The organism is Paraburkholderia largidicola, from assembly GCF_013426895.1.
GTDB lineage: Bacteria > Pseudomonadota > Gammaproteobacteria > Burkholderiales > Burkholderiaceae > Paraburkholderia > Paraburkholderia largidicola.
In genome coordinates, this window is sequence record NZ_AP023174.1 from 1 (window position 1) to 57,671 (window position 57,671).

Sequence of the window (57,671 nt, forward strand, 5' to 3'; positions counted from 1 at the left end):
AGCGTCTGGGGCTTTTCCGCCTGGCTGCTTCGGGCCTCGTCGCGTATCCCGCGATCAGAGCGCCGGCGGGTCGCGTCGCAACCATAACGACAGCAACTTGATGAACGAATTCTGGCAACACTGTTCCGCATTGCTGGAGCGTGAATTGACGCCCCAGCAGTACGTGACGTGGATCAAACCGTTGGCCCCGGTCGCCTTCGACGCCGATGCGAATACCCTGAGCATCGCGGCGCCGAACCGTTTCAAGCTGGATTGGGTCAAGAGCCAGTTTTCCGGCCGTATCACCGATCTCGCGCGTGACTTCTGGCATTCGCCCGTCGACGTCCAGTTCGTCCTCGATCCTAAAGCTGGCGTGCGCTCGGCGCCTGCCGCGCCGTCGCGGCCAGCGCCGATGGGCGCGCGCAGCGCGGCCGCAGCCGTCGACGCGGCAGTCGGCGCCGTACAGGCGGCTCACGCGTCGCGCGCGGGCGGTTCGAGCGCTGGCGGCGCGCTGGCGGGCCTCGGCGCGCACACGCACGCCGCGCAACTGACCGACGATGCAGCCGACCTCGATCTCCCCAGCCTCGACGCGAACGAAGCTGCCGCCGCGCGCCGCACGTGGCGTCCAGGCGCGGCTGCGACGGCCGCGAACGGCGAAAGCGACTCGATGTACGAGCGTTCGAAGCTGAACCCCGTGCTCACCTTCGACAATTTCGTGACCGGTAAGGCAAACCAGCTGGCGCGGGCCGCCGCGATTCAGGTCGCCGACAATCCCGGCATCTCGTACAACCCGCTGTTCCTGTACGGCGGCGTGGGCCTCGGCAAGACTCACCTGATTCACGCCATCGGCAACCAGCTGCTGATGGACAAGGCTGGCGCGCGCATCCGCTACATCCATGCGGAACAGTACGTGTCGGACGTGGTGAAGGCGTATCAGCGCAAGGCATTCGACGACTTCAAGCGCTACTACCATTCGCTCGACCTGCTGCTGATCGACGATATTCAGTTCTTCTCGGGCAAATCCCGTACGCAGGAAGAATTCTTTTACGCGTTCGAGGCGCTGGTTGCGAACAAGGCGCAGGTGATCATCACCAGCGATACCTATCCGAAAGAAATCTCAGGTATCGACGACCGTCTGATCTCGCGGTTCGATTCCGGCCTGACCGTCGCAATCGAACCGCCCGAGCTTGAGATGCGCGTCGCGATTCTGATGCGCAAGGCGCAGTCGGAAGGCGTGAATCTGAATGAGGACGTCGCGTTTTTCGTCGCGAAGCACCTGCGTTCGAACGTTCGCGAACTGGAAGGCGCGCTGCGCAAGATTCTCGCGTACTCGAAATTCCACGGCCGCGAAATCACCATCGAACTGACCAAGGAAGCGCTGAAAGACCTGTTGACGGTGCAGAACCGGCAGATTTCGGTGGAAAACATCCAGAAAACGGTGGCCGACTTCTACAGCATCAAGGTCGCCGACATGTATTCGAAGAAGCGCCCGGCCAATATCGCGCGTCCACGTCAGATCGCGATGTATCTGGCCAAGGAACTGACGCAGAAGAGCCTGCCGGAGATCGGCGAGCTGTTCGGCGGGCGCGACCACACGACGGTGCTGCACGCGGTGCGCAAGATCGCCGACGAGCGCGGCAAGGACGCACAGCTCAATCACGAGCTTCACGTGCTGGAGCAGACGCTGAAGGGTTGAGACAGGGTTAGGGGGCCCGATCAGGTCGAAGGTTTCCTCGAAACGGTCGGAAAATTCGATCTGTTTATTGCGCAAGCCACCCCCAATTTAGGGAAGTGCTTCCATTTTCAGGCACAATACAGGTTTAACCGCCCGGCAAAAGCGGGCGGGATTCAAACGCCGTGACTGGCGCAGTACCGCGCCGGCGGGGGGCCGGGGCCGCGCGCTTCAATACTGCCGGGCAAGGCGCGCAGGCCGTCACATCAACGAAGGAACTCTATGCAACTGGTCAAGACCGAACGCGATAACCTCCTCAGGCCGCTGCAAACCGTGAGCGGCATTGTCGAACGCCGTCATACGTTGCCGATCCTCGCCAATTTGCTGATTACCAAGAACGGCCCGGACGTCTCGTTCCTGTCCACCGACCTCGAACTGCAAATCACCACGCGCGCCGACTTCGGTGTCGGCGGTGACTCGGTGGCCACGACGGTGGCGGCACGCAAGCTGCTCGACATTCTGCGCGCGATGCCCGACGGGCAAGTCACGCTCACCCTGAACGACAAGCGCCTGACGGTCCAGTCCGGCAAAAGCCGTTTCGCATTGCAGACGCTGGCGGCCGACGAGTTCCCGACCGTCGCTCAAGCTAAAGACTTCGGCGCGAACCTCGCGGTTCCCCAAAAAACGTTCCGCCAGCTGCTCGGCATGGTCCACTTCGCGATGGCGCAGCAGGACATCCGTTACTACCTGAACGGCATGCTGCTGGTGGTCGACGGCGATCAGTTGATGGCTGTCGCCACGGACGGTCACCGCCTCGCGTTTTCGTCGATGAAGATCGAAGGCTCGTTTGCGCGCCAGGAAGTGATCATCCCGCGTAAGACGATTCTCGAACTTCAACGTCTGCTCGAAGACATCGACGATGTCCTCAAGATCGACATCGCGCCGACGCAGGTCAAGTTCACGTTCGGCGGCGTCGAACTGGTGTCGAAGCTGGTCGAAGGCAAGTTCCCCGACTTCCAGCGCGTGATTCCGAAGTCGCACAAGAACACCTTCGTGATCGGCCGCGAAGAGCTGCAACGTTCGCTGCAACGCGCGGCCATTCTCACCTCGGACAAGTTCAAGGGCGTGCGCTGCATCGTCGAGCCCGGCCAGCTGAAGATCATGTCCACCAACGCGGACCAGGAAGAAGCGCAGGAAGAACTCGAAATCCCCTACCAGGGCGACAGCATCGACATCGGTTTCAACGTCACGTACCTGCTCGACGTGCTCGCGAACCTGAAGGTCGACATGCTGGAAATCAGCCTCGGCGACGCGAGTTCCAGCGCGTTGATCACGATTCCCGAGAACGACGAGTTCAAATACGTGGTGATGCCGATGCGCATCTGACGCGTCCAACACGAAGAACACACCAAGGGGCGCAGCGCCCCTTTGGTGTTTTTATGGTGTTTTGAAAAGCTCCGAGCAGTAACGAAGCAGTAACGCAGATCCGGAAGAAATCCATGACTGATACGAACAATTCGCAACCCGATAACAGCTACGGCGCCTCGTCCATTCAGATCCTCGAAGGTCTGGAGGCCGTGCGCAAGCGGCCGGGTATGTACATCGGCGATACGTCGGACGGGACCGGTCTGCATCACCTCGTGTTCGAGGTGCTCGACAATTCGATCGACGAGGCACTCGCCGGTCATTGCGACGACATTCAGGTCATCATCCACGCCGACAACTCCATTTCCGTGACCGACAACGGCCGTGGCATCCCGACGGGCGTCAAGCGCGACGACAAGCACGATCCGAAGCGCAGCGCCGCTGAAATCGTCATGACTGAGCTGCACGCGGGCGGCAAGTTCGACCAGAACAGCTACAAGGTGTCGGGCGGCCTGCACGGCGTGGGCGTCTCATGCGTGAACGCGCTGTCGTCGTGGTTGCGCCTCGTCGTGCGTCGCGACGGCAAGAAGCACTTCATGGAGTTCCACCGTGGCGTGCCGCAAAACCGCGTGATCGAAGAAGTGGACGGCGAACGCCTGTCGCCGATCCCCGTTGTTGGCGATACGGAAAACCGCGGCACTGAAGTGCACTTCATGGCCGATGAGACGATCTTCGGCAACGTTGAATACCACTACGACATCCTCGCGAAGCGCATCCGTGAACTCTCGTTCCTGAACAACGGCGTACGGATTCGTCTCACGGATCAGCGCTCGGGCAAGGAAGACGATTTCGCATTCGTGGGCGGCGTGAAGGGCTTCGTCGAGTACATCAACAAGACGAAGACCGTGCTGCATCCGACCATTTTCCATATCGTCGGTGAGAAGGACGGCGTGGGCGTCGAAGTGGCAATGCAGTGGAACGACAGCTACAACGAGAACGTGCTGTGCTTCACGAACAACATTCCGCAGCGCGACGGCGGCACGCACATGACGGGTCTGCGCGCGGCCATGACGCGCGTGATCAACAAGTACATCATCGATCACGAAATCGCGAAGAAGGCGAAGGTCGAAACATCCGGCGACGACATGCGCGAAGGGCTGTCGTGCGTGCTGTCGGTGAAGGTACCGGAGCCGAAGTTCAGTTCGCAGACGAAGGACAAGCTGGTCTCGTCCGAAGTGCGCGCGCCTGTGGAAGACGTGGTCGCGAAGGCGCTCGAAGAATTCCTGCTGGAAACGCCGACCGACGCGAAGATCATTTGCGGCAAGATCGTCGACGCCGCGCGTGCTCGCGACGCAGCGCGCAAGGCGCGTGAAATGACGCGACGCAAGGGCGTGCTGGACGGCGTCGGACTGCCGGGCAAGCTGGCAGACTGCCAGGAGAAAGATCCTGCCAAGTCTGAGATTTACATCGTCGAGGGTGACTCGGCAGGCGGCTCGGCAAAGCAGGGCCGTGACAGAAAATTCCAGGCCATTCTGCCGCTGCGCGGCAAGGTGCTGAACGTCGAGAAGGCGCGTTACGACAAACTGCTGTCGTCGGAACAGATCGTCACGCTGATTACGGCGTTGGGCTGCGGCATCGGCAAGGAAGACTACAACCTCGATAAACTGCGTTACCACCGCATCATCATCATGACCGACGCGGACGTCGACGGCGCGCACATCCGTACGTTGCTGTTGACGTTCTTCTACCGTCAGATGCCGGAGATGATCGAGCGCGGCTATATCTATATCGCGCAGCCGCCGCTGTACAAGGTGAAGGCGGGCAAGGACGAGCGTTATCTGAAGGACACCGCGGAGTTGAACGCACATATGCTGCGTCTGGCTCTGAACGGGTCTGAACTGATTCCGTCTGAAGGCACGACGCCGATTGCCGGCGATGCGTTGGGCGAGCTGGCTCGTTCTTATCTGCTGGCGCAGGGCGTCGTGGATCGTCTGAGCAGGCTGTACGACGAAGCGGCGCTTGGCGCGGTGATGGATGGCGTGACGATCGATCTGTCGAGCGAGCAGTCGACGGAAACATCGGCCGCTGCGCTCCAGGCCAAGCTGCGCGACGATCCGCTCAAGCCCGAGGTCAATGTGATCCCGATGTACGATCCGGTGCGCGAACTGCGTTCGCTGCGCGTCGAGCGTCGTCATCACGGCAACGTGAAGGTGTCGGTCATCGACGAAGAGTTCCAGCTCACGGCCGACTACCAGCAACTCGTGAACACGGCGAACACGTTCAAGGGGTTGATCGGCGAAGGCGCGGTCATCAAGCGCGGCGAGCGGAGCATGGCTGTCGGCGACTTCAAGAGCGCGATGAAATGGCTGATCGCCGATGCCGAGCGGAATGTTTCGAAGCAGCGCTACAAGGGTCTCGGTGAGATGAATCCTGAACAGCTGTGGGAAACGACGATGGATCCGAACGTGCGCCGCTTGCTGCGTGTGCAGATCGAAGATGCGATCGCGGCGGACGGCATCTTTACGACGCTGATGGGCGATGAAGTCGAGCCGCGTCGTGCGTTCATCGAGTCGAATGCGTTGCGGGCGGGGAATATCGACGTTTGAGTGTCGTCATCATCACCACGCACCAAATCAGCCAGGCACCAACAAAAACTCCAACCGTCACCGGTTGGAGTTTTCTTATGGTCTAAGAAAACTCAAGACCACTTGCGCGCGTACCGCTCTTTCACCACCCGCGAGATAAAAGTCGACAAACCTTGCCCTGCGACGGCAAGCCGCTTCATCTCCTCGACTTCCCGCCGTCCCGTGGTCGCGTAGTCGTATAGATACACGTCACCGTCACGAAACTTCACGGTGATCGCGTCATCCGATACCTCGTAAGCCACGACACCCGACTGGCCGCTCAAATCCCGATACCGCTTCATGCTCGCACCCACGTCCGACAGCAGCAGAACATCGCAATCGAGCACGATCCATTCCTAAACCACCGGCAAGCAGATATCCGTCAGCAGATTCGCCGGCGCGGTTTCCTTCGGATTGTTCAAATACTCCTCGAACACAGGCGCGTCGGCGGCCTCATGTTCCGAATTAACCAGCCACTCGCCGTAAAGCCACTGATACGCCGACGCCATATCCGCGTAGGGCCCCTTATGCCGCAACACGGCATGCCTGCCGCCGGCGATCGACGTGACGCTGACCAGCCCATCGCCCGACACATCCACAGCACGCGGCAGCCACACGCCCGCTTTCGACCGCAACTCGCCCTCGGCCACCGCCGTCGGATCATCGTAGTAAATGCCGATCATCCGCATCTCGTTCGACAGCAGCCCACGGGAAGCCAGCCATCCCATCAGCGTATCGAACGCCTTGCCGATCTGCATATACGGCCCGACGTGATCGACGCTCACCACGTCGAAACCCTCGATATCGCGTATCACCACATCTCTCATCGTCATTTGGCACACTCCTGAATCCGCAAGAGACGGCCGGAACCGGATATGGGTTCCGGCCTTCCGATACAGTGCGGGCGGCACGCCGAAGACGGCGCTGAACGTCCGCGTGAACGACTGCAAACTGCTATATCCGGACCGCTCGGCGATCTCGGCAATCGGCATCGACCCATTCGCGAGATAGCCGGCCGCGCGATGCAAACGCAGCCGGCGCACGGTCGTCGCGAGGGTTTCGCCGTACATGGCCTGATAGATCCGATGCCAGTGATACGGCGACAGACACGCAATCCCGGCGAGCCGGTCGATATCGAGCGGCTCGTCGAGGTGATCGTAGATATGGTCGAGCACGCGCGCGAGCCGCGCGGCGTAGCGCGCGCGATAACCGATATCGTTCATGGCAAGCATTGGAAAGGGATCGATAAAAACACGATAGCACGCGGCGATTTACCAAATCCTGCGGATTTTTCGCGGCTGCTGCCCGCCAATCGCCGCGCATATTCAGCATCGACTTAACCCGGCACTCGACGAAACAAAATAAACAATCCAATCTAACTTTTGCCGATTTTCGATAACACCTCGATTAATGGCTTCCTACCATCGCCAGATGCCGCCGCCAAAAGGACCATTCCGTGGGTCAGCCACGCGGGCCGATCAGCCGGCAACTTCAACAAGGGAGCCTCAGATGAAATCAGAGTCGACAACCCAACACAAAGGCGCCGTGACGCATCACGAACTGAAGCAGACGCTCGGCACCTGGCAGCTTTGGGGCATCGCCGTCGGCCTCGTGATCTCCGGCGAGTATTTCGGCTGGAGCTACGGCTGGGCGAGCGCCGGCACGCTCGGTTTCGTGATCACCGCGCTGTTCATTGCCGCGATGTACACGACGTTCATTTTCAGCTTCACCGAACTCACCACGTCGATTCCGCACGCGGGAGGCCCCTTCGCCTATGCGCGCCACGCGTTCGGCCCGACGGGCGGCTACATCGCGGGCGCCGCGACACTCGTCGAGTTCGTGTTTGCGCCACCGGCGATCGCGCTCGCGATCGGCGCGTATCTGCATGTGCAGTTTCCTGGCCTCGAGCCGAAGCACGCGGCGATGGGCGCGTATCTCGTGTTCATGGCGCTGAATATCGTCGGCGTGCAGATCGCGGCGGCGTTCGAGCTGTGCGTGACGCTGCTCGCGATCTTCGAACTGCTGGTGTTCATGGGCGTGGTCTCGCCGGGCTTCCAGTGGTCGAACTTCACGAAGGGCGGCTGGGCCGGCTCCGATACGTTCAGCATGGGCTCGTTCCACGGCATGTTTGCCGCAATTCCGTTCGCGATCTGGTTTTTCCTCGCGATCGAAGGTGTCGCGATGGCCGCCGAAGAAGCGAAGAACCCGAAGCGCTCGATCCCGATCGCCTACGTGACGGGCATCCTGACGCTCGTCGTGCTGGCCATCGGCGTGATGGTGTTCGCGGGCGCGGCGGGCGACTGGACGAAGCTCTCCAACATCAACGACCCGCTGCCGCAAGCGATGAAATACATCGTCGGTGAAAACAGTGGCTGGATGCACATGCTGGTCTGGCTCGGACTGTTCGGCCTGGTCGCGTCGTTCCACGGCATCATCCTCGGCTACTCGCGGCAAATCTTCGCGCTGGCGCGCGCCGGATACCTGCCCGAGTGGCTGTCGAAAGTGCATCCGCGCTTCAAGACCCCGCATCGCGCGATCCTCGCAGGCGGCGTGGTCGGCATCGCGGCGATCTATAGCGACGAGCTGATCCAGTTCGGCGGCCAGACGTTGACTGCGAACATCGTGACGATGTCGGTATTTGGCGCTATCGTGATGTACATCATCAGCATGCTGTCGCTCTTCAAGTTGCGCCGCAGCGACCCGAATATGGAGCGTCCGTTCCGCGCGCCGCTGTTTCCGTACTTTCCGGCGTTCGCGCTGGTGGCCGCAGTGATTTCGCTGGCGACGATGATCTACTTCAATCTGCTCGTCGCGCTGGTGTTCGCCGCGTTCATCGCGCTCGGCTACGGCTACTTCCTGATGACGCGCCATCAACGCGAGGTCGCCCCCGCCGATGCCTTGCTCGAAGAATGACCACGCTGTAGACGCACTGGCGTACCTGCAACAAGCCGCGCAGTCGCTGCGGCGCTGGAGTACACGACATGAGCTACACGGAGACAATCGGCAGCCGCACGTATCGTTTTGCCGATCTGAAGACGCTAATGGCGAAGGCGAGCCCGCTGCGTTCCGGCGACCAGCTCGCCGGCATCGCGGCGGCGAGCGAGGAAGAGCGTGTCGCCGCGAAGATGGCGCTCGCGGACGTGCCGCTGCGCACGTTCCTGAACGAAGCGCTGGTTCCGTACGAGAGCGACGAAGTCACGCGCCTCGTCGTCGATACGCATTCGCCTGAAGCGTTCGCCGAGATTTCGCATCTGACGGTGGGCGAGTTTCGCAACTGGCTGTTGTCGAGCGCGACGGATACAGCGGCGCTCACGCGCATCACGAAAGGGCTCACGCCCGAGATGGTCGCGGCCGTATCGAAGCTGATGCGCAACCAGGATCTGATTCTCGCGGCGCGCAAGCGGCCCGTCGTCACGCGTTTTCGCAACACCATTGGCTTGCCGGGCCACATGTCGGTGCGGCTGCAACCGAATCATCCAACGGATGACGTGAAGGGCATCGCCGCATCGATGATCGACGGCTTGATGTACGGTTGCGGCGACGCGATGGTCGGCATCAATCCCGCGTCGGATAGTCTCTCCGCAATCACGAAGCTGCTCATGATGATCGACGACTTCCGCACGCGCTATCAGGTGCCGACGCAATCCTGCGTGCTCACGCACGTCACCAACACGATTGCGGCGATAGAGAAGGGCGCACCCGTCGATCTCGTATTCCAGTCGATCGCAGGCACGGAGAAGGCGAACGCGGGCTTCGGCATCTCGCTTGCGCTGTTGCAGGAAGCGTATGAAGCGGCCTTGTCGCTCGAGCGCGGCACGGTCGGCAACAACGTGATGTACTTCGAGACGGGGCAGGGCAGTGCGCTGTCGGCGGATGCCCACCATGGCGTCGATCAGCAGACCTGCGAGGTGCGGGCGTACGCCGTCGCGCGTCAGTTCAATCCGTTTCTGGTGAACACCGTAGTCGGCTTTATCGGCCCCGAGTATCTGTACGACGGCAAGCAGATCACGCGCGCGGGCCTCGAAGATCACTTCTGCGGCAAGCTGCTCGGCGTGCCGATGGGCTGCGACATCTGCTACACGAATCATGCGGAAGCCGATCAGGACGACATGGACAATCTGCTGACGCTGCTCGGCGTGGCGGGCATTAATTTCATCATGGGCATTCCCGGCGCGGATGACGTGATGCTGAATTACCAGAGCACGTCGTTCCATGACGCACTGTATGTGCGCGACGTGCTGGGTTTGCGTCGCGCGCCCGAGTTCGAAGAGTGGCTGGAGTCGATGCAGATCACCGATCCGCGCGGTGCGCTGCTCAATGCGCCGACGCGTCAGCCGTTGCTCGAAGGCGCGAGCGAATGGATGGGCATTGCATGAGCGACTCGATCGAAAAAAATGCGTGGCAGGCATTGCGTGCGTTCACGAATGCGCGCATCGCATTGGGCCGCGCGGGCAATAGCCTGCCGACTGCACCGCTGCTCGCGTTCAATCTGTCACACGCGCAGGCGCGCGATGCTGTGCACCATCCGCTCGACGCCGACGTGTTGCACGAACAGTTGCGCGCGCACGGCTTCACGTCGCTGGATGTGCATAGTGCCGCGCCGGATCGCGCGCATTACTTGCGGCGTCCGGATATGGGGCGGCGCCTGTCCGATGATAGCCGCGACGCGCTAAGCCAGGCGGCGGCCAATGATGCGCCCGACGTTGTCTTCGTCATCGCCGACGGCTTATCCGCGTTCGCCGCTTCGAAGCAATCGATTCCATTCCTGCAAGCGATCACGAAGCGTCTCACCGACTGGAAGATCGGACCCGTCGTGGTGGCGCGTCAATCGCGTGTCGCGTTGGGCGATGAGATCGGCGAGTTGTTGAAGACGAAACTCGTCGTGATGTTGATCGGCGAAAGGCCGGGGCTGAGTTCGCCGGATAGCCTCGGCATCTATCTGACGTATGCGCCGAAAGTGGGATGCAGTGACGCGCAGCGCAATTGCATTTCAAACGTGCGGCCGGAAGGACTGGATTACGAAGCGGCCGCGCATAAGCTGCACTATCTGCTGACGCACGCGCGACGTCTGGGGTTGACGGGCGTCGGCTTGAAGGACGACAGCGACGCGCTGCTTCAGGCCGAAGAAGCTGCGTCCGCTATTCCTGACGGCTCGAAGAAATAGAAAAGTGCCCAGACGCACACAGCGTTTGGGCACTCGAAACATCGACATCAAACAGCGTCGGCTTTACTCACCGGATGCTTCTCGAGCCACGCGTTCTCTTCATCGCTGTACAGGCGCGAGCGCGTCAGAAAGCGCAGACCCGTCGGCCGCTCCAGTGAAAACATGCCGCCGTTGCCCGGCACGGCATCGATGATCAACTGCGTGTGCTGCCAGTACTCAAATTGCGATTCGCTCATATAAAACGGCACACCCGCGATCTCGCCGAGCCTCACATCCGATCCGCCGACCATGAATTCATTCGACGGAAAGCACATCGGCGCGCTGCCGTCGCAACATCCGCCCGACTGATGAAAAATAATCGGGCCGTGCTCGGCGCTCAACTGCTGGATCAGCTTGACCGCCGCATCCGTTGCCACGACACGCGCAACGCCTTCTTCGCTCATCGCGCTTCCTCTTTTGGCTTGATCCGCTGGGAAAAAAGGGCGAACCGCATCGCGCGATCCGCCCAACAGGAGCACTACGCTCAGAAGAAGCCCAACGGTTTGTCGCTATAGCTGACCAGCAGATTCTTCGTTTGCTGATAGTGATCGAGCATCATCTTGTGATTTTCACGTCCGATGCCCGACTGCTTGTAGCCGCCGAACGCCGCATGCGCCGGGTACGCGTGATAGCAATTCGTCCACACGCGGCCCGCCTGGATCTCGCGGCCGAAGCGATAAGCGCGCGTGCCGTCGCGCGTCCAGACGCCGGCACCGAGGCCATAGAGCGTGTCATTGGCGATCTCCAGCGCTTCTTCTTCGTTCTTGAACGTCGTCACGGAAACGACCGGTCCGAAGATTTCTTCCTGGAAGATGCGCATCTTGTTGTGACCGCGGAACACGGTCGGCTTCACGTAATAGCCCTTTGAGAGTTCGCCGTCGAGCTTGTTCTGCTCGCCGCCGATCAGGCATTGCGCGCCTTCCTGCTTGCCGAGATCGATGTACGACAGGATCTTTTCGAGTTGCTCCTGCGAAGCCTGTGCGCCGATCATCGTCTTCGAGTCGAGCGGGTGTCCCTGCTGGATCGCGGCGACGCGCTTCACCGCGCGCTCCATGAAGCGGTCGTAAATCGATTCTTCGATCAGCACGCGCGACGGGCAGGTACACACTTCGCCCTGATTCAGCGCGAACATCGCGAATCCTTCGAGCGCCTTGTCGAAGAAGCTGTCGTCCTTGTCGAGCACGTCGGCGAAGAAGATGTTCGGGCTCTTGCCGCCAAGCTCCAGCGTCACGGGGATGATGTTCTGGCTCGCGTACTGCATGATCAGGCGGCCCGTTGTCGTTTCGCCCGTGAAGGCAATCTTCGCGATGCGCTTGTTCGACGCGAGCGGTTTGCCCGCTTCGAGACCGAAACCATTGACGACATTCAGCACGCCCGCGGGCAGCAGATCCTGAATCAGTTCGAGCAGCACGAGGATCGAAGCGGGCGTCTGTTCAGCCGGCTTCAGCACGACGCAATTGCCTGCCGCGAGCGCGGGCGCGAGCTTCCATGTGGCCATCAGGATCGGGAAGTTCCACGGAATGATCTGACCGACCACGCCGAGCGGCTCATGAAAGTGATACGCGACCGTATCGTGATCGATCTCCGAAATGCCGCCTTCCTGCGCGCGCACGGTGCCTGCGAAATAGCGGAAGTGATCGATTGCGAGGGGAATGTCGGCCGCCATCGTTTCGCGCAGCGGCTTGCCGTTGTCGATCGTCTCCGCGACCGCGAGGCGCTGCAGGTTCGCTTCCATGCGGTCGGCGATCCTGTTGAGGATGTTGGCGCGCTCGGTGGTCGATGTCTTGCCCCAGGCGGCCTTCGCGCGATGTGCGGCGTCCAGCGCGAGTTCGATGTCGGCTTCACGCGAACGCGGAATCGACGTGAACGGCTCGCCCGTAATCGGCGAGATGTTGTCGAAGTACTCACCGCCAACCGGCTTCACCCACTCTCCGCCGATGAAATTTGCGTACTGCTTCTTGAACGGGAACTCGGTTGTCAGAAACTTCATCTCTGCGTGATTCATCTGTGTGCTCCTCACATGATCGGACGTCGATGTATTCGATTGGATATATCACCCGGCTTGGCGCTATTCCGCTGCCGGGTGTCCTTATCGCCAGAAGCGTGCCAACGGGCGTGCGACTTTGGACAATGCCGGTGCACGCAGCACTGTCGCGATGCACGTCGTTTTTCGGGCGCGGGTGGGCATCGGGATGACGTTGCATCCATGAGCAGTTCGAAACACGAGTGTTCATCGAATGAACAGGGCGGCGCGTTGCATCGGCGCACTATGTGGCGATCCCATCGGCATGGGACTTGCGTCGCTTTACGCCCGTTAGTTCAATGTCGCATGCAGGTGCATGTTCATCATCGACGCCCATATGACGACCGATCTTTCTTCGCCGTTGCCGCCAGCGGCCGCGTGCCGATTCGAAACGAGCGTCGCGCACGACGCCGATGAGCAGGCGCGCAATCTTCACGGCTGGACCCAGACCTACGATCAGCTCACGGCGGGCCGCTTCGTCGGGAGGCTGACGGGCTTGCATCTCGACGACATGCACGTGTTCTGCGAGACGACCAGCCAGACGTTGCGGCAGACGTGCGAAGTCCCGCCCGACGCCTGCTGGTTCGGCATTCCCGCCGACGATCAGAGTGTCGGCCGCATCGGCCCGCAACCGATTAGCCGCGACTCGCTCGCCTTTCAGCGCGGCGGCGTCGAGTTCGAACTGCTGACGCCTGGCGGTTACGCGATTTTCGGCGTGGTCGTGCGCGGCGACGTGCTGCATCGGCATGCGGAATTCGTCGAGCACGCCGATTTGATCGACCAGGCCGCGCAAACCGGCGTCATTCCCATCGACACGCAAAGCAAGGCGCGCTTCTGCGCGCTCCTCGCCGGCATGCTCGACGACGCGGCCAACGCCGCGCTGTCGGAGCGCGCGCGGCGCAATCTGCAAGCGTCGGTGCTTTCTTCGCTGTTCGATCTGTGCGCAACGACATCGCTTGAACCTATCGCGATTCCCGCACGTCCGCGCAGGCAGTGGATCGTCTCCGAGGCGCGCGATTACGTGCTCGCGAATCGCGACCGTCCTGTCGGCGTGCCGGAACTGTGCGAGCATCTGCACGTCAGCCGCCGCACGCTGCAATACTGCTTTCAGGACGTGCTGAGCCTTGCGCCCGCGAGCTATCTGCGCGCGATCCGCCTGAACGGCGCGCGCCGCGACCTGTGTGGCGCAGCGCCCGGCGAGCGCACGGTGCAGGACGTCGCGGCTGCGTGGGGCTTCTGGCATTTGAGCCAGTTCGCCACCGACTATCGCAAGCTTTTCGGCGTTCGTCCCTCTGAAACCCTGAAAACGGTCCACTCTCCGACCAGCGCGCTACTGGCTCACTAACGGCTGATCGCCTGGCTGGATTGGCGCATCCGCTAGAATTGCGGCATGCGCGGCCCTGTCTCGCCGCCCGACCCACCATCCTCATCGACGAAACGACACGCGTTCCGGCCTGTCTGAAGGTGTCCACAGCGACCTGTGGATAACCGGAAGGACAGCGGGGTGAAACGCGTGTGGACTCGATGTGGACGTAAACGGGGTAACTCGACGCTCGCGCACGAGCGGAAAAAGTTGTTCATCGAACTTCATCCGGTACGCACACTGACCCCATGCGGTTATGCGTCCGGCAAAACGCTGATTCGTTTCGGTAAACCTGTGTTATCCACAGAAAAGCAGTTCGCTTGTTAACTGTTACTACGTATACATACAGGTAAACCTATTATCAAAAGGCCTCTGCGCGTACGGAGATGTCGCGCGGATGACTCAAGCTGGAGATCACCGTGTTTACTTGCATCAACCAGAGCTGCGGCGCGCAGTGGGAACTGTCCGACGTCGTCATCAAGAACGAAGGGCAGGGTTTGCTGTTTCGCTGCCCGATGTGCGGCGCGCGCAACTATGTCGAACGATTCGACGCCGATGACGGCACGATCGTCTACGAGCAGATCGAAGGTCGCCCGTACAACTAAGCCCACATCGAAATCACATGACAAACAAGGTTCGTCCTTTTAGCGAGTTGCCGCTTTCCGAAGCGGTGCTCGCCAATCTCACGCAACTCGGCTACGCCGAGATGACGCCCATTCAGGCCGCCAGCCTGCCGATCGCGCTCGCCGGCCAGGATCTGATCGCGCAGGCCAAAACGGGCAGCGGCAAGACGGCAGCGTTTTCACTCGCGCTGCTGTCGCGGCTCGACACGCGCCGTTTCGACGTGCAAGCCATGGTGCTGTGCCCGACGCGCGAACTCGCCGATCAGGTGACGCAGGAAATCCGGCGTCTCGCGCGCGCGGAAGAGAACATCAAGGTGCTGACGCTGTGCGGCGGTACGCCGATGCGTCCGCAAACAGCGAGTCTCGAGCATGGCGCGCATATCGTCGTCGGCACGCCCGGGCGCATCATGGACCATCTTGAGCGCGGCAGCCTGTCGCTCGACGCGCTCAACACGCTCGTGCTCGACGAAGCCGACCGCATGCTTGACATGGGCTTTTTCGACGATATCGCCAAGGTCGCACGTCAATGTCCGAAAGAGCGGCAGACGCTGCTGTTCTCGGCGACGTACCCCGAGGGCATCGCGAAGCTGAGCCAGCAGTTCTTGCGCAACCCGAAGGACGTGAAGCTCGAAGAGCGGCACGACGACAGCAAGATCCGCCAGCGCTTCTACGAAGTGACGGAAGACGAGCGTCTGCATGCCGTCGGCCTGTTGCTGAATCACTACCGCCCCGTGAGCACGATCGCGTTCTGCAACACGAAGAACCAGTGCCGCGATCTGCTCGACGTGTTGCGCGCGCAAGGTTTCCACGCGCTCGCGCTGCATGGCGAACTCGATCAGCGTGAGCGCGATCAGGTGCTGATCCAGTTTGCGAATCGCAGCTGCTCAGTGCTCGTCGCAACCGACGTCGCCGCGCGCGGCTTGGACATTGCGCAACTCGAAGCCGTGATCAACGTCGACGTAACGCCGGACCCGGAAGTGCACGTGCACCGGATCGGCCGCACGGGCCGCGCGGATCAGGAGGGCTGGGCGCTGAGTCTCTCGAGCATGAACGAAATGGGACGCGTGGGGGGCATCGAAGAGGCGCAAGGGCGCGATGTCGAATGGCGTCCGCTGGCCGAACTGAAGGCGGCGAGCGACGAGCCGCTGCTGCCGCCTATGGAAACGCTGCAGATTCTCGGCGGCCGCAAGGAAAAGATCCGTCCCGGCGATGTGCTGGGCGCACTGACGGGTGAAGCCGGTTTCAACGGCGCGCAGATCGGCAAGATCAACGTGACGGAGTTTTCGACTTATGTTGCCGTCGAGCGTGGTATTGCGCGTGACGCATTGCGCAAGCTCAGTGCGGGCAAGGTGAAAGGCAAGAAGGTGAAAGTGCGGCTGATGGACGAGTGAGCGCGGCGGGCGCGAGGCGGCGCGCGCGTGCTGCCGTCGCCTTCGCTTTCTGCGTAAAACGTCATACGAATGCCCTCAAACCATGAGGCATCACTCCTGTTCATGCCTGCGGGATTACCCTGCCGGCATCTGCATTTCACATTGGTGCTGAAGAGCAAGCCGGTTTGCGCCAATCGTGCGCGTGGCCTCCCATTGCCGCGCGCATGAGCGAAACGCATGCCGCGCATGACAAACTTTCGATTGTTCTCATGCGTGCGTTGTTGCCTAATCGTTCAAACTGAACGGGACCGACGCCTGACGCGTGGCCCGCCGATTTGCAGCGAGAAGGAGGAATCTCATGCAGAGCGCTTTGCAAGCCCGCTCGAAATTGCCGGACGTCGGCACGACGATTTTCACGGTGATCGGCCAACTGGCCGCCGAACACAATGCGCTGAACCTGTCACAGGGCGCGCCGAATTTTTCGCCCGACGAAGCGCTCGTCGATGGCGTGACCAAAGCCATGCGCGCCGGTCACAACCAGTACGCGCCGATGGCCGGTATCGGCGCATTGCGCGCGGCGCTCGCGGCGAAGGTCGAAACGCTGTATGGCGTGCATTACGATCCGTCGACGGAAGTGACCGTGATCGCCAGCGCCAGCGAAGGCCTGTATTCGACGATCAGCGCGCTCGTGCATCCCGGCGACGAAGTGATCTACTTCGAGCCGTCGTTCGACAGCTATGCGCCCATCGTGCGTCTGCAAGGCGCGACGCCTATCCCGATCAAGCTGTCTTCCACCGATTTCCGCGTCGACTGGGACGAAGTGTCCGCGGCCATCACGCCGAAAACGCGGATGATCATCGTCAACACGCCGCACAACCCGACGGCGACGATTTTCAGCGATGCCGATATCGAGCGCCTGAAGGCCGTCACGCGCAACACGGATATCGTGATTCTTTCCGATGAAGTGTATGAGCACGTCGTGTTCGACGGCGCGAAGCATCACAGCATGGCGTGTCATCGCGAACTCGCGGAACGCAGCGTGATCGTGTCGTCGTTCGGCAAGTCGTATCACGTGACGGGCTGGCGCGTCGGTTATTGCCTCGCGCCCGCTGCGCTGATGGACGAGATCCGCAAGGTCCATCAATTCATGGTGTTTTCCGCCGATACGCCGATGCAGTATGCGTTCGTCGAAGCATTGTCGAATCCGCAAAGCTATCTGGGCTTGTCCGCGTTCTATCAGCACAAGCGCGATCTGCTGGCACGCGAACTGAGCGAGTCGCGCTTCGAGTTGCTGCCGAGCGAAGGCAGCTTCTTCATGCTCGCGCGTTTTCGCGGCTTCTCGGATGAGAGCGACAGCGACTTCGTGTTGCGCCTGATCCGCGATGCGAAGGTCGCGACCATTCCGCTGTCGGCGTTCTACACGGACGGCACGGATTCCGGCCTGATCCGCCTGAGCTTTTCGAAGGACGACGAGACGCTGATCGAAGGCGCGCGTCGTTTGCGTTCAATCTGAGGGACACGCGATGATGCAGGAATCGATCAAGGCAGCCGTCGTGCAGATGAGCAGCAGCGCGGACGTCCAGCAGAATCTGGGCGAAGCGCGTCGGTGGGTACATCAGGCCGCGCGCGACGGCGCCACGCTCATCTGTTTGCCCGAATACTTCTGCTGGATCGGCGACGACGAAATGCAGCGCGTGGCCCTTGCCGAAGCATTCGGCGATGGTCCGATTCAGCAGGCGCTCTCCGACCTTGCGCGCGAGACGGGCGCGTGGCTGATCGGCGGTACGGTGCCGATCCGGCCGTCGCATGGGCCGCAGGCCGGCACGCATGCGTACAACACGTCGCTCGTGTTCGATCCCTCGGGGCAGTGCTCGGCGCGCTACGACAAGATCCATCTGTTCAGCTTCAACCAGGGCGCGGAGCAGCACGCGGAAGGCGACACGATGGTCGGCGGCGACAGCATCGGCACGGCGCAAGGTCCGTTCGGCACGCTGCGCCTGTCGGTGTGCTACGACTTGCGCTTTCCCGAGTTGTATCGCGCGGGACCCAGCGCCGATGTGATCGCCGTGCCCGCCGCATTCACCTACACCACAGGCCTCGCGCATTGGGAGCTGCTGCTCCGTGCGCGAGCCGTCGAGAACCAGGCTTTCGTGCTCGCGTCCGGCCAGTGCGGCACGCATTCGAACGGCTGGCGGACTTTTGGCCACAGTATGATCGTCGGGCCGTGGGGCGAAGTGCTCGCGCGGCATGACGACGAACCCGGCATCGCACTCGCGACGCTGACACAAAGCGCGCTCGATGAAGCGCGCAACCGTCTGCCGGTGCTCACGCATCGGCGCATCGCCACGCCGTCTGACGTGCGTTGAACCGCATTGAACATAGGGGAAGGAGATCGATATGAAGCTTGTGAAGAATCTGCTGATGCTGGCGTGCGCGTTCGCATCGGTGGCGACGGCGTCGGCGATGGCTGCCGATGCGACGTCGCTGCGCTATGGCCTCGAGGCGCAATATCCGCCGTTCGAATCGAAAGGTTCGAATGGCGAGTTGCAGGGCTTCGATATCGATATCGGCAACGCTGTCTGCAAGACGGCGAACCTGAAATGCAGCTGGGTCGAAACGTCGTTCGACGGTTTGATCCCGGCGCTGCAGGGCCGCAAGTTCGACGCGATCAACTCGGCGATGAACGCAACGGAAAAGCGCCGTCAGGCAATCGACTTCACCAACGTGATCTACCGCGTACCGACGCAACTGATCGCGCGTAAGGACAGCGGACTGCAGCCGACGCCGGAGTCGCTGAAGGGCAAGCGCGTCGGCGTGTTGCAGGCGTCGATCCAGGAAACGTATGCGAAGGCGCATTGGGAGAACGCTGGCGTCAACGTCGTGCCGTATCAGGATCAGAACCAGGTCTATGCCGATCTCGTCGCGGGCCGGCTCGATGCGACCCTCGTGCTGGCGCCGGCGGGCCAGACGGGCTTCCTGTCGCGTCCTGACGGCAAAGACTTCGCATTCGTCGGTCAGGCAGTGCGCGACGACAAGATTCTCGGCAGCGGCGTCGCGTTCGGCATTCGCAAAGGCGACACCGCGCTGCGCAATCAGCTGAACGCGGCGATCACCAAAGTGCAGGCGGACGGCACGGTCAAGACGCTCGCGGAAAAATACTTCGGCAATATCGACGTTTCGCCGAAGTAACGTCCCTTCGCTGCATCGCGCAACGCGCCGCATGGCTTTCGTCATGCGGCGCGTTTCTTTTTGCTTAACATCTGATGAATGAATCGTCGAAAGCGGATGGAATAAAGGCTGCAAAGCGCCTGTTAGCGCAGCAAGAGCCCGATATTTGCACGACCGACGATCATGTCCCGCACCCACCCACCGTCCGACACGCCGCTTACCGAAGCGGACATGCAGGCCTTCGCCGATGGCAATCTGCCGCCGGATCGGGCGGCGCGCGTGCGGAAGTATCTCGGCGCGCGACCCGGCGAGGCCGAACGGATTGCGTTCTACCGGCAGTTGAACATGCAGATGCGCGGCGCATTTGAAGGCGCGTTGCCGCAACGCAGTCGGGCGCCGGCTGGTGATCGAAAACGGACCGTCGATATCAAATCGGCGATGCGCAGGTTCATCGTGCGGCGCATCGGCGTCGCGCTGCTCGGCTTGGTGCTCGTGGTTCTGTCCGCGAGCGGCTGGTTTTTCGCGTCGCGCGTGTCGCCGGACATGCTCGACGCCGCAGCCGTCATGGCGCTGATGCGCGAGTCGGGGCAGCAAACTGCTGCTGTGCCGCAGGCTGCGCCTGCTGACCCGAACGCTGTCGATCTGGCGCCTTTAGGGCTGAAGCTGGTTGCGACAAAGACGCGTCATCCGAATGCGTTGGCGAGCATCGACATACTCGATTACCGGAATGCCGATGGCGAAGCTGTCGTGCTGCTTTCGGCGCGAGCGCCATTTGCGACGGACCAGCCGCACTGGGCGGCGCAGCGCATCGGCGAGGTACGGTTGCTGTCGTGGACGGTGAAAGGGCGGCGCTACGTGCTCGCCGGAAAGGCGACGACACACGGTCTGATGCGTGCCGCCGATGCATTGACGATCCGTTAGCAAATGCACGGCTTGTCTATTTGCACGCCGTTGCCCGGTTGCGGCGAAATAAAGCGGAATAAAATACAGCAGGTTGTGTTCTCTGCTTCAAGAGGCGACGCGCGCGCCGAAATGCGCGCCACGCGATATCTGATGGGTAGAGCAAATGGACATCCGTAACGAGTTGATGGATCACGTGCCGCGATTGCGCCGCTATGCGCGCGCGCTGATCAGCAATCGCGATCTCGCGGACGATCTCGTGCAGGACACGCTCGAACGCGCGCTCACCCGCACGAAGATGTTCCAGGCGGGAACCGATCTGCGCGCATGGCTTTTCACGATCATGCACAACGTGTTCGTCAATCAGGTGCGCAAGTCGTCGACGCGCGCCGTTCACGTTTCGGTGGACGACGAGAGCATTGTCGAAAGCGAATTTGCGGTGTCGGGCGAGCAGACGCGTTCGCTCGAAGTGCGCGACCTCGATTACGCGTTGCAGCGTCTGCCCGCCGATCAGCGCGAAGTCGTCCTGCTGGTTGGGCTAGAGGAAATGAGTTACGCCGAGGTTGCGATTGCGCTCGACATCCCCGTTGGTACTGTGATGTCGAGGCTCTCGCGTGGACGGGAGCGCTTGCGCGCATTGATGGCGGGCGCGCAGCCCGGCGCGAAACTGAAGGTGGTGCGATGAGCGATCAACTGACTCCCATCAGCGAAGAAGACGTTCATGCGTACGTGGACGGCACGCTGTCCGACGAGCGCCGTGAAGAGGTCGAGCGCGCGATCGAACTGAATCCCGCGCTGGCAGCGCGCGTCAGCGATTACTTTTCGCTGAACAACATGTTTCATGAGCGCTATGACCGGGTGTTGAGCGAGCCTGTGCCGGCGCGCTTGCGGATGCCCGAAAAGCGTCGCTGGCTCAGCGCCGCGAACTGGCCGCAGTACGCGGGCATGGCGGCGGCGCTGGTGCTGGGCATCGGCATTGGCGTCGGTACGAACATGGGCAAGGACGTTGCTGCGCCGTGGGCGAGTGCGCCGTCGGTCACGTCGAGTACGCGGCCCGTGAGCGCGGACGCTTCGGAAGTGTTCGCGCGGAAGGCGGCGTTGGCGCATGTCGTGTACATGCCTGCTGTCGATCGTCCCGCGCAGATCGGCGAGGACCACGAGCAGGATTTCGTGCAGTACCTCGCGAACAAGCTCGGCACCGACGTGCATCCGCCGATGCTTACCAAAACCGGATTCGAGCTTGCGGGCGGCCGCATCTTGCCCGGCGACGACGGTCCCGTTGCGCAGTTCATGTATCACAACGCGAACGGCGAGCGCGTGACGCTTTGCATTTCTCATCGCAAGGTGAATGCGAATACGACGGCGTTCAAGCTCTATCAGGAAGGGCCTGTGAACGTTTTCTATTGGGTCGATGGCGATTTTGGCTATGCGGTGTCGGGTGGTATTGACCGCAAGGTGATGTTGCAGATTGCGCATGATGTGTATGCGCAGTTGACTGGGGCGACGCCGGGTTGATATTGCTGAGGCTGTGACGTTGAGCGGCTGCATCTTCGGATGTGGCCGCTTTTGTTTTGCGCCTGAATAGTTAGATATCCATATTTATTTTTTAGTGTGGCGAGTGGGAATAGATTGCAACGTCGCGTGGTTCGTCACTATGCGTACCGCACGTTTTCAAAGGAGTTGGAAATGAAGATGCTCGCATTGCTGGCTGTCTCCGTCGCTGCACTCGGTTCGACGAATGTCTTCGCGCAGGGCAAGACGCGCGCAGAGGTGTATCAGGAGTTGATCGAAGCTCAGCAGAATGGATTGAACTTCGTCACGGATGCTTCGTATCCCGATGTGAGTCCGGCCTTTCAAGGCACGGTCGAATATCTGAAGAAGCAGGCGCTTGCCAAAGCGGAACGTGCGAACAAGATGGCCAAGGCGGCTTCGGATGCGGCCGTGTCGGGGAATTGAAGTTGTGTTCGGCGCGCTGCGCCAAAACAAAAAGGCCGGTCAGCTTTCGCTTGACCGGCCTTCGAATTCTTTGGTGGGGCGTGAGTGACTCGAACACTCGACCTACGGATTAAGAGTCCGCTGCTCTACCAACTGAGCTAACGCCCCAACAGAAGCGAAATTATGCAGGAGTTTTTCTTGCTTGGCAAGAGCTCCTCGCAAATTTCTTAAAAAAAGATGCGGCAGCACACCACCCCAGAAGGACTGCCGCGCCAGCATCCACCGAAAGCACCATCGAAGCGCACGGGCGTTCGTCCCGGTATCATGTCGCGAACCATGCCGCGCGGCCTTCCGCGCGGCTTCAACGGGAAATCATGATGGACGAAACCGAAGTCCGGGAACTGCTCGATCGCGTGCTCGCGCCATGGGTGCGCGCGCTGTCGCTCACGCCCGTCAAGGTCGACGATGAAAGCGCGACGCTGCGGTTGCCGTTTTCCGGCGAGTTGCGGCACAGCGGCGGCGTGATCTGCGGCCAGGTCTTCATGGCAGCCGCCGATACGGCGATGGTCGTCGCGATTTCAGCCGCGCTCGGCGGGTTCAAGCCGATGACCACCGTCTCGCTGAACATCAGCTTCATGCGCGCCGTTCGCAAGGGCGACGTGGTCATCACGGCGCGCGTACTGCGCATGGGCCGCAATCTCGTGTTCGGCGAAGTCGAGCTGACCGACGACGACGGCAAGATGGCCGTCCACGCCACCACCACCTACGCGCTGCTCAACTGAGCGCGCCCGTCGACGGCGCGAACCCGCACCGCGGCAATCGAAGGAAGCAACGGATGTTCGATCAGGTCGTATTCGCCGGCGGCGGCAATCGCTGCTGGTGGCAAGCAGGATTCTGGGACGTGGTCCAGCCGGAACTGGCTATCAAGCCGCGCGTGATCACGGGCATCTCGGCGGGCGCGGCCACGGCCTGCATGCTCTATACGCGCGACGCCGACTGGGTGATGCGCTATTACGAAACCGCGCTGCGCAACAACACGAAGAACGCCTACTGGGGCAATCTGCTGCGCGGCGAATCGGTGTTTCCGCATTACCGGATCTACCGGCAGGCGCTGCTCGACATCTATGGCGAAAAGTTCGCGCAACTGGCGAAGGCACCGGAGATCCGCATCGGCGTGTCGCATGTACCGCGCTGGCTCGGCGCGCGCAGCGCGGTTGCCGCAGGATTGATCGCCTACAACATCGAAAAATACATCCGCAAGACGCTGCATCCGACGCTCGGGCAGTCGCTCGGCTTCCATCCGGAATTCGTTCGCGCGCAGGATTGCGCGAGCGTCGAGGAACTCGCGGACCTGATTCTGCAGTCATCGTGTACGCCGCCGTTCACGCCGGTTCTGCGACGCAATGGGCGTCCCGTGCTGGATGGCGGGATGGTCGACAATGTGCCCGTCGGCGCGCTCGATCCGGCGCCCGGCAATGTGCTGGTGATGGTGACGCGTATCTATCCGCGTCCGCAGATGTTCGTCGTACCGCATGGCACACAACAGCGGTTGTACGTGCAGCCGTCCCGCAAGGTGCCGATTTCGAGCTGGGACTACACGAGTCCGTCGCAGATGCAGCACGCGTACAACCTCGGCCGTGTGGACGGCGAGCAGTTTCTACAACGCGTGCCTGAACTGCTCGACGCCGCTGCGCACGACTGAAATGCGTACTTAAAGGCGCTGCGGCCCGCGCGGGGCCGCATGCATTCGCCTAGCGGCGGCGTCCGCCCTGCAGCGCTTCCGGATTCGCAACGCTCGACGTATCGCCCTGATCGAACGCAAGAATGTTCTTGAACGCCGCGCTGAAATAAAGCTCGTAGCTTTCCTTCTCGACATAACCGATGTGCGGCGAGCAGATCACGTTTTCCATTCGCAGCAGGCTGTAGCCCTGCAGGATCGGCTCGCTTTCGTAGACGTCGATCGCCACCATGCCCGGCCGGTTGTGCGACAGCGCGCCGATCAGCGCGTTCTCTTCCAGCAGTTCGGCGCGGCTCGTGTTGACGAAGAGTGCAGTCGGCTTCATGCGCATCAGATCGTCCTGCTTGACGATGCCGCGCGTGTCGTCGTGCATGCGCAGATGCAGCGACAGCACGTCGCTCTGCTCGAACAGCGCTTCGCGGCTTTCCGCGACCTGATAGCCGTCGGCGAGCGCCGCTTCGCGCGTGTGGTCGCGGCCCCAGATCAACACGTTCATCCCGAACGCCTTGCCGTAACCCGCCACCAGCCGGCCGATCTTGCCGTAGCCCCAGATGCCGAGCGTCTGTCCGCGCAGCACCTGGCCGAGACCGAAGTTCGGCGGCAGCGCCGAAGTCTTCAGGCCAGACTGTTGCCACGCGCCTTGCTTAAGGTTTGCCACGTATTGCGGAATGCGCCGTTGCGCGGCCATGATGAGGGCCCACGTCAGTTCGGCGGGAGCGATCGGGGAGCCGACGCCTTCCAGCACGGCAATGCCGCGCTCGGTACAGGCGGCGATGTCGATATGGTTTCCTGCACGGCCTGTCTGGCTGATCATGCGCAGATGCGGCAATTTGTCGAGCAGTTGCGAGCTGATGCGTGTGCGTTCGCGAATCAGGACCAGTGCGTCGACTTCCGACAGGCGGCTGGCCAGCTGGCCCAGACCGCGGACGGTGTTGTTGAAAACCTTGACCTCGTGGTCAGCGAGCATTTGGAAACAGTCGAGCTTGCGGACAGCGTCTTGATAATCGTCAAGGATGGCAATCTTCATGGCGTATATGTTTTGCGACGCACCATGCGGGTGCGGAACGGAGAGTCTTGTTCGGGTGTCCCATCATGTGACCTGGACCACATGATGCTTATTGTGAATGCCTTACCGTACAAGGAACCGCTATGACGGAGCCACGACGGCGGGGCAAGTTCCCTCGTTTTTAACAGTTTGTTGCATGTCCACGCAAGCCGCTTTACAGACGGTTTCAACGTGTCGGCGACAGGCTGGAAGGCCCTTACGACTGCTGGATCGTGCGCCTTAAAACACTTCGCGCCGATTATCGCCTCTCGCATGCAGCGTCGCTGGGCTAGCACCGTTTTTCTTTTCTACCAAAACGGAGACAGCTCGATGAATCATCCCGCATTTGCAGGCCATTCGACCCTCGAAGCGCCTGCCTGGGTCAAACATCAAAAACTGATCGAGTGGGTGCAGCGCGTGGCCGCGCTGGCAAAGCCAGAGCGGATCGTCTGGTGCGATGGTTCGCAGGAGGAATACGACCGTCTGAACGCGCAGATGGTTGCAGCCGGCACCCTCAAGAAGCTCAACCCGGCCAAACGGCCCAATTCATATCTCGCATGGTCCGATCCGTCCGATGTCGCGCGTGTCGAGGATCGCACGTTCATCTGCTCCGAGCATCGCGAGGACGCCGGCCCGACCAACAACTGGATCGCGCCTGCCGAGATGCGCTCGACGCTCGACGGTCTCTTCGACGGTGCAATGCGCGGCCGCACGATGTACGTCGTGCCGTTCTCGATGGGCCCGCTCGGTTCGCCGATCGCGCATATCGGCGTCGAGTTGAGCGACAGCCCATACGTCGTCACGAATATGCGGATCATGACGCGCATGGGCCGCCAGGTGTACGACGTGCTCGGCGAGGACGGCGAATTCGTGCCGTGCGTGCATTCAGTCGGCGCGCCGCTCGCAGCGGGTCAGAAAGACGTCGCGTGGCCGTGCAATGACACGAAGTACATCGTCCATTTCCCCGAATCGCGTGAAATCTGGAGTTACGGCTCGGGCTACGGCGGCAATGCGCTGCTCGGCAAGAAGTGCTTCGCGCTGCGCATCGCATCGACGATGGGCCGCGACGAAGGCTGGCTCGCCGAGCACATGCTGGTGCTGGGCGTCACGTCGCCGGAAGGCAAGAAGCATCACGTCGCGGCCGCGTTTCCGTCTGCGTGCGGCAAGACCAACTTCGCGATGCTGATCCCGCCGCAAGGCATGGACGGCTGGAAGATCACGACGATCGGCGACGACATTGCGTGGATCAAGCCCGGCAAGGACGGGCGGCTCTACGCGATCAACCCGGAGGCGGGCTATTTCGGCGTCGCGCCGGGCACGAGCGAAAAGACCAACTTCAACGCGATGGCGACGCTGAAGGAGAACGTGATCTTCACGAACGTCGCGCTGACCGACGACGGCGATGTCTGGTGGGAAGGCATGACGGACGAGCCGCCTGCGCATCTGATCGACTGGCAGGGCAAGGACTGGACGCCCGCCATCGCGAAGGAAACGGGGCGCAAGGCCGCGCACCCGAACGCGCGCTTCACGGCGCCCGCATCGCAATGCCCGTCGATCGACGCCGATTGGGAGAATCCGGCCGGTGTGCCCATCGACGCGTTCGTCTTCGGCGGCCGCCGTTCGACGACCGTGCCGCTCGTTACGGAAGCGCGCGACTGGGTCGAGGGCGTCTACATGGCGGCGACGATGGGCTCGGAAACGACGGCAGCCGCGGCGGGCCAGCAGGGCGTCGTGCGGCGCGATCCGTTCGCGATGCTGCCGTTCTGCGGCTACAACATGAGCGACTACTTCGGCCACTGGCTGAAGACGGGCGCGAAACTGGAGCAGATGAGCGCGCGTACGCCGAAGATTTTCTGCGTCAACTGGTTCCGCAAGGGCGACGACGGCAAGTTCGTGTGGCCGGGCTTCGGTGAAAACATGCGCGTGCTGCGCTGGATGATCGACCGGATCGAAGGCAAGGCGCAGGGCGAGGAGCACGCATTCGGCGTCTCGCCGCGTTATGAGGATATCGACTGGAGCGGGCTCGATTTCACCCGCGAGCAGTTCGAGCAGGTGATCTCCGTCGATGATGCCGCGTGGCGCAAGGAACTCGCATTGCACAGCGAATTGTTCGACACGCTGAAGCAAGGCCTGCCTGCCGCACTGCAAGATACGCGAAACGCGCTGGAGAAAAAGCTGGTCGCGTGACGTGGTGAGCGTTCACTAACGAATGACGAAGCCGCCTCCGGGCGGCTTTCCCGTCATTTCGGCCATTTTCGCGTCACCTTTCGACCCCCATTCTGCCGCCGACGCACCGCTTTCGCTGTTCGAGCTACCAAAGCGATTCCGACGCGATGCAGCAAATTGTTTCGACAATGGGAACAATAGGGGGTGGTCTATTCCGTCCCTTAAGATATTGACTCAAATTTTCATAAAATTTCTGCTTTCTTAGGCAACTTCTGCAGGATTTCCCTAGTCGTAGGAAAATCCCAAATGTGCTTCCTGTTCGCGGGGGAGCGGTAATACGGCAGGAGTTGTCCATGGATCATTTGCAGTCGATGCGAGTTTTCGTCAAAGTGGCGGATCTCGGAAGTTTCGCCCGCGCGGCTAGCGCGATGGATATTTCAAACGCAGTCGCCACCCGTCACGTTGCCGATCTGGAAGGTCGCCTCGGTACCCGACTGCTTAACCGCACCACACGTAGTCTTTCGCTGACGGAATCCGGTCAGGTTTATCTGGAACGCGCCCGCCAGATTCTCGACGAGCTCGAGGACGTCGAGCAAATGGTCGTCGCGCGCAATCACGAACCGGTCGGCACGCTACGGATCGTCGCGCCTGTCGTGTTCGGGTTGCATAATCTCGCGCCCGTGCTGCAGACGTACGCGGAGCGCTATCCCAAGGTGATTCCCGATGTGACGCTGGTCGACCGGCAAGTCGATCTCGTCGAAGAAGGCTTCGACGTCGGCGTCGTGATTGCGCGGCATATGCGCAGCGCGAGCATCGTCACCCGGCGGCTCACAACGGGCTGTATGACCGTCTGCGCGACGCCGGCATATCTGGAGAAGCACGGCACGCCGACCCGGCCTGAGCAGCTTCTGGAGCATCCCTGCCTGTCGTTGCCATCCGAATACTGGGGCGACGAGCGCGTGTTCACCGGCCCGGACGGCGAAGTGCGCGTACGTCCGACGAACGTCATCGTCGCGAACAATACGGAAATGCTGCGTCAATTCGCGTTGCTCGGCATGGGCATCGCGATCCTGCCGAGCTATCTGATCGGGCGCGACACGACGCGCGGCAAGCTGGTGCGCCTGTTGAGCGATTACCGTCTGCCGCAGGTCGAGATCAACATCGCGTACCCGAGCCGTCGGCATTTGCCGGCGAAGGTGCGCACGTTCATCGATCACCTCGTCGAGCATTTCAACCAGACGCCGAACAGCAAGCTTGGCGAACAGTGGGTGAAGGACGGTGTGGAACGGGCGCCGTCGATGCTCGAATCGACGGCCATGTCGATGCCGCCAGAGGCGTTCGACGGGGCCGAACCGCTGTCCAGCCTGCTGGATGGCGAAATCCCGGCCAAGCCTGCGACGCGCACGCTCAACCGTTCACGCGGCATCGTTTCGCCGACGCATTGATACGCGGCGGCGTTTCCGATAGACGATAAAAAAGCGCAGTCACCTTTGACGGTGACTGCGCTTTTTGTTGTGCGCTCGGATGCGCGACTGAGTGCTTTCGGCGGCGCGCGCCAAACAGGTTTTACGAACCGGTCTTGCGCGCTGCGGTTTTCGCTGCCGATGTCTTGGCGGCTGCCTTCTTTGCGGGCGCTTTCTTGGCCGCAGCCGTCTTCGTTGCGACCTTCTTCGCCGGAGCTTCGCTCGCGGCGTCGTCGTTCGCGGACTCGGGCGAGGCCTTGGCTGCGGACTTCGCGGCCGTCTTCTTCGCTGCGCCTTCCTTCGGCTCCTTCTTTTCGAACTCGAAGCCGATCTTGCCGTCGCTCTGCTTGACGAGGAACGCCTTGAAGTTGCGGCCCGTGCGCGACGACTTGAAGTTCGTCAGCAGGTCGGTGCGCCCGTCCTCCAGCAATTTCGCCATCTGCTCGCGCGCGATCTCTTGCTGCAGGATCACCTTGCCCGAACGGAAGTCGCACGTCTTCGGATTCGCGACCGAGTTCTCGCAGACATAGCTCATGCCGTGCTCGAACACCTTGCCGCCGCACTTCGGACATGCGCCGACGGGCGTTTGCTCGGAGAAGTCCGGCGCCTCGCCGTCTTCGCCGCCCTGGTCCTGGCCGAAGTCGAACTCGAGCTTGTAGTTCTTCGTTTCGTCGTCGAACGAGAGCTTGAGAATCGCCGAAAACGGACGGCCCATCTTGCTGCGGAAACCGGAAAGCGGACCGATTTGCTTCTTCTGCAACAGCTCTTCGACTTCTTCGATCTCGAACTGCCGGCCGCCCGGAATCTTCGAAATCGAGAACTCACACTTCGTGCAGGCGAAGCGCCGGTAGTTTTCCTTCACCTGGCCGCCGCAGTTGGGGCAGGGCGTTTGCAGCGTCGCGTAGTCGCCGGGAATCGTGTCGGAGTCGTACTCCTTCGCGCGCTTGACGATGGTCTGCGTCATGCGGGCGATTTCCTGCATGAACGCGTCACGCGGCAGCTTGCCGCGTTCCATCTGCGACAGCTTGTATTCCCATTCGCCCGTCAGTTCTGGCGCGGTCAGTTCCTTCACGTCGAGGCCGCGCAGCAGCGTCATCAGCTGGAAAGCCTTTGCGGTCGGAATCAGTTCGCGGCCTTCGCGGACCAGATACTTTTCGCCGAGCAGACCTTCGATGATGGCGGCGCGCGTGGCCGGCGTACCCAGACCCTTTGCAGCCATGGCTTCGCGCAGTTCGTCGTCTTCGACGAGCTTGCCCGCGCCTTCCATCGCCGACAACAGCGTTGCTTCGTTGTAGCGTGCGGGCGGCTTCGTCACGAGTTGCTGCGCGGCGATCTTGTCGGTCTTGACCTTCTCGCCCTTCTGAACGGGGACGAGATTGGCATCCTCGCCGGCCGTCTCGCGGCCATAGATCTGCAGCCAGCCCGGCTCGACGAGCACCTTGCCTTCAGTCTTGAAATGATGGCCGACGACTTCCGTGATACGCGTGGTCACGCGGAACTCGGCAGCCGGGAAGAACACCGCCAGGAAGCGCTTGACGACGAGGTCGTAGAGCTTCTGCTCGGGCTCGGAGAGCGCCTTCGGCGCCTGCAGCGTCGGGATGATTGCGAAGTGATCGCTGATCTTCGAATTGTCGAAGATGCGCTTGTTCGGCTTCACCCAGCCCTTGTCGAGCACCTGCTTCGCGTACGGCAGATAGTTGTTGCTCTCCTTGAGCATCTCCAGCGTGTGCTTGACCGTCTCCTGGTAGTCTTCCGGCAGCGCGCGCGCGTCGGTACGGGGATAGGTCAGCACCTTGTGCTTTTCGTACAGCGCCTGGGCGAGGCCGAGCGTGTTCTTGGCCGAAAAGCCGAACCGTCCGTTGGCTTCGCGCTGCAGGCTGGTGAGGTCGAAGAGCGCCGGCGACAGTTGCGTCGACGGCTTCGACTCTTCCGTCACGATGCCCGTCTGGCCGCGACAGGCAGCGACGATCGTTTCGGCAGCCGGCAGGCTCCAGAGGCGCGAATCGCGCTTTTCCGGATCGAACTCGTCCTTCTTGAACTTCGGGTCGTACCAGCGGCCTTCGTAGAAACCCGCTGCGCAGACGAATTCCGCCTTCACTTCCCAATAGTCGCGCGGGATGAAGCGGCGAATCTTCTCTTCGCGTTCGACCACGATCGACAGCGTCGGCGTCTGAACGCGGCCGACGGTGGTCAGGAAGAAGCCGCCGCCCTTGCTGTTGAACGCGGTCATCGCGCGCGTGCCGTTGATACCGACCAGCCAGTCCGCTTCCGAACGGCAGCGTGCGGCGTCCGCGAGCGGTTGCATGTCGTTGTCGCTGCGCAGTTGCGCGAAGCCGTCGCGGATCGCGGCGGGCGTCATCGACTGCAGCCACAGGCGCTGCACCGGCTGCTTCGCTTTTGCGTGCTGCGCGATCAGGCGGAAAATGAGTTCGCCCTCGCGCCCCGCGTCACATGCGTTGATCAGGCGATCGACGTCTTTGCGCTTGATCAGCCGGTTCAGGACTTTCAGCCGCGACTCGCTTTTCGCAATGGGATGCAGATCGAAATGCGGCGGAATAACGGGGAGATTGGCGAAACTCCATTTTCCCCGTTTGACTTCATATTCTTCCGGCGCAGCGATCTCCACGAGATGGCCGACAGCCGACGAAAGGACGAAATCGTCGCTTTCAAAGTACTCGTCATGCTTGGTAAAACCGCCCAAAGCCCGCGCGATGTCGTTCGCGACGGATGGCTTTTCGGCGATGATCAGTGCTTTGGACATGACTGAAAATAAATTGGTGGATTCGGGCGGGGACCACGGGTTTTCCAACCCGGGTTTGGCACCCATTAACGACCGCTTTATAGCACACGCCGCCGCAACGGCAACCGGTGGGCCCAAAAAAGCGGGTCATCTTAATTGCGCGCAGATCAGTTGGGCAAGCGTGTGACGGACGCTCCTGACGGCGGTTTAGCATCCGTCCCGAGCCGTTTTTTCCCGTATCGCGCAACGATTTCGGCAAAATGCCTTGTCGCACTCGCCCACAAATGTAAAAACGGGGCCGGGACAATCCCGGCGTGTCACAGCCGACTCAGGCTTCCAACAGCGTTGGACGCATTTTCGGCGCGCCCTTGACGCCGGGCAGCGCGGTCAGATCGACCAGCATCCGCTCGACAATCGATGCCTGCGGCAAGACCGTTCCGAAGAAACGGGTGGTCACGCTGTCTTCTATAAGAATTGTGGGGAAATTCTCAACGTCAAGATCGTCGAAACGGTCGGCGTGAGTCTCGATATCGATCCATGCGAAGCAGATATCCGGATGCCTTTCCGCGAGCGCGTCGAACGCGATGCGGTACTCGCGGCAGGTCCCACACCATTCCGCGCACAAACACGCAACGAAAAGCGTCTCGCTATCAGCGACGAGCTCAGCGATCCGTTTCGCGTCGGTGTCCAGGTTCAGCGCGGGCATGGCGGTTTCCTTCGGTATTGCATGGGTTATTTGGCGCGAATGTAGCACGAGGCGTTACCCGCTGTGCGCTGCGCGGACGTACCGACCGCCGGGCAGCGCACAGAGTTCGCCCGCCAGTTCGAGCCGTAGCAGCGTGCTTTGCAGCAGCGTGTCGTCCATGTCGGTGCGTTCTGCCAGGATTTCAAGCGTGGCGGGCGCGTGGCCGAGCGCGTCGAGCAGGCGTCTGGCCTCCGCGGGCACTGGCGCCCCGTTTTCTGGCGGGGTGCCGGCTTCGCCCTGAGGCGTCTTCGCGACTGCCCGAAGCCGTGGCGCCTGAGCGGGCGCGGGTGGCTGCGGCCCAGCGGCGAATCCCAGTTCTTCGAGCACGTCTTCCGGCGTTTCGACGAGTTTCGCGCCCTGTTTGATCATGCGATGGCAGCCGCGCGCGAGCGGCGCGTGGATGGAACCCGGAATTGCGAACACGTCGCGCCCCATCTCGTTCGCGAACCGTGCCGTGATCAGCGAGCCGGAGCGCATCGCCGCCTCGACGACCAGCACGCCGCCGACGAGCCCCGCGATCAGCCGGTTACGCTGCGGAAAATTGGCGGACCGGGCGGGCGTGCCGAGCGGCCATTCCGACACGAGCGCGCCGTGCCCGGCAATCTGGTGCGCCAGCGCGTGATGCGAGCTGGGGTAGACGAGATCCGCTCCCGTGCCAATGACGGCCACCGTGCTGCCGCGCCCTTGAAGGGCGCCGCGATGCGCCGCGCCGTCGACGCCCGACGCAAGCCCCGACACCACGGTCAAACCCGCGTCCGCAAAGGCGCGGGCGAAGCGCGTCGCGTCTTCGATGCCTTGTGGCGTCGCGCTGCGACTGCCGACCACCGCGATGCTGCGCGCGTGCAGCAGTTCGACCCGGCCCTTTACATATAGCAGCGGCGGTGGATCGGGCATTGTCAGCAAGAGGGGCGGATAGGCAGGATCGTCGAGCGTGACGAGCACGTTGCCGGGCGACTCGCGCCAGCACCGCACTGCGTCGAGCTGCACGGGAAAGTCCGCAGGCGGCGGCGCGAGCGCAGCCCGGGCGATGGCTTCGCCGGCGACTTCGGCGAGTGCGGCGAAAGTCTGCGACAGCACGGCTTCGGGCAGCCCGAAGGCTGCGAGCAGGCGGCGCAGGGCGGCCGGGTTCAGGCCCGGCGCTGTCGAAAGCTGCAACCAGGCGGCGAGTTCCTGGTCTGTCAGGGGAAGCGTCTGCATGGCTGGCGTCCTCGTGCACGGCAACCGGCCTTTCAGTCGCCATGCTAAAATTTTCATCATCCGAAATATTCCGAAACCACTGCTGCGCCGCGCCCGCGCGAGCCTGCGGACATGTGCTCGAGCGTCGAACTGGCGTTGAATCAACACGGTTCGGCCACTATCTATCCTGTGCGTGTCGCGCCTGGCGAACAACCTGGCCGAATGGCCAGGCGCGCGACTGGTTCAACCGCGTCGGCGCCCAATCAATTTCAGGACCATGGCTTTACTCAACATCCTCAACTACCCGGACAAGCGTCTGCACAAGATCGCGAAGCCGGTCGAAAAGGTCGATGACCGTATCCGCAAGCTCGTCGCCGACATGGCCGAGACGATGTATGCCGCGCCCGGCGTGGGCCTCGCCGCGACGCAGGTGGACGTGCACGAGCGCGTGATCGTGATCGACGTATCCGATGCGCATGACGAACTGCGCGCCTTCATCAACCCGGAAATCATCTGGTCGAGCGACGAGAGGGAGATCCACGAGGAAGGCTGCCTGTCGGTGCCCGGGATCTACGACAACGTCGAGCGCGCCGAGAAAGTGCGCGTGCGCGCGCTGAACGAGAAGGGCGAAACGTTCGAACTGGATTGCGAAGGGCTACTCGCCGTCTGCATCCAGCATGAAATGGATCACCTGATGGGCAAAGTGTTCGTCGAGTATCTGTCGCCGCTCAAGCAGACGCGTATCAAGAGCAAGATGAAAAAGCTCGCGCACGCGATGTGATGCGCTTCCCGACCGCTTTCGCTATCAGCACATGAGTCATTCGTTGCGCGTCATCTTCGCCGGCACGCCGGAATTCGCCGCTGCGGCGCTTGCCGCGATCCACGAGGCCGGCTTCCCGGTGCCGCTCGTCCTGACCCAGCCGGACCGGCCAGCGGGCCGCGGCATGAAGTTGCAGGCGAGCCCGGTCAAGCGTTACGCGCAGGAGCACGGCATCGAGGTCGCGCAGCCGCCTTCGCTGCGCCGTAACGGCAAATTCCCGGCCGAAGCCACGGCCGCCATCGACCAGCTGCGCGCCACGCCGCACGATGTCATGGTGGTGGCCGCCTACGGCCTGCTGCTGCCGCAGGAAGTGCTCGACATCGCGCCGCACGGCTGCATCAACATTCACGCTTCGTTGCTGCCGCGCTGGCGCGGCGCGGCGCCGATTCACCGCGCAATCGAAGCGGGCGACGCCGAAACGGGCATCACGCTGATGCAGATGGACGCTGGCCTCGACACGGGCGCGATGATCTCCGAGGTTCGTACGCCGATCCACGACGCCGACACGACGGCGACACTGCACGACCGTCTCGCCGAAGCGGGCGCAAAACTGATCGTCGACGCGCTGATCGAACTGGAGCGCAGCGGCAAGCTTGCCGCGACGCCCCAGCCCGCGGAGGGCGCAACGTATGCCGAGAAGATCGGCAAACACGAAGCGGCGCTCGACTGGCGGCGGCCAGCAGCGGAGCTGGCGCGCCAGGTTCGCGCGTTCGATCCGTTCCCCGGCGGCGCGGCGACGCTCGACGGCACGGTGCTGAAAATCTGGTCCGCTGCGGCGATCGACGCGGCGCGCCAGGCCGAACCCGGCTCGATCGTCGACGTATCGCCCGAAGGTGTTGTCGTGGCGTGCGGCGAGGGTGCATTGCGCATCACGCAACTGCAAAAACCGGGCGGTAAACGGCTGCCGGTGCGCGATTTCCTCGCCGGCTCGACGCTTGCCGCTGGCCAGCGTTTCGACCTCGCGCAGTCACAATAACGGCGCGCGTTCCGTCGCACCATATGCCGTTCGGCCAGGGCGCGCCGCGTTTGCGCGGCGCGTTAAAATCTTCGGTGCAACTCCGCCTGAAGAGGATTTCATGTTCGGCATCACCCATTTCGAGTTTTTCGTCGTCGCTGTCTTTCTGCTCAACGTCACGCCCGGTCCCGACACCGCTTATATCGTCGGTCGAAGCGTCGCGCAGGGGCGCGGCGCGGGGCTGATGTCGGCGCTCGGTATTTCGGCCGGGTGCTGCGTGCACTCGCTCGCGTGCGCGTTCGGGCTGACTGCGCTGCTGGCTGCATCGGCCACGGCTTTCACGGTGATCAAGTTCGTCGGCGCGATTTATCTCGTCTATCTCGGCGTGCGCCTTATTCTGGTGAAGCCGGAGGGCGGTCAAACCACAGGCGAGGCGCGCTCACCCGGCGCACCGAAGTCGTTGCGCCAGCTTTTCATGCAGGGCTTCTGGACCAATGTGCTGAATCCGAAGGTCGTGCTGTTCTTCGTATCCTTTTTTCCGCAATTCGTCACCGCGGACAGCAGCAACAAGATCCTGGCGTTTCTCACGCTTGGCGTCGTATTCGTCGTGATGAGCATGGCGTGGAACAGCTTTGTCGCGTGGATTGCAGGCAGCGTCACGCGCCGGTTTTCCGGCAAGCCCGGCGTCAAGAAGTGGCTGGACCGCACTGTCGGCAGCGCATTCGTCGGACTGGGAATCAGGCTGGCCACTGCAACGCGGTGATTGAATTTTTCGCGCTCGCCCATATCTAACAGATTGCTTACAATCATTCGCCGCAAATTGGCGGCACGGATAGAGAACCGCGTGGCGGGCAAGGAGTCTTTGAAATGTTCAACTGGGTGAAAACCGCGATGCTGATGGCCGCGATCACGGCACTCTTCATCGTGATCGGCGGCATGATCGGCGGCCAGCGCGGCATGATGCTCGCGTTGCTGATCGCGCTCGGGATGAATTTCTTCTCGTACTGGTTTTCCGACAAGATGGTCCTGCGCATGTACAACGCGCAGGAAGTCGACGAAACGAGCGCGCCGCAGTTCTACCGGATGGTGCGCGAACTCTCCACGCGCGCCAATCTGCCGATGCCGCGCGTCTACCTGATCGACGAAGACCAGCCGAATGCCTTTGCGACGGGCCGGAATCCCGAACACGCGGCCGTCGCCGCGACGACGGGCATTCTGCGGGTGCTGTCCGAGCGCGAAATGCGCGGCGTGATGGCGCACGAACTGGCGCACGTGAAGCACCGCGACATTCTGATCTCGACCATTTCGGCGACGATGGCGGGCGCAATCTCGGCCCTCGCGAACTTTGCGATGTTCTTCGGCGGACGCGACGAGAACGGCCGTCCGTCGAATCCGATCGCCAGTATCGCCGTCGCGCTGCTCGCGCCTATCGCGGGCGCGCTGATCCAGATGGCGATTTCCCGCGCGCGTGAATTCGAAGCGGACCGTGGCGGCGCGCAGATTTCGGGCGATCCGCAAGCGCTTGCATCGGCGCTGGACAAGATCCATCGCTATGCGAACGGCATCCCGTTCCCGACGGCCGAAGCGCACCCTGCCACGGCGCAGATGATGATCATGAATCCGTTGTCGGGTGGCGGCATCGCGAACCTGTTCTCGACGCACCCGGCCACCGAGGAACGCATTGCGCGCCTGATGGAGATGGCACGCACGGGACGCCTCGACTAAGTGAACCGGCCGGTCCCGGCCGGATTTTCGCGACAGCAGTGCAAAGGGGCGAGTTGGACTCGCCCCTTTTTCTTTCAAATTGGCATCGCACGGCCTTGTGCCACAGGGCTGCGACCCGCATCACGCTACAATGTGGCGTTTGCGCGACACTTTCCGTGCGCGCGCGTTTTCCGCTTCTTCATGATCCGAAAGCCTTCCAAGCCCGCTTCGCCACAGCGTTCGCGCGACGCCCGTCTGCCGGCGCTGCATCTGGCGCCCGAATCCCTCGGCTTCGCGCTCGACTGCGCAGCGCAAGCCGTTGGCGCCGTGCGCCAGGGCGCGGCGCTGCCTGCTGCGTTGCAGTCGGTCTTCATGTCGTTGCCGGAGAGCGCCGCGACGGCGTCGCGCGGCGCCGTGCAGGACATCGCGTACCGGACGATGCGCCGGCTCGGCACGGCCGAATGGCTGGTCGCGAAACTCGTGCGCAAGGCGCCGCCCCCGCATATTGCGCACGTGCTCGCGTGCGCGCTCGCCTTGCTGACCGATGAAGCGAGTAGCGCGGCCTACGCGCCCTTCACAGTCGTCGATCAGGCTGTCGACGCGATTGGCGCGCGGCGCGAGTTCGCGTTTGCGAAAGGGCTCGTGAACGCAGTGCTGCGCAACTTCTTGCGTGAGCGCGAGGCGTTGCTGTCCGATGCAAAGAACAACGCTGTCGCTCACTGGAACTATCCGGTCTGGTGGATCGACGCCGTCCGCAACGCGTGGCCCGATACATGGCAGGACATGCTTGACGCAGGCAACAGCCAGGGTCCGCTGACGCTGCGCGTGAACGCGCGCCGCTCCACCGTCGAAGCCTACCTGCAAACGTTGCGCGAGCATCAGATTGCCGCGACTCAGGCAGGCGACCACGCCGTGCGTCTCGACACGCCGATGCCCGTCGACCGCATTCCCGGTTTCAGCGAGGGCGTCGTCTCGGTGCAGGACGCAGGCGCGCAACTGGCCGCGCAGTGGCTCGGCGTGCGCGACGGCATGCGCGTGCTGGATGCGTGCGCGGCGCCCGGCGGCAAGACGGGCCATCTGCTCGAAATCGCGGACATCGAACTGATCGCGCTGGAAAGCGACGCGACGCGCGCGCGACGCATTGGCGAGAACCTGCAGCGTCTGGGCCTGAAGGCGAACGTGCGGGTCGGCGATGCAGGCGATCCGGCACAATGGCACGACACCGCCGACCAGCCTTTCGATCGGATTCTCGCCGACGTGCCCTGCTCGGCGTCGGGCATCGTGCGCCGTCATCCCGACATTCGCTGGCTGCGCCGCGCGTCGGATATTCCCGCGCTCGTCGAAGAACAGCGCCGCATTCTCGAAGCGCTGTGGCCGCTCGTCGAAACGGGCGGCGAGTTGCTGTACGTTACGTGCTCGATCTTTCCGGAAGAAGGCGAGTTACAGGCTCAGTGGTTTGGAAACCAGCACGCGGATGCGGTACGATTGGACGCGCCGGGGCAACTGCTCCCAGCAGTCGCCCGCGCGCCCGCCGACGTATCGGCTGGTTCCCGCGCCGGACAAAGCACTGGTTCGAGCTTAGACCACGACGGATTCTTCTACGCGCGCTTTCAGAAACGGTGATCATCAAACGCTTTCTTCCGCTACGGCTCGTGGCCGCGCTCTGGATTGCGCTGGCCCTTTGCCTCACGGCAGCCGGGCCGGCGCGAGCCGAATCGATCGCCGTGCAGCGCGCGTCCCTGCAATCCGACGGCAGCGGCTGGAGCCTGGATGCGCGTTTCGAATTCGAGCTGAACAGCAATCTCGAAGACGCCGTCAACAAAGGCATACCGGTTTACTTCACAACGGACTTCGAACTGAGCCGGCCCCGCTGGTACTGGTTCGACGAACAGCCGGTGAGCGTCTCGCAAAGCATTCGGCTTTCCTTTCAGCCACTGACACGCGAGTACCGCGTGTCGACGGGCGGTCTGCAGCTCGGCTTCGCTTCGCTGAACGAGGCGCTGTCCGTCATCAAGCATGTCACGTCATGGCATGTGATCGATCGCAATCAGGTTCATGCGGGAGAAACGTACACTGCATCGGTGCGCATGCAGCTGGATATCGCACTGATGCCCAAGCCGTTCCAGATCGACGCGGTCAACAACCGCGACTGGAATCTCGCTTCCGACTGGAAGCGCTTTACCTTCACGGTGACCGAACGTGCTAAATAAAGTGCGCCGCGCCACCAGTGTCGGCAGTCTCGTTCTCCGGCTGCTGGTGTCGACGGTGGCCGTCACGGCCGTCCTGCTGCTCGTGCTGCTCGCAGCCGCGAGCGCGAATACCGAGTTCTTCGATCGCTACTACGGCTGGCTCTATGCGGCCAACGTCGCTGTCGCGCTGATCTTCATGCTGATCGTCGCGGTGCTCGTCGTCATCATCGTCACACGCTTACGCAAGGGCAAGTTCGGCACACGGCTGCTGGCAAAGCTTGCGTTCTTCTTCGCGCTGGTCGGCGTGGTGCCGGGCGGCATCATCTACATCGTGTCGTATCAGTTCGTGTCGCGCAGTATCGAGTCGTGGTTCGACGTGAATGTCGAAACCGCGTTGACCTCCGGGCTGAACCTCGGACGCGGCATGCTCGACGCGTCGCTGTCCGATCTGCAAACCAAAGGCCGCCTGATGGCCGAGCAGCTCGCGAGCGCGGATTCCGCGGGCACGACGCTCACGCTTTTGCGTTTGCGCGACCAGTTCGGCGTGCAGGATGCGACGATTGTCGAACCGTCGCGCAGTATGTCGGGCCCGACGCCGGATATGCACGTGGTGGCGCAGGCGACCAGCAATTACGCGTCGCTGGTGCCGAGCGATCTGCCCACGCCGATCATGATCGAACAGGCGCGTGGTCGCGGCTTCGCGTCGATCGAAGGCGAAGTGGACGGCGATCCGAAAGCGCGCGGCGCAAAGGGCGCATTGCGTCTGCGCATCGTGCAGCGCATTCCCGACGCCAACGCCTCGCAGTTGCAGCCAACCGAGCGCTTCCTGCAACTCACGCAGCCCGTGTCGCAATCATTGGCGCGCAACGCGGATGCGGTGCAGCGCGCGTATCGCGAATATCAGGAAAAAGCGATCGGGCGCACGGGCTTGCGCAAGATGTACATCGGCACGCTGACGCTTGCGCTGTTCCTCGCGACCTTCATCGCGATGATGCTTGCGCTCGCGCTCGGCAATCAGCTCGCGCGGCCGCTGTTCCTGCTCGCGCAAGGCACGAAGGAAGTGACGGAAGGCGACTACACGCCGAAGCGCGAAATCAAGTCGCGCGACGAACTCGGCTTCCTCACGCAGTCGTTCAATGCGATGACGCGGCAGTTGTCGGAAGCGCGCGCAGCTGTCGAAGCGAACCGCGTTGCACTCGAACATTCGAAGGCGTACCTCGAAAGCATTCTTGCTAATCTGACCGCGGGCGTGTTCGTATTCGACCGGCAGTTCCGCCTGACGACGGCCAATCGCGGTGCGGAACGCATCTTCCGTCAGCCGTTCGCGTCGTTGTTCGGTTCGTCGCTGGATCGCATCAGCGTGTTGAGCGAGTTCGGCGCGATGGTGCGCAAGGCGTTCGCGGATCTCGAAGCGGCAGGCGGCGGCGAACAGGACGACACAGGGCACTGGCAGCAGCAGATGGCGCTGCAGGTTCCGGGCGAAGCCGATCCGCTGACACTGCTCGTGCGCGGCGCACGGCTCGTGTCGGCAGCGGGCAGCGACAGCGACGATGAAGAGACGTCCGGTTACGTCGTCGTGTTCGACGATATTTCCGACGTGATCTCCGCGCAGCGTTCGATCGCATGGGGCGAAGTCGCGCGGCGTCTCGCGCATGAGATCAAGAATCCGCTTACGCCGATCCAGCTTTCGGCGGAGCGCTTGCAGATGAAGCTCACCGACAAGCTCTCGCCATCGGATGCAGACGTATTGAAGCGCGGTGCCACTACAATCGTGAATCAGGTCGCCGCGATGAAGCAGATGGTCGACGATTTCCGCGACTATGCGCGCACGCCGCCTGCCGTGCTTTCGAATCTGCAACTGAACGAACTCGTCAGCGAAGTGCTGACGTTGTATGGAATCGAAGAAGGCAAGAGTCCGATTGTCGTCGAATTGGCGGACTTGCCCGTTATACGTGGTGACGCGACGCAATTGCGTCAGGTGATCCATAACCTGCTGCAGAACGCGCAGGACGCTGTTGCCGATATCGGGCAACCCCGTGTGTTGCTCGAAACGAGGACAGTAGAATATGGCGATCCCGACGCAGAGGGCAAAGTGAGCGTTGCGGTGCGATTGACCGTGTCGGACAACGGTCCGGGCTTCCCCGCGCGCATCCTCACGCGTGCGTTCGAACCTTACGTGACGACCAAGGCCAAAGGAACAGGTCTTGGACTCGCCATGGTCAAGAAGATCGTCGATGAACACGGCGCACGAATCGACATTCGCAATCGTCTGAAAGCGGGCGATGTGATTGAGGGCGCGCAAATTTCGATCCTCTTCCTACAACTCGCAGACAACAAGGCTGCGGCGCCTGGAAGCGGGCCGCAGGCGGTGCACGGCAGTGGCGGTGCATCGCAGGGAAAGACAAAAGCAACAGTGCAGACAAGGGCAGCTTAAATGGCAACCATCCTGGTGGTAGATGATGAAATGGGCATCCGGGAATTGCTCTCGGAGATCCTGAGCGACGAAGGGCATGTCGTGGAGGTCGCGGAGAACGCGCAGGAGGCGCGCGACTACCGGCAACGCCTGGCACCCGATCTGGTGCTGCTCGACATCTGGATGCCCGATACCGACGGCGTCACCTTGCTCAAGGAATGGGCCGCGCAAGCGCTGCTCACGATGCCCGTCATCATGATGTCGGGTCACGCGACCATCGATACTGCGGTCGAAGCGACAAAGATCGGCGCGCTCAATTTCCTTGAAAAGCCGATCGCGCTGCAGAAGCTGCTGAAGGCCGTCGAGCAGGGACTCGCGCGCGGCAGCGCGGCGCCCGCGGCGGGCGGCATGGCAGCGAAGCCGGCGATCGCGACGAATGCGTCGGCGGTGGCATCGGCGGCTGCATTGCCGATGATGTCGGCGGACAGTCTGAGCGGCGGCATGCTGTCCGCGCAGACGGCGTCGATTTCATTCGACATTCCTCTGCGCGACGCCCGCGATGCATTCGAGCGCGCGTACTTCGAGTATCACCTTGCGCGCGAGAACGGCAGCATGACGCGCGTCGCGGAAAAGACCGGGCTGGAGCGAACGCATTTGTATCGCAAGCTCAAGCAGCTGGGCGTCGATCTCGGCAAGAACAAGGGCGAATAAACGCGCCTCAAGTTTTTTTCGGGAGGGGCTTGAGAAACGCAAAAGTGCTTGCTATACTCTCGCTTCTTCGTTGGCCCGGTAGCTCAGTTGGTAGAGCAGCGGATTGAAAATCCGCGTGTCGGTGGTTCGATTCCGCCCCAGGCCACCAGGATTCAGCCCCAGGAAATCGCAAGATTCCTGGGGCTTTTCCTATTTGCGGGCAACATACCGGTTCGTTGCGACGCATGAGCGGTGCAGCGGCCGCGAGCGAGCCTCGGCTGCGCATGATAAAATCCCGCTGTATCAAGGACTTGCCACGTGTTCTTCGCAAGTCCTTTTTCGTTTCAGGTCCAAGGCATCGTGTAGCGTGAAACGCTCTGGCGGACGATCAACGGTATAAGCCACAGCAGATTGGCGCGCGAAAGCCGCCGCCTATACTGCTTGAGCCAATGTCCGTGCCGGCCAGCGCCGAAGGGTCTCAAACAGGTCGCGAGGCCGGCCGCGAGCCGCCGCTCGCGCAAGGCCGCTGGCGCACGCAATCAACCTACACGGAGTTTCACGGTGACCCGCAAAGACGCCAAGAGTAGCGCGCTCGTGCTGTTTTCCGGTGGCCAGGATTCGGCCACGTGCCTCGCCTGGGCGCTGGATCGATATGAAACGGTCGAAACGCTGGGTTTCGACTATGGCCAGCGGCATCGCGTCGAACTCGAATGCCGCGAGGGATTTCGCAGCGCAGTGGCGCGCACGTTCCCCGAGTGGGGCAAACGGCTCGGCGACGATCACATGATCGATCTGTCGGTGCTAGGCTCGATCAGCGATACCGCCATGACGCGTGAGATCGAGATCCACGCCGCATCGAATGGCCTGCCGAATACGTTTGTGCCCGGCCGCAACCTGATGTTCATGACGATCGCCGCGGCCATTGCGTATCGGCGTGGATTGCGCGTGCTGGTCGGCGGCATGTGCGAGACGGATTTCTCCGGCTACCCGGATTGCCGCGACGACACGATGAAAGCGCTGCAAGTCGCGCTGAACCTCGGCATGGACAGCCGCTTCGTGCTGGAGACGCCGCTGATGTGGATCGACAAGGCCGATACGTGGCGCCTCGCGCATGAGCTGGGCGGCGAAGAACTGGTCGAACTGATTCGCGTCGAGACGCACACGTGCTATCTCGGCGAGCGCGCGGAACTGCATGCGTGGGGTTTCGGCTGTGGCGAGTGCCCTGCCTGCCGTTTGCGCAAGCGCGGTTACGAGGCGTATCTGAACGGCGAGCAGGTCACGGAACCCGCTTGAGCGGCGTAGGCAACAAAGAGCACGCGGCACAAGCGCACATCAACAGAGCTTCACGGAGCATCGGGCAGAAAGCAGCATGACGTACGCGGTCAAGGAAATCTTCTACACGTTGCAGGGCGAGGGCGCGAACGCCGGGCGCCCGGCTGTGTTTTGCCGGTTCGCCGGATGCAATCTGTGGTCGGGCCGCGAAGAAGATCGCGGCGACGCAGTGTGCAAGTTCTGCGACACCGATTTCGTCGGCACCGACGGCGAGAACGGCGGCAAGTTCCGCACGCCCGAAGAACTCGCGGCGAAGATTGCGTCGTTGTGGCCGGAAGGCGAAGGCCAGCGTTTTGTCGTGTGCACGGGCGGCGAGCCGATGTTGCAGATCGACCAGCCGCTCGTCGATGCATTGCACGCTCAAGGCTTTGAAATCGCGATCGAAACGAATGGTTCGCTCCCGGTGCTCGACACGATCGACTGGATCTGTGTGAGCCCGAAGGCCGACGCGCCGCTCGTGCAGACCAGAGGCAACGAACTGAAAGTAGTCGTGCCGCAAGAAAACCAGCGCCTCGCCGAGTACGCGAAGCTCGACTTCGAGTATTTTCTCGTCCAGCCGATGGACGGCCCGTCGCGCGATATCAATACGAAGCTCGCCATCGACTGGTGCAAGCGTCATCCTCAATGGCGGCTGTCGATGCAGACTCACAAGTACCTGAACATTCCCTGATTTGCCGTGCTGACGATTACACGAAAACTCGAATTCGACGCGGGCCACCGCATTCCCGATCACCGCAGCCAGTGCCGTAACCTGCACGGCCATCGCTACGTGCTCGAAATCACGCTGCAAGGCGATCTCGTCGAAACGGAAGGCGCGCCGGATCGCGGCATGGTCATGGATTTCGCCGACGTGAAGGCGCTCGCGAACGAGCATCTCGTCGACAAGTGGGATCACGCGTTTCTCGTCTATGAAGGCGATACGCAGGTGCGCGGCTTTCTCGAATCGATGGCCGGCCACAAGACGATCGTGCTCGACCGCATTCCGACCGTCGAGAACCTCGCGGCCGTTGCGTTCGACATTCTCGCGAACGTCTACGACGCGCACTACGGCGTCAATCTGCGGCTGCACAAGGTGCGTCTGTATGAGACGCCAAATTGCTGGGCTGACGTCGTCCGCGACTAAACGGGTTATTGTCACGGTATGATCGTTTCGATAACCACACGGAGCGAGACATGCCGGTCACCGCGCTACGCTGCGGGCTCGACGCCCGCCACCATCCTCTAGTTGTTGACGTCGGCCTTTCGGGCCGCGTCGTCTTTTGCTCCAGCCTGTCTGCGGCTGTGCGTCCCGTCGAAGGAGACGCGCGATGAGCACCTTCACGAATCCACTCAAGCTGCGCCTCAAGGATCCGGACCCGCTGTTCGGCTTGTGGCTGTCGCTGGGCAGCGATAGCGCGGCGGAAGCGCTCGCGCACGCCGGCTTCGACTGGCTGCTGATCGACATGGAGCATGCGCCCAACGACAGCAGCGACGTCACCGGGCAATTGCGCGCGATTGCTGCGGCGCATCTGCCGACCGAACCCGTCGTGCGTCTGCCTGCCGTTGAGCAGTGGCTCGTCAAGCGCGTGCTCGATGCGGGCGCACGCACGCTGATGTTTCCGAACATCGAGACGGCTGACGAAGCGGCTCATGCCGTCCGCCTGACGCAATACGCGACCGTCGACGCACCGGACGGTCTGCGTGGCGTCGCAGGCGCGGTGCGCGCTGCCGCTTACGGCATGCGGCGCGATTATCTGCAGAACGCGAACGCGCAGATCGCGAACATCGTGCAGATCGAATCGCAACGCGCGCTCGCGAATCTGGAGCAGATCGCGGCGACGCCGGGCGTCGATTGCCTGTTCGTCGGACCGGCTGATCTCGCGGCGAGCCTTGGTCATCTTGGCGATTCGAAACACCCTGAAGTTCAGGACGCGATGAAGCATATTCTGGACGTCGCGCATCGTGCGCGTGTCGCGACGGGCATCTTTGCGATGGACGTCGCGAGTGCGCGGCAATACAGGTCGGAAGGCTTCCGCTTCATCGCGCTGGCCGCCGATGTGATGTGGCTGTTGCGCACCACGCGACAGGCACTGCAGGAGGCTCGGTCATGAAGCTGTTGTCGTTGCGCGCAATGCGCATTGCAAGCCGTGCCGTCATGCTGACGGCGTTGGCAGCCAGTGCTGCGGCGCATGCGCAAAGCAAGACGCCACCCGCGTCGGATATGGAAACGCAAACGGCCGTCGCCGATTACAACGCAGGCAACTTCACGTCCGCGCTCGCCGAGTTTCGCAAGGCCGCGCAGCGTGGCAGTCGCCTCGCCGAGTTCAACTACGCGATGATGCTGCTCAACGGCGAGGGTGGTCCTGCGAATGTCGAAGAGGGCAAGAAGTGGCTGCGTAAAGCCGCCGACGCGAATATGTCCCACGCGCAATACGTGTACGGCAAGATGTACGACGATGGCGAGTTCGTGGCGCGGGACCCTGCGGAAGCGCATCAATGGTTTCTGAAGGCTGCGCAGCAAGGGCACATTCAGGCTGAACTCGCGCTGGCGAACCAGTTTCTCGATGGGCGCGGCACCGCGCGTGATAACCAGCAGGCGTTCTTCTGGTACAAGAAGGCGGCCGAGGGCGGCGACATGACCGCGCAGTACGTGACGGGATCGTTTTACGAGCGCGGCGGCGACGGCGTGACGCAGAACCTGAACGTCGCGCGAGCCTATTACGCCGCGGCGGCCGCGCAGGGCGATCCGGCGGCGCGGCTCAAGTATCAGCAGCTCAGCACTCAACTACGCGAATCGCACGAAGCGAAGCCGCAATAAAAAACGGCGCCTGAAACTCAGGCGCCGTTTTGTTTTTGCCGGTCATGCTGCTGGTGCGGTCGGGTCAGCTCTGCATCAAACGCTTCTGTCGCGCGACGCTCATGATGAGTCCGATCGCGAAACCGAGCGTCGTCAACGCGGTGCCGCCGTAGCTCATGAACGGCAACGGCACGCCGACCACAGGAAGAATCCCGCTCACCATGCCGATGTTCACGAACGCATAGGTGAAGAACGCCATCGTCAGCGAGCCGGCCAGTAATCGGCCGAATAGCGTCGCGCCGTTCGCCGCGATGTACAGCCCGCGCGCGATCAGCGCCATATAGAGCGTCAGCAACACGATACCGCCTGCCAGGCCGAACTCTTCGGAGAACACCGCGAAGATGAAGTCGGTGTGCTTCTCGGGAATGAACTCGAGGTGCGCCTGCGTGCCCTTCAACCAGCCCTTGCCGAGCGGACCGCCCGAGCCAATCGCGATGACGGCCTGAATGGTGTGGAAGCCTTTGCCCAACGGGTCGGATGTCGGATCGAGCAGCGTGCAGATGCGGTGCTTCTGGTAGTCATGCATCAGCGGCCATTGCACTTCAGGCTGGCAGATCTTGTCCTGGAACGTCGCGATAGCGCCGACGGCAATCACGCCCGCAATCAGCACAGGGACGATCAGCTTGAAGCTCAGCCCCGCGAAATAGATGACGAAGAAGCCCGCTGCGAACACGAGCACGGCTGTGCCGAGGTCGGGCTGCTTCGCGATGAGCCCGACGGGCACCGCGAGAATCAGCACGCCGACGATGTAGTCCCACCAGCGGATGTTGCCTTCGCGACGCTGGTAGTACCACGCGAGCATCAGCGGCGTCGCGATCTTGAGGATCTCCGACGGCTGGATCACCACGCCGACGTTGATCCAGCGTTTGGCGCCCTTGCGCGTGAGGCCGAATAACGCCACGGCGACCAGTAACGCGACCCCGAATGTGTAGAGCGGGACGGCGAAGCGCATCAGCGTCGTAGGTGGGATGTTGGCCAGCACCCACATCAGCGCGAACGTCAGGATGATGTTGCGCAGCTGGTCTTCGACGCGGCCGGGCACGTCGAGGCTCGCGCTGTACAGCGTCACAATGCCGACGCACAGCAGCAGAAACACGATCAGTGCGAGCGGGCGGTCGAAGCCCGCGAACATCTTCTTGAAGCGTTCGAGCCAGGCGCGCTTGTCGATTTGCATGCCTTTCTCCTTACTCGTCGATGCCGCCGGAAACGGGACCACGCGGCACGGCCTGCGAGTCCTCGTTGCGCGACGGCGCGGCGGCGACCGGCCGCGCATCGCTGGCCGGACGGGGTTTTCGTGGGGACTTGCGGGCGTCGGACGCCTTGACGGGTGCCGCAGCCGTGGTGGCTGTCGCGTCAGATGCAGCGGGTGGCTGCGCGACCGTGGCCGACGCGACGCGCGGCGCCTTGGCCGGCTTCGACGCCGAAGCGGCTCGCGGCGCTGCGGCTGACGCAGCGACAGGCGCCGAAGCCGAGGCTGCGCCCGACGCCGCGACAGCGCCAGATGCATCCGATGGAGGCGCCGCATGCGGCGTTGATGCGCCCGCTGGCATCGGCAGCGGCTTGAAGCCGGCCGCGACGGCGACAGGCTGAATGTCGCCGGTAGGCGCCGCCGGCGCGCTGCCGATGACGGGCGCCGACGTTTCTTCCGTCGCCGACGCGGCCGCCACGACGGCTGCCTGCTCGACGCCCGGCTTCAGTCGGTCGACGAGGTAATAGTCGAGCACGCGCCGTGCGATCGGGCCCGCGGCTTGCGCGCCCCAGCCGCCGTTTTCGACGATCAGCGCGATCGCGATTTTCGGGTTGTCGGCGGGGGCGAACGCAATGAAGAGCGCGTGGTCGCGCAGATGTTCAGCGAGCGCGTGGCCGTGGTACTTCGCGCCTTGCAGCGAGAACACCTGCGCCGTCCCCGTCTTGCCCGCCGACACATACGCGGCATTGCGGAACACCTGATACGCAGTGCCCGACGGGTTCATCGTCACGTTTTCCATGCCGCGCTTCACGACGTCGATATCGGACTGCTTCACGTCGATGCGTCCGTCGTCCTTCGGCACGGTTGCGCGCAATGCCCGGGTGATCGGATTCTCGATCTCCTTCACAAGGTGCGGCTTCATCACCGTGCCGTTGTTCGCGAGTGTCGCCGTCGCGTGTGCGAGCTGAAGAATCGTGTACGAGTTGTAACCCTGGCCGATGCCGAGGCTGATCGTCTCGCCTTCGTACCAGCGTTGCTGCTCGGGCTTGCGATACGCCTTGTGCTTCCAGTCCGTCGAGGGCAGGATGCCGCGCGCTTCGCCGGCGATATCGATGCCCGTAATCTGGCCGAAGCCCCACGGTTTCATGAAGCCGGCGATCGCGTTGACGCCGAGATCGTGCGCGAGCATGTAGAAGTAGGTGTCGTTCGACACCATGATCGCGCGGTTCATGTCGATCCAGCCCTGACCCTGCGGCACGTCGTTGCGGAACGTGTGGCCGCCGAACGTGTACGAGCCCGGATCCTGGAAGCCCCACTGCGGCGTGCGCTTATGCAGGGTCAGCGCGGCGAGCGCCATGAACGGCTTGTACGTCGAGCCGGGCGGATACGTGCCGTGCAGCGGACGGTTCAGCAGCGGGTGATCGGGCGAGTTGTTCAATTCGTCCCACGTCTGCTGGTCGATGCCGTCGACAAACGAATTCGGATCGAAGCTCGGTGCGGACACGAACGCGAGCACGTCGCCTGTCGACGGTTCGATCGCGACGAGCGCGCCGCGGCGGCCGGCGAATGCCTGCTCGGCGACCTGCTGCAAACCAATATCGAGCGACAGCACGAGGTTGTTGCCCGGCGTCGCCTGCGTGCGCGACAGCGTGCGCACCGGGCGTCCGCCTGCCGTCACTTCGACTTCCTCGAAGCCCGTCAGACCGTGCAGTTCCGTCTCGTAGCTCTGCTCGACGCCGATCTTGCCGATGTAGTCGGTGCCCTTGTAGTTGTTCGCGTCGAGGCGCGCATCGTAGTGCTCGGGATCGCTGTCGTTCTGATCGCTGGCGTCGTCGATCTTGTCCTGGTCGCGCTGCGAAATGCGCCCGATATAGCCGATCACGTGCGCCGCCGTCGGTCCGAGCGGATATTGGCGGAACAGGCGCGCGCGCACTTCGACGCCCGGGAAGCGGAAACGCTGCGCGGTGAAGCGCGCGACTTCGTCGTCGGTGAGTCGTGTGCGGATCGGCAGGCTTTCGAAGTTCTTCGAGTCTTCCTGCAGCTTGCGGAAACGGCGACGATCGCGCGCGTCGATACTGATGACGGTCGCGAGATTGTCGATCACGTTGTCGAGCGTGTCGTTCAGCTTCGACGGCGTGATTTCGAGCGTGTAGGCCGAGTAGTTCTTGGCCAGCACGACGCCGTTGCGGTCGGTGATGATGCCGCGGTTCGGCACGATCGGCGCGACCGAGATGCGGTTTTCATCGGCCTGCAGCGAATACTTGCTGTAGTGCCAGACCTGCAGGAACAGGAAGCGGAACGCGATCAGCCCGAAGCAGACGAACACGAACAGCCCCGCCGCCGCGACGCGCAGGCGGAATTTCGTGAGCTGCTGCTGGGTGTCCTTGAATTCGGTCATGCAGTTGGGCAGGAACTGCCGGTTATGCGGTTTGAATCAATTCGGCGGCGAGGCGTCGGTGCGTTGCCGGGTTCTGCGCTGCGTCGTCCGGTTGCGCAGCGCATTGTGTCGTCGAGCGCTTGTGAAGGCGGCGAAAAATCTGGCGCGTTCATGAGCGGACGGGCGGCGCAGGCGGTCAGATAGGCCGCGTATCGTCCGGATCGGCCGGACGGCGCTGCGGCATCAAAAGCAGAATGCTCGCGATCGGCCAGAGCGCCGCTTCGACGAACCCGTCGATCAGATAACCCCAGCCCGGAAACGCCGCGCCCGTCAGCAGGCGGATCACGAACGGCACGAGTTGCGCGACGACGAGCAGCGGCATTACCGCGAAAACCTGCACGCCGATCGACATCCACAGCACGCGGCGATGGATCGTGATCGCGCCATACGACAGCAGCGTGTAGGCGAGCGCGTGTTCGCCGAGCAGGCTGGCGTTGTGCACGTCCATCAACAGGCCGAGCATGAACGCGATGCCCATGCCGACCTTGCGCGGCTGATGTACGTTCCAGAACAGCAACACGAGCGCGACGAAATCGGGCACGCCGACCAGACGGCCCCACGGCATCATGTTCAGCAGGAAAGCGGCGGCGAGGCTGAACGCGATGAAATAAGGATTGACGGGCTGCAGGATGTACTGCGGGCGATTCATTGCTTGGCCCCCTGATTTGCCCCTTGTGCGGCTTGAGGCTTCGCGCTCTTTTCAGCGGCCGGCTTCTTGTCGGTCGATGCTTTGCCGGCAGCCTTGCCCGACGATGCGGCGACCGGCGCAGCCGGTTTTGCCGGAGCCGTAGCTGCTGCAGGCGCCGATGCAGATGCCGTCGGAGCAGCCTTCGCGTCCTTCTCGCCTGGCTTGCCCTTGTCCTGCGCTTTCGCGTTCTTCTTCTTCGCTTCCTTCGCGGCTGCGGCGGGATCGGGTTCGTCGGCGGGGCGCGGCGGCACGTTGTTCTCGTAGTGTAGGACAAGCAGATCGCGAGCACCGCGCACAGGTGCGATGGGCTGGCAGATCACGCGCGCGAACGCCGTATCCGCCTGCTTGTCGACGCGCACCACCTTCGCGACAGGCAGCCCCGGCGGATAGATACCGTCGAGACCGCTCGTCACGAGTTCGTCGCCGGCCAGCACATCGGCGCTGATCGGCACGAAACGCAGGTCGAGCGCGTCGCCCTTCGGCGTGCCGTAGATCACGCTGCGCAGACCCGTGCGGACGATCTGCACGGGGACGGCCTGATCCTTGTCGGTGAGCAACGTCACTTCCGACTGCATCGGGAACACGCGCGTCACCTGGCCGATCACGCCGTCTTCGTTGACGACAGGCGAACCGTCCCTGATGCCTTGCTGCGATCCGCGGCCGATCACGACCTTTTGCGTGAACGGATCACGCGTGTCGTACTGGATTTCCGCGGGGATCGACTGCGTTGTCATCCGTTGCGACAGTTGCAGCAGATTACGCAGATGCGCGTTTTCCGCGTCGAGCTGGGCCGCCTGGTTGGCCTGCTGCGACAACTGCAGATTGCGTGTGCGCAACTTGTCGTTCTCGCCACGCAGCGTCGCGCCGGTGACGGCGAGATCGGCGGCGCCCATGAAGATGTCGCGCGGCACCAGCGCCGCGCGCTGCAACGGATACAAGCCCGCGCCGAGCACGCCGCGAACGATTTCGAGCGTCCGGAAGCGGGCGTCGGAGATGAGCAGGGCGAGCGCCACCAGCACGAAGAAAATCAGTCGTGCGAGAGCCGAGGGGCCTTGCTTGAACAGGGGCGGCGGACTGTATTCCATGGTCGCCGGGAGCGTGAGCGAATGGGTGAAACGGCGGCGCGCTAGGCGCGCGCGCAATGCACAAAGCGCACAAAGGCTGGCGGAGCCAGCCTTTCAGTGCGCGCTGCAGACATGGAGACTGGCAACCTTACTCGTACGAGAAGATGCTGCCGAGCTTGTCCATGCGTTCGAGCGCCATGCCCGAGCCACGCACGACGCACGTCAGCGGATCTTCGGCGACCAGCACGGGCAGGCCCGTTTCTTCGGCCAGCAGACGGTCGAGGTCGCGCAGCAGTGCGCCACCGCCCGTCAGCATCATGCCGCGCTCGGCGATGTCGGCGCCGAGTTCCGGCGGCGTCTGTTCCAGCGCGATCTTCACCGACGACACGATCTGGTTCAGCGGATCGGTCAATGCTTCGAGAATTTCGTTGCTCGAAATGGTGAAGCTGCGCGGAATGCCTTCCGACAGATTGCGGCCCTTCACTTCCATTTCCTTGACTTCCGAGCCCGGGAACGCGGAGCCGATTTCCTTCTTGATGGCTTCGGCGGTTTGTTCGCCGATCAGCATGCCGTAGTTGCGGCGGATGTAGTTGACGATCGCTTCGTCGAACTTGTCGCCGCCGACGCGCACCGAACCCTTGTACACAATACCGCCCAGCGAGATCACGCCGACTTCCGTCGTGCCACCGCCGATATCGACGACCATCGAGCCCGTTGCTTCCGAAACCGGCAGGCCCGCGCCGATTGCTGCTGCCATCGGCTCTTCAATGAGGTAAACCTGCGATGCACCCGCGCCGTGTGCCGCTTCCTTGATGGCGCGGCGCTCGACCTGCGTCGAACCGCACGGCACGCAGATGATGATGCGCGGCGACGGCGAGAACATACGGGATTCGTGAGCCGTCTTGATGAACTGCTTGATCATCTGTTCGGTCACGGTGAAGTCGGCGATCACGCCGTCCTTCATCGGGCGGATCGCCTCGATGTTGCCCGGCACCTTGCCGAGCATCTGCTTTGCTTCTTTGCCGACTGCCTGAATGGTCTTCTTGCCATTCGGGCCGCCTTCCTGGCGAATAGAAACGACGGACGGCTCGTCGAGAACGATACCTTTGCCACGCATGTAGATGAGCGTGTTGGCCGTGCCGAGGTCAATGGCCAGATCGTTGGAGAAATAGCTGCGCAAAAAACCGAACATGCAAAATCCTGTCTCGCTGGGGGCCGGGCCTCGCATCGAAAGCGTAGGGCGGCAGCGGAAAAAAATTAGCAGCCTCATGTCCGGCCAAGTGCGCCGTAAGAAGCATGAAACTGCGAGGGAACGTACCGGAGGCTATAGCAAGGCAGCCGAGCTGTCGTTCAGCGATCTCTGAAAATGTCAGAAAGCCCTTGGTAAGACGGTCCGGGTTTGGGTCGAACGCGTAATGATACCTTATAATTTTGCTTGATTTAAAGGAAACGAATGGCACTTTTTGCCGTCGCCGGCCCCAATTTCGAGGGCCTGCTCCAATGACCTAACCCGCTGTCGCAGCATCGTTTTTTCATCGTTGCGGCAGACTGCCACTTTTCCGGTGACTGCATGGCCCTGACTCTGACCGATGTGAAACGCATCGCCCACCTCGCGCGGCTCGAATTGCCCGATGCCGACGCCGAGCACACGCTGACCCAGCTCAACGACTTCTTCGGCCTTGTCGAACAGATGCAGGCGGTGGATACAACGGGCATCGCGCCGCTCGCGCATCCCATCGAGCAGATCGAAGACGTGGCGCTGCGTCTGCGCAACGACGCCGTGACCGAAAACGTGAATCGCGACGACTACCAGCGTCCGGCGCCCGCCGTGCAGGACGGCCTGTATCTGGTGCCGAAGGTGATCGAGTAAGCGCCGCGTCGATGATTAAGCACAGGGTTGTGTGTCACGCGTGCGACTTGTCCGCGCGCAACACGGCCCGCTTTGTTCGGCACGGCCAGTCTGGCCCGGCCTGCCGGCGGGCGGCCGGATGCCTTCACGGCGGCGCATCGCGCCGTCGCGCTTTCCAGGAAAAACGCAATGCATGAGAAAAGCTTGACCGAACTGCGCGCCGCGCTCGACGCGAAGCAATGCTCCGCGGTCGAACTGGCGCAGACGTATCTGAAACGGATCGACGACCACAAGGCGCTGAACGCGTTCGTTCACGTCGATGCGCAACAGACGCTCGCGCAGGCGCAAGCCGCCGACGCGCTGATCGTCGCCGGCAACGCCGGTCCGCTGACGGGTCTGCCCATCGCGCATAAGGACGTGTTCGTCACGCGCAACTGGCGCTCCACGGCCGGCTCGAAAATGCTCGAAAACTATACGAGCCCGTTCGATGCAACGGTCGTCGAGCGTATCGCGCGCGCGGGCATGGTGTGCGTCGGCAAGACCAATATGGACGAATTCGCGATGGGTTCGTCGAACGAGAACTCGTACTTCGGCCCGGTGCAGAATCCGTGGGATCGCAAGGCCGTGCCGGGCGGTTCGTCGGGTGGTTCGGCGGCGGCTGTCGCCGCGCGCCTCGCGCCCGCCGCGACTGGCACCGACACGGGCGGCTCGATCCGCCAGCCGGCGTCGTTCTCGGGCATCACGGGCATCAAGCCGACGTACGGCCGCGTGTCGCGCTACGGCATGATCGCGTTCGCGTCGTCCCTCGATCAGGGCGGTCCGATGGCGCAGACGGCCGCCGACTGCGCGCTGCTGCTCAACGCAATGGGTGGCTTCGACGAGCGCGACTCGACGAGCCTCACGCACGATCACGAAAACTACACGCGCTATCTCGGCCAGACATGGTCGGGCGCAGGCAACGCCGCTGACAAGCCGCTCGCGGGCCTGCGTATCGGCCTGCCGAAGGAATACTTCGGCGCGGGCCTCGCCGACGACGTGCGCGCATCGATCGATGCCGCGTTGAAGCAATACGAAGCGCTCGGCGCGACGCTCGTCGAAGTGTCGCTGCCGAAAACAGAACTGTCGATTCCCGTCTACTACGTGATCGCGCCGGCGGAAGCGTCGTCGAACCTGTCGCGTTTCGATGGCGTGCGTTACGGCCATCGCGCGGCCGAGTATCGCGATCTGCTCGACATGTACAAGAAGTCGCGTGCCGAAGGCTTCGGCCCTGAAGTGAAGCGCCGCATTCTGGTGGGCACGTATGTGCTGTCGCACGGCTACTACGATGCGTACTACCTGCAGGCGCAGAAGATCCGCCGCATCATCGCGCAGGATTTCCAGGAAGCGTTCAAGCAGTGCGACGTGATCATGGGCCCGGTGGCGCCGTCTGTCGCGTGGGATATCGGCGCGAAGGGCGACGATCCCGTGCAGATGTATCTCGCGGACATCTACACGCTGTCGGTGAGCCTCGCCGGTTTGCCGGGCATGAGCGTGCCGTGCGGCTTCGGCGCGGGCGCGAATGCGCAGCGCCCGGTCGGCTTGCAGATCATCGGCAACTATTTCAACGAAGCACGCATGCTGCAAGTGGCGGACGCGTTCCAGCGCGTCACGGACTGGCATCGCAAGGCGCCGGCGGGAGTTTAAGCATGGCAACACAATGGGAAGTCGTTATCGGTCTCGAGACCCACGCGCAGTTGTCGACGGTCTCGAAGATTTTCTCGGGCGCGGCCACGCAGTTCGGCGCCGCGCCGAACACGCAGGCCTGCCCCGTCGATCTGGCGTTGCCGGGCGTGCTGCCCGTGATGAACCGCGGCGCTGTCGAGCGCGCGATCCAGTTCGGTCTGGCAATCGACGCGACGATCGCGCCGCGCAGCATCTTCGCGCGCAAGAATTACTTCTACCCTGATCTGCCGAAGGGCTATCAGATCAGCCAGTACGAAATCCCTGTCGTGCAGGGTGGCCAGATCACCATTCAGGTTCCGGCCAACGAAAAGGCTGGCAAGGAAGCGTACGAAAAGACGGTGAACCTGACGCGCGCCCACCTCGAAGAGGATGCGGGCAAGTCGCTCCACGAAGACTTCGCGGGCATGACGGGCATCGACCTGAATCGCGCGGGCACGCCGCTGCTCGAGATCGTCACCGAGCCGGAAATGCGCAGTGCGGCCGAAGCAGTCGCCTATGCGAAGGCGTTGCATGGTCTCGTCGTGTGGCTCGGCATTTGCGACGGCAACATGCAGGAAGGCTCGTTCCGCTGCGATGCGAACGTGTCGGTGCGGCCGGTCGGTCAGAAGGAATTCGGCACGCGCGCCGAGATCAAGAACCTGAACTCGTTCCGCTTCCTCGAAGAAGCGATCCAGTACGAAGTGCGTCGCCAGATCGAACTGATCGAAGACGGCGGCACGGTGGTGCAGGAAACGCGTCTGTACGATCCGGACAAGCGCGAAACGCGTTCGATGCGCAGCAAGGAAGACGCGCACGATTACCGCTATTTCCCCGATCCCGATCTGATGCCGCTCGTGATCGATTCCTCGTGGGTCGAGCGTGTGCGAGGCGAACTGCCGGAACTGCCGGCGGCGATGCAGCAGCGCTTCGTCGAGCAATACGGTCTGACGCCGTACGATGCAGGCGTCGTCACGTCGAGCAAGGCGATGGCCGCATACTACGAAGCCGTCGTCGCGAAGGTCGGCGCAGCGCAAGCGAAGGTCGCGGCGAACTGGCTGATGGGCGAAGTGTCGTCGCAACTGAACCGCGAAGACCTCGACATCGCGAACAGCCCGGTGTCTGCCGCGCAGCTCGCGCTCGTACTGCAACGCATCGCTGACGGCACGATCTCGAACAAGATCGCGAAGGAAATTTTCCTCGCGATCTGGGAAGAGAAGGCCACGGACGAAGCCGCCGCCGACCGCATCATCGAAGCGAAGGGCCTGAAGCAGATTTCGGATACGGGCGCGCTCGAAGCGATCATCGACGAAGTGCTCGCCGCGAACCAGAAGTCGGTCGAGGAATTCCGCGCGGGCAAGGAAAAGGCGTTCAACGCGCTGATCGGCCAGGCGATGAAGGCGACCAAGGGCAAGGCGAATCCGCAGCAGGTCAACGAGCTGTTGAAGAAGAAGCTGGGCTGAGTGTCGTAGTGGGACCGGCCTTCGCGTGCGGCATGTCGCATGCAAAGGCCAGGACGGGCTGTTGTCGCATCGAAAGTCGCGCAACGGCCCGTTTGCTTTTCCATTCGACGTGACAGCCCGCCGCACAGGAGGAACAACGATGGCAAAGAAGAACGGTCTCGACGAATATCGCGTGCCTCTTTTCGACGAAGGCAGCAAGTCCAAGTTTTCCCTCGCTGATGTCGATCCGTCCTTGAAGCCGTTTTCGACGGGTTCGAAAGATACCGACCGCGAACGGCTCGCCGAGATCGGCGCGGCGCTCGATGCACAGCAGGAACGCCTGCACGCGCAGCGCGTGCAGCGTGTTTTGCTCGTGCTGCAAGGCATGGACACGAGCGGCAAGGACGGCACGATCCGCGCGGTGTTTCATGAAGTCGATCCGCTTGGCCTGCGCATCGTCCCATTCAAGGCGCCGACGCCCGTCGAGCTCGCGCACGATTTCCTGTGGCGCATCCACTCGCAGGCGCCCGCCGCCGGCGAACTGACGATCTTCAACCGCAGCCATTACGAAGACGTGCTCGTGCCCGTCGTGCTCGGCTCGATGGACAAGGACGCGCGCCAGGCCCGATACCGGCACATTCGCGATTTCGAGCGGATGCTGGCGGAGAACGGCACGACGATCATCAAATGCATGCTGCACATTTCGAAGGACGAGCAGCGCGAGCGTCTGCAGGCGCGCATCGACGATCCGACCAAGCACTGGAAATTCGACGTCTCCGATCTCGACGCGCGCAAGCTGTGGGACAAGTATCAGGAGGCGTACGACGATGCGCTCGCCGCGACGTCGACGGATTACGCGCCGTGGTACGTGATTCCCGCAAACTCGAAGACGCATCGCAATGTGATGGTTGGCGAATTGCTGCTGCGCGCGTTCGAGTCGCTCAAGCTCGAATTCCCGCCCGCGAAAGAATCGCTGAAGGGCGTGATAGTCGAATGATCTTCACCTTTTCGAATAGACGAAAACATAACGAAGGAAAAACATGTTGCGTGTGATCACCGCCAACCTG

General features: G+C 62.4%; 51 protein-coding genes and 2 tRNA genes (1 of these 53 running past the window's edge). 39 read left to right on the plus strand and 14 right to left on the minus strand.

Translation table 11 applies throughout. The annotated features are described in order from the left end of the window. Positions 1–100: 100 nt before the first annotated feature. The 3 genes from dnaA to gyrB all read left to right on the plus strand — a co-directional run bounded on the left by dnaA (position 101) and on the right by gyrB (position 5,622). Complete coding sequence (dnaA, locus tag PPGU16_RS00005) at positions 101–1,675, plus strand: chromosomal replication initiator protein DnaA (protein WP_224028515.1); 1,575 nt, start codon at positions 101–103, stop codon at positions 1,673–1,675. A 258-nt stretch (positions 1,676–1,933) separates the two neighbouring features. Then, positions 1,934–3,037: a DNA polymerase III subunit beta gene (dnaN, locus tag PPGU16_RS00010; protein WP_180721159.1), complete on the plus strand. Its 1,104-nt coding sequence runs from the start codon at positions 1,934–1,936 to the stop codon at positions 3,035–3,037. Between the two features lie 113 nt (positions 3,038–3,150). Beyond that, a complete protein-coding gene (gene gyrB, locus PPGU16_RS00015) occupies positions 3,151–5,622 on the plus strand; it encodes a DNA topoisomerase (ATP-hydrolyzing) subunit B (protein WP_180721160.1) in 2,472 nt (823 codons plus the stop codon). A 92-nt stretch (positions 5,623–5,714) separates the two neighbouring features. On the opposite strand, the gene PPGU16_RS00020 is transcribed toward gyrB, so the two are convergent. Together PPGU16_RS00020 and PPGU16_RS00025 are read right to left on the minus strand one after the other, a co-directional pair. Then, on the minus strand, positions 5,715–5,987 hold the full coding sequence (locus tag PPGU16_RS00020; protein ID WP_405031786.1) for a hypothetical protein: 273 nt from the start codon (positions 5,985–5,987) through the stop codon (positions 5,715–5,717). A 9-nt stretch (positions 5,988–5,996) separates the two neighbouring features. Continuing rightward, positions 5,997–6,872, minus strand: a complete 876-nt coding sequence (locus PPGU16_RS00025; RefSeq protein WP_197986835.1) for an AraC family transcriptional regulator — start codon at positions 6,870–6,872, stop codon at positions 5,997–5,999. Between the two features lie 277 nt (positions 6,873–7,149). Between PPGU16_RS00025 and eat the strand changes: the two genes are divergently transcribed. The 3 genes from eat (at position 7,150) to eutC (ending at position 10,804) form a co-directional block, all read left to right on the plus strand. Beyond that, positions 7,150–8,553: an ethanolamine permease gene (gene eat / locus PPGU16_RS00030; RefSeq protein WP_180721161.1), complete on the plus strand. Its 1,404-nt coding sequence runs from the start codon at positions 7,150–7,152 to the stop codon at positions 8,551–8,553. Between the two features lie 68 nt (positions 8,554–8,621). Continuing rightward, positions 8,622–10,016: an ethanolamine ammonia-lyase subunit EutB gene (locus tag PPGU16_RS00035; protein ID WP_180721162.1), complete on the plus strand. Its 1,395-nt coding sequence runs from the start codon at positions 8,622–8,624 to the stop codon at positions 10,014–10,016. Continuing rightward, positions 10,013–10,804 carry an ethanolamine ammonia-lyase subunit EutC gene (gene eutC, locus PPGU16_RS00040; RefSeq protein WP_180721163.1) on the plus strand — a complete coding sequence of 264 codons (792 nt, stop codon included), beginning with the start codon at positions 10,013–10,015 and terminating at the stop codon, positions 10,802–10,804. Before PPGU16_RS00035 ends, eutC begins: the two co-directional genes overlap by 4 nt. A 47-nt stretch (positions 10,805–10,851) precedes the next feature. On the opposite strand, the gene PPGU16_RS00045 is transcribed toward eutC, so the two are convergent. Further along, entirely contained in the window at positions 10,852–11,247 is a 396-nt protein-coding gene (locus PPGU16_RS00045; protein ID WP_131240925.1) for a DUF779 domain-containing protein, read from the minus strand. 80 nt (positions 11,248–11,327) lie between these two features. Beyond that, positions 11,328–12,848, minus strand: coding sequence for an aldehyde dehydrogenase (gene adh, locus PPGU16_RS00050; protein WP_180721164.1), 1,521 nt, complete (start codon positions 12,846–12,848; stop codon positions 11,328–11,330). A 355-nt stretch (positions 12,849–13,203) separates the two neighbouring features. On the opposite strand from adh, the gene PPGU16_RS00055 reads away from it, so the two are divergent. The 10 genes from PPGU16_RS00055 (at position 13,204) to PPGU16_RS00100 (ending at position 22,246) form a co-directional block, all read left to right on the plus strand. After that, on the plus strand, positions 13,204–14,211 hold the full coding sequence (locus PPGU16_RS00055) for a helix-turn-helix domain-containing protein (RefSeq protein WP_180722502.1): 1,008 nt from the start codon (positions 13,204–13,206) through the stop codon (positions 14,209–14,211). Positions 14,212–14,648: 437 nt separating this feature from the next. Then, positions 14,649–14,834, plus strand: coding sequence for a hypothetical protein (locus tag PPGU16_RS00060; RefSeq protein WP_007581925.1), 186 nt, complete (start codon positions 14,649–14,651; stop codon positions 14,832–14,834). A gap of 17 nt (positions 14,835–14,851) precedes the next feature. Then, positions 14,852–16,243, plus strand: a complete 1,392-nt coding sequence (dbpA, locus tag PPGU16_RS00065) for an ATP-dependent RNA helicase DbpA (RefSeq protein WP_180721165.1) — start codon at positions 14,852–14,854, stop codon at positions 16,241–16,243. Between the two features lie 337 nt (positions 16,244–16,580). Beyond that, on the plus strand, positions 16,581–17,735 hold the full coding sequence (locus PPGU16_RS00070; protein WP_180721166.1) for a pyridoxal phosphate-dependent aminotransferase: 1,155 nt from the start codon (positions 16,581–16,583) through the stop codon (positions 17,733–17,735). A gap of 10 nt (positions 17,736–17,745) precedes the next feature. Next, positions 17,746–18,588 (plus strand): carbon-nitrogen hydrolase family protein, encoded by an 843-nt coding sequence (locus PPGU16_RS00075; RefSeq protein WP_180721167.1) that lies wholly within the window; start codon positions 17,746–17,748, stop codon positions 18,586–18,588. Positions 18,589–18,619: 31 nt separating this feature from the next. Beyond that, positions 18,620–19,411 (plus strand): ABC transporter substrate-binding protein, encoded by a 792-nt coding sequence (locus PPGU16_RS00080; protein ID WP_180721168.1) that lies wholly within the window; start codon positions 18,620–18,622, stop codon positions 19,409–19,411. A 162-nt stretch (positions 19,412–19,573) separates the two neighbouring features. After that, on the plus strand, positions 19,574–20,311 hold the full coding sequence (locus PPGU16_RS00085; protein ID WP_180721169.1) for an anti-sigma factor family protein: 738 nt from the start codon (positions 19,574–19,576) through the stop codon (positions 20,309–20,311). Positions 20,312–20,456: 145 nt separating this feature from the next. After that, complete coding sequence (locus PPGU16_RS00090; RefSeq protein WP_180721170.1) at positions 20,457–20,975, plus strand: RNA polymerase sigma factor; 519 nt, start codon at positions 20,457–20,459, stop codon at positions 20,973–20,975. Further along, complete coding sequence (locus PPGU16_RS00095) at positions 20,972–21,805, plus strand: anti-sigma factor family protein (RefSeq protein ID WP_180721171.1); 834 nt, start codon at positions 20,972–20,974, stop codon at positions 21,803–21,805. The genes PPGU16_RS00090 and PPGU16_RS00095 overlap by 4 nt, the downstream gene beginning before the upstream one ends. 171 nt (positions 21,806–21,976) lie before the next feature. Beyond that, on the plus strand, positions 21,977–22,246 hold the full coding sequence (locus PPGU16_RS00100) for a DUF4148 domain-containing protein (RefSeq protein ID WP_180721172.1): 270 nt from the start codon (positions 21,977–21,979) through the stop codon (positions 22,244–22,246). 71 nt (positions 22,247–22,317) lie between these two features. Here PPGU16_RS00100 and PPGU16_RS00105 read toward each other — a convergent pair. Then, positions 22,318–22,393 (minus strand) — tRNA-Lys (locus tag PPGU16_RS00105). Positions 22,394–22,602: 209 nt separating this feature from the next. Between PPGU16_RS00105 and PPGU16_RS00110 the strand changes: the two genes are divergently transcribed. Continuing rightward, complete coding sequence (locus tag PPGU16_RS00110) at positions 22,603–23,007, plus strand: PaaI family thioesterase (RefSeq protein ID WP_035987232.1); 405 nt, start codon at positions 22,603–22,605, stop codon at positions 23,005–23,007. A gap of 53 nt (positions 23,008–23,060) precedes the next feature. Next, positions 23,061–23,927, plus strand: coding sequence for a patatin-like phospholipase family protein (locus tag PPGU16_RS00115; RefSeq protein ID WP_035987230.1), 867 nt, complete (start codon positions 23,061–23,063; stop codon positions 23,925–23,927). 49 nt (positions 23,928–23,976) lie between these two features. Here the strand turns inward: PPGU16_RS00115 and PPGU16_RS00120 are convergent, their stop codons facing one another. After that, positions 23,977–24,990, minus strand: a complete 1,014-nt coding sequence (locus PPGU16_RS00120) for a D-2-hydroxyacid dehydrogenase family protein (RefSeq protein WP_180721173.1) — start codon at positions 24,988–24,990, stop codon at positions 23,977–23,979. 348 nt (positions 24,991–25,338) lie between these two features. Here PPGU16_RS00120 and PPGU16_RS00125 point away from each other — a divergent pair, with 348 nt between their 5' ends. After that, entirely contained in the window at positions 25,339–27,195 is a 1,857-nt protein-coding gene (locus PPGU16_RS00125; protein WP_180721174.1) for a phosphoenolpyruvate carboxykinase (GTP), read from the plus strand. A 332-nt stretch (positions 27,196–27,527) separates the two neighbouring features. Next, positions 27,528–28,619 (plus strand): LysR family transcriptional regulator, encoded by a 1,092-nt coding sequence (locus tag PPGU16_RS00130; RefSeq protein WP_180721175.1) that lies wholly within the window; start codon positions 27,528–27,530, stop codon positions 28,617–28,619. 121 nt (positions 28,620–28,740) lie between these two features. Here PPGU16_RS00130 and PPGU16_RS00135 read toward each other — a convergent pair whose 3' ends face one another. The 3 genes from PPGU16_RS00135 to dprA form a co-directional block, all read right to left on the minus strand. Next, positions 28,741–31,398 carry a DNA topoisomerase III gene (locus tag PPGU16_RS00135; RefSeq protein ID WP_180721176.1) on the minus strand — a complete coding sequence of 886 codons (2,658 nt, stop codon included), beginning with the start codon at positions 31,396–31,398 and terminating at the stop codon, positions 28,741–28,743. A gap of 307 nt (positions 31,399–31,705) precedes the next feature. Beyond that, positions 31,706–32,083, minus strand: a complete 378-nt coding sequence (locus PPGU16_RS00140; RefSeq protein ID WP_180721177.1) for a thioredoxin family protein — start codon at positions 32,081–32,083, stop codon at positions 31,706–31,708. Between the two features lie 54 nt (positions 32,084–32,137). Beyond that, a complete protein-coding gene (dprA, locus tag PPGU16_RS00145) occupies positions 32,138–33,319 on the minus strand; it encodes a DNA-processing protein DprA (RefSeq protein WP_180721178.1) in 1,182 nt (393 codons plus the stop codon). Between the two features lie 256 nt (positions 33,320–33,575). On the opposite strand from dprA, the gene def reads away from it, so the two are divergent. From def to PPGU16_RS00215, 14 genes are all read left to right on the plus strand, one after another. Beyond that, positions 33,576–34,079 carry a peptide deformylase gene (def, locus tag PPGU16_RS00150; protein WP_180721179.1) on the plus strand — a complete coding sequence of 168 codons (504 nt, stop codon included), beginning with the start codon at positions 33,576–33,578 and terminating at the stop codon, positions 34,077–34,079. 31 nt (positions 34,080–34,110) lie between these two features. Further along, positions 34,111–35,094, plus strand: a complete 984-nt coding sequence (gene fmt / locus PPGU16_RS00155; protein WP_180721180.1) for a methionyl-tRNA formyltransferase — start codon at positions 34,111–34,113, stop codon at positions 35,092–35,094. A 100-nt stretch (positions 35,095–35,194) separates the two neighbouring features. Beyond that, positions 35,195–35,836, plus strand: coding sequence for a LysE family translocator (locus PPGU16_RS00160; RefSeq protein ID WP_180721181.1), 642 nt, complete (start codon positions 35,195–35,197; stop codon positions 35,834–35,836). A 104-nt stretch (positions 35,837–35,940) separates the two neighbouring features. Next, a complete protein-coding gene (gene htpX, locus PPGU16_RS00165; RefSeq protein WP_180721182.1) occupies positions 35,941–36,798 on the plus strand; it encodes a zinc metalloprotease HtpX in 858 nt (285 codons plus the stop codon). 180 nt (positions 36,799–36,978) lie between these two features. After that, positions 36,979–38,400: a 16S rRNA (cytosine(967)-C(5))-methyltransferase RsmB gene (gene rsmB / locus PPGU16_RS00170; protein WP_180721183.1), complete on the plus strand. Its 1,422-nt coding sequence runs from the start codon at positions 36,979–36,981 to the stop codon at positions 38,398–38,400. Next, entirely contained in the window at positions 38,397–38,987 is a 591-nt protein-coding gene (locus tag PPGU16_RS00175) for a DUF4390 domain-containing protein (protein WP_180721184.1), read from the plus strand. Before rsmB ends, PPGU16_RS00175 begins: the two co-directional genes overlap by 4 nt. After that, positions 38,977–41,400, plus strand: coding sequence for a sensor histidine kinase (locus PPGU16_RS00180; RefSeq protein ID WP_180721185.1), 2,424 nt, complete (start codon positions 38,977–38,979; stop codon positions 41,398–41,400). Before PPGU16_RS00175 ends, PPGU16_RS00180 begins: the two co-directional genes overlap by 11 nt. Then, entirely contained in the window at positions 41,401–42,090 is a 690-nt protein-coding gene (esaR, locus tag PPGU16_RS00185) for a response regulator transcription factor EsaR (RefSeq protein ID WP_007581970.1), read from the plus strand. Between the two features lie 72 nt (positions 42,091–42,162). Next, positions 42,163–42,238, plus strand: a tRNA-Phe gene (locus tag PPGU16_RS00190). Positions 42,239–42,630: 392 nt separating this feature from the next. Next, complete coding sequence (gene queC / locus PPGU16_RS00195; protein WP_180721186.1) at positions 42,631–43,362, plus strand: 7-cyano-7-deazaguanine synthase QueC; 732 nt, start codon at positions 42,631–42,633, stop codon at positions 43,360–43,362. A 76-nt stretch (positions 43,363–43,438) separates the two neighbouring features. Then, positions 43,439–44,071 (plus strand): 7-carboxy-7-deazaguanine synthase, encoded by a 633-nt coding sequence (gene queE, locus PPGU16_RS00200; protein WP_180721187.1) that lies wholly within the window; start codon positions 43,439–43,441, stop codon positions 44,069–44,071. 9 nt (positions 44,072–44,080) lie between these two features. Continuing rightward, a complete protein-coding gene (queD, locus tag PPGU16_RS00205) occupies positions 44,081–44,524 on the plus strand; it encodes a 6-carboxytetrahydropterin synthase QueD (protein WP_085954608.1) in 444 nt (147 codons plus the stop codon). A 184-nt stretch (positions 44,525–44,708) separates the two neighbouring features. After that, positions 44,709–45,491, plus strand: a complete 783-nt coding sequence (locus PPGU16_RS00210) for an HpcH/HpaI aldolase family protein (RefSeq protein WP_180721188.1) — start codon at positions 44,709–44,711, stop codon at positions 45,489–45,491. Continuing rightward, positions 45,488–46,198 (plus strand): tetratricopeptide repeat protein, encoded by a 711-nt coding sequence (locus tag PPGU16_RS00215; protein WP_180721189.1) that lies wholly within the window; start codon positions 45,488–45,490, stop codon positions 46,196–46,198. Before PPGU16_RS00210 ends, PPGU16_RS00215 begins: the two co-directional genes overlap by 4 nt. Before the next feature lie 64 nt (positions 46,199–46,262). Here the strand turns inward: PPGU16_RS00215 and rodA are convergent, their stop codons facing one another. The 5 genes from rodA to PPGU16_RS00240 all read right to left on the minus strand — a co-directional run bounded on the left by rodA (position 46,263) and on the right by PPGU16_RS00240 (position 52,807). Then, complete coding sequence (rodA, locus tag PPGU16_RS00220) at positions 46,263–47,411, minus strand: rod shape-determining protein RodA (RefSeq protein ID WP_180721190.1); 1,149 nt, start codon at positions 47,409–47,411, stop codon at positions 46,263–46,265. A gap of 10 nt (positions 47,412–47,421) precedes the next feature. Further along, positions 47,422–49,824, minus strand: coding sequence for a penicillin-binding protein 2 (gene mrdA / locus PPGU16_RS00225; RefSeq protein ID WP_180721191.1), 2,403 nt, complete (start codon positions 49,822–49,824; stop codon positions 47,422–47,424). Between the two features lie 175 nt (positions 49,825–49,999). Beyond that, a complete protein-coding gene (gene mreD / locus PPGU16_RS00230; protein WP_180721192.1) occupies positions 50,000–50,512 on the minus strand; it encodes a rod shape-determining protein MreD in 513 nt (170 codons plus the stop codon). After that, entirely contained in the window at positions 50,509–51,636 is a 1,128-nt protein-coding gene (gene mreC / locus PPGU16_RS00235) for a rod shape-determining protein MreC (protein WP_180721193.1), read from the minus strand. The genes mreD and mreC overlap by 4 nt, the downstream gene beginning before the upstream one ends. 127 nt (positions 51,637–51,763) lie before the next feature. Next, positions 51,764–52,807 carry a rod shape-determining protein gene (locus tag PPGU16_RS00240; protein ID WP_004189550.1) on the minus strand — a complete coding sequence of 348 codons (1,044 nt, stop codon included), beginning with the start codon at positions 52,805–52,807 and terminating at the stop codon, positions 51,764–51,766. A 378-nt stretch (positions 52,808–53,185) separates the two neighbouring features. Between PPGU16_RS00240 and gatC the strand changes: the two genes are divergently transcribed. The 5 genes from gatC to PPGU16_RS00265 all read left to right on the plus strand — a co-directional run. After that, positions 53,186–53,485 carry an Asp-tRNA(Asn)/Glu-tRNA(Gln) amidotransferase subunit GatC gene (gene gatC, locus PPGU16_RS00245; protein ID WP_007582035.1) on the plus strand — a complete coding sequence of 100 codons (300 nt, stop codon included), beginning with the start codon at positions 53,186–53,188 and terminating at the stop codon, positions 53,483–53,485. A gap of 168 nt (positions 53,486–53,653) precedes the next feature. Beyond that, a complete protein-coding gene (gene gatA / locus PPGU16_RS00250) occupies positions 53,654–55,147 on the plus strand; it encodes an Asp-tRNA(Asn)/Glu-tRNA(Gln) amidotransferase subunit GatA (protein ID WP_180721194.1) in 1,494 nt (497 codons plus the stop codon). Between the two features lie 2 nt (positions 55,148–55,149). Then, positions 55,150–56,625 carry an Asp-tRNA(Asn)/Glu-tRNA(Gln) amidotransferase subunit GatB gene (gene gatB / locus PPGU16_RS00255; RefSeq protein WP_180721195.1) on the plus strand — a complete coding sequence of 492 codons (1,476 nt, stop codon included), beginning with the start codon at positions 55,150–55,152 and terminating at the stop codon, positions 56,623–56,625. A 139-nt stretch (positions 56,626–56,764) separates the two neighbouring features. Next, the gene (locus PPGU16_RS00260; RefSeq protein ID WP_180721196.1) at positions 56,765–57,601 is read left to right on the plus strand and encodes a PPK2 family polyphosphate kinase; all 837 of its coding nucleotides are present in this window, start codon (positions 56,765–56,767) and stop codon (positions 57,599–57,601) included. A gap of 43 nt (positions 57,602–57,644) precedes the next feature. Then, positions 57,645–57,671 carry the 5' portion of an exodeoxyribonuclease III gene (locus tag PPGU16_RS00265; protein ID WP_180721197.1) on the plus strand. It continues 756 nt past the right edge of the window, so only the first 27 of its 783 coding nucleotides appear in the window; it begins with the start codon at positions 57,645–57,647; the stop codon falls past the right edge of the window.

Excerpts from the sequence above, each read along its gene's own strand:
- dbpA (WP_180721165.1), top strand. The coding sequence starts at position 14,852 with ATGACAAACAAGGTTCGTCCTTTTAGCGAGTTGCCGCTTTCCGAAGCG.
- PPGU16_RS00130 (WP_180721175.1), top strand. The coding sequence starts at position 27,528 with ATGGATCATTTGCAGTCGATGCGAGTTTTCGTCAAAGTGGCGGATCTC.
- PPGU16_RS00135 (WP_180721176.1), bottom strand. The coding sequence starts at position 31,398 with ATGTCCAAAGCACTGATCATCGCCGAAAAGCCATCCGTCGCGAACGAC.
- PPGU16_RS00085 (WP_180721169.1), top strand. The coding sequence starts at position 19,574 with ATGTCCCGCACCCACCCACCGTCCGACACGCCGCTTACCGAAGCGGAC.
- gyrB (WP_180721160.1), top strand. The coding sequence starts at position 3,151 with ATGACTGATACGAACAATTCGCAACCCGATAACAGCTACGGCGCCTCG.
- PPGU16_RS00125 (WP_180721174.1), top strand. The coding sequence starts at position 25,339 with ATGAATCATCCCGCATTTGCAGGCCATTCGACCCTCGAAGCGCCTGCC.
- PPGU16_RS00215 (WP_180721189.1), top strand. The coding sequence starts at position 45,488 with ATGAAGCTGTTGTCGTTGCGCGCAATGCGCATTGCAAGCCGTGCCGTC.
- PPGU16_RS00025 (WP_197986835.1), bottom strand. The coding sequence starts at position 6,872 with ATGCTTGCCATGAACGATATCGGTTATCGCGCGCGCTACGCCGCGCGG.
- gatA (WP_180721194.1), top strand. The coding sequence starts at position 53,654 with ATGCATGAGAAAAGCTTGACCGAACTGCGCGCCGCGCTCGACGCGAAG.
- dnaA (WP_224028515.1), top strand. The coding sequence starts at position 101 with ATGAACGAATTCTGGCAACACTGTTCCGCATTGCTGGAGCGTGAATTG.
- eutC (WP_180721163.1), top strand. The coding sequence starts at position 10,013 with ATGAGCGACTCGATCGAAAAAAATGCGTGGCAGGCATTGCGTGCGTTC.
- PPGU16_RS00240 (WP_004189550.1), bottom strand. The coding sequence starts at position 52,807 with ATGTTCGGTTTTTTGCGCAGCTATTTCTCCAACGATCTGGCCATTGAC.
- queE (WP_180721187.1), top strand. The coding sequence starts at position 43,439 with ATGACGTACGCGGTCAAGGAAATCTTCTACACGTTGCAGGGCGAGGGC.
- dnaN (WP_180721159.1), top strand. The coding sequence starts at position 1,934 with ATGCAACTGGTCAAGACCGAACGCGATAACCTCCTCAGGCCGCTGCAA.
- PPGU16_RS00120 (WP_180721173.1), bottom strand. The coding sequence starts at position 24,990 with ATGAAGATTGCCATCCTTGACGATTATCAAGACGCTGTCCGCAAGCTC.
- PPGU16_RS00080 (WP_180721168.1), top strand. The coding sequence starts at position 18,620 with ATGAAGCTTGTGAAGAATCTGCTGATGCTGGCGTGCGCGTTCGCATCG.
- rsmB (WP_180721183.1), top strand. The coding sequence starts at position 36,979 with ATGATCCGAAAGCCTTCCAAGCCCGCTTCGCCACAGCGTTCGCGCGAC.
- esaR (WP_007581970.1), top strand. The coding sequence starts at position 41,401 with ATGGCAACCATCCTGGTGGTAGATGATGAAATGGGCATCCGGGAATTG.
- PPGU16_RS00075 (WP_180721167.1), top strand. The coding sequence starts at position 17,746 with ATGATGCAGGAATCGATCAAGGCAGCCGTCGTGCAGATGAGCAGCAGC.
- PPGU16_RS00110 (WP_035987232.1), top strand. The coding sequence starts at position 22,603 with ATGGACGAAACCGAAGTCCGGGAACTGCTCGATCGCGTGCTCGCGCCA.
- def (WP_180721179.1), top strand. The coding sequence starts at position 33,576 with ATGGCTTTACTCAACATCCTCAACTACCCGGACAAGCGTCTGCACAAG.
- PPGU16_RS00095 (WP_180721171.1), top strand. The coding sequence starts at position 20,972 with ATGAGCGATCAACTGACTCCCATCAGCGAAGAAGACGTTCATGCGTAC.
- rodA (WP_180721190.1), bottom strand. The coding sequence starts at position 47,411 with ATGCAAATCGACAAGCGCGCCTGGCTCGAACGCTTCAAGAAGATGTTC.
- mrdA (WP_180721191.1), bottom strand. The coding sequence starts at position 49,824 with ATGACCGAATTCAAGGACACCCAGCAGCAGCTCACGAAATTCCGCCTG.
- PPGU16_RS00035 (WP_180721162.1), top strand. The coding sequence starts at position 8,622 with ATGAGCTACACGGAGACAATCGGCAGCCGCACGTATCGTTTTGCCGAT.
- fmt (WP_180721180.1), top strand. The coding sequence starts at position 34,111 with ATGAGTCATTCGTTGCGCGTCATCTTCGCCGGCACGCCGGAATTCGCC.
- htpX (WP_180721182.1), top strand. The coding sequence starts at position 35,941 with ATGTTCAACTGGGTGAAAACCGCGATGCTGATGGCCGCGATCACGGCA.
- PPGU16_RS00160 (WP_180721181.1), top strand. The coding sequence starts at position 35,195 with ATGTTCGGCATCACCCATTTCGAGTTTTTCGTCGTCGCTGTCTTTCTG.
- adh (WP_180721164.1), bottom strand. The coding sequence starts at position 12,848 with ATGAATCACGCAGAGATGAAGTTTCTGACAACCGAGTTCCCGTTCAAG.
- gatB (WP_180721195.1), top strand. The coding sequence starts at position 55,150 with ATGGCAACACAATGGGAAGTCGTTATCGGTCTCGAGACCCACGCGCAG.
- PPGU16_RS00210 (WP_180721188.1), top strand. The coding sequence starts at position 44,709 with ATGAGCACCTTCACGAATCCACTCAAGCTGCGCCTCAAGGATCCGGAC.
- mreD (WP_180721192.1), bottom strand. The coding sequence starts at position 50,512 with ATGAATCGCCCGCAGTACATCCTGCAGCCCGTCAATCCTTATTTCATC.
- PPGU16_RS00055 (WP_180722502.1), top strand. The coding sequence starts at position 13,204 with ATGACGACCGATCTTTCTTCGCCGTTGCCGCCAGCGGCCGCGTGCCGA.
- eat (WP_180721161.1), top strand. The coding sequence starts at position 7,150 with ATGAAATCAGAGTCGACAACCCAACACAAAGGCGCCGTGACGCATCAC.
- PPGU16_RS00260 (WP_180721196.1), top strand. The coding sequence starts at position 56,765 with ATGGCAAAGAAGAACGGTCTCGACGAATATCGCGTGCCTCTTTTCGAC.
- PPGU16_RS00115 (WP_035987230.1), top strand. The coding sequence starts at position 23,061 with ATGTTCGATCAGGTCGTATTCGCCGGCGGCGGCAATCGCTGCTGGTGG.
- PPGU16_RS00045 (WP_131240925.1), bottom strand. The coding sequence starts at position 11,247 with ATGAGCGAAGAAGGCGTTGCGCGTGTCGTGGCAACGGATGCGGCGGTC.
- PPGU16_RS00090 (WP_180721170.1), top strand. The coding sequence starts at position 20,457 with ATGGACATCCGTAACGAGTTGATGGATCACGTGCCGCGATTGCGCCGC.
- PPGU16_RS00100 (WP_180721172.1), top strand. The coding sequence starts at position 21,977 with ATGAAGATGCTCGCATTGCTGGCTGTCTCCGTCGCTGCACTCGGTTCG.
- PPGU16_RS00070 (WP_180721166.1), top strand. The coding sequence starts at position 16,581 with ATGCAGAGCGCTTTGCAAGCCCGCTCGAAATTGCCGGACGTCGGCACG.
- PPGU16_RS00140 (WP_180721177.1), bottom strand. The coding sequence starts at position 32,083 with ATGCCCGCGCTGAACCTGGACACCGACGCGAAACGGATCGCTGAGCTC.
- mreC (WP_180721193.1), bottom strand. The coding sequence starts at position 51,636 with ATGGAATACAGTCCGCCGCCCCTGTTCAAGCAAGGCCCCTCGGCTCTC.
- gatC (WP_007582035.1), top strand. The coding sequence starts at position 53,186 with ATGGCCCTGACTCTGACCGATGTGAAACGCATCGCCCACCTCGCGCGG.
- dprA (WP_180721178.1), bottom strand. The coding sequence starts at position 33,319 with ATGCAGACGCTTCCCCTGACAGACCAGGAACTCGCCGCCTGGTTGCAG.